We start from the raw sequence: 55,569 nt of genomic DNA on the forward strand, positions 1-55,569 counted from the left end.
ACGTCACGGCGATTTTCACCGCTGGAATTCGCCGCAACGTTACGCTCGCGGCTCTGGTGGCCGAAGGGGCTCAGCCCGCGATGATGAACTCTTCGAGCTGCGTGCGCGCGACGTCGTCGGGCAGCTGCTGCGGCGGGCTCTTCATCAGGTAGGCCGACGCCGGGATCACCGGGCCGCCGATGCCGCGGTCCTTGGCGATCTTGGCCGCGCGCACCGCGTCGATGATGACGCCCGCCGAGTTCGGCGAGTCCCACACCTCGAGCTTGTACTCCAGGTTCAGCGGCACGTCGCCGAACGCCCGGCCCTCGAGCCGCACGTAGGCCCACTTCCGGTCGTCGAGCCAGCCGACGTGGTCGGACGGACCGATGTGCACGTCCTTGGTCTTGAACTCGCGCTGCAGATTGGAGGTGACGGCCTGCGTCTTGGAGATCTTCTTGGACTCCAGCCGCTCACGCTCGAGCATGTTGAGGAAGTCCATGTTGCCGCCCACGTTGAGCTGCATGGTGCGGTCGAGTTGCACGCCGCGGTCCTCGAACAGCTTAGCCATCACGCGGTGGGTGATGGTGGCGCCGACCTGGCTCTTGATGTCATCGCCCACGATGGGCACACCCGCGTCGGCGAACTTCTTGGCCCACACCGGGTCCGAGGCGATGAACACCGGCAGCGCGTTGACGAACGCCACGCCGGCGTCGATGGCGCACTGGGCGTAGAACTTGTCGGCCTCTTCCGAGCCCACGGGCAGGTAGGACACCAGCACGTCGACCTTGGCCTCTTTCAGCGCCTGCACCACGTCGACGGGCTCGACGTCCGACAGCTCGATGGTGTCGGCGTAGTACTTGCCGATGCCGTCCAGGGTCGGGCCGCGCTGCACCACCACGTTGGTGGGCGGCACGTCGGCGATCTTGATCGTGTTGTTCTCCGAGGCGAAGATGGCGTCGGACAGGTCGAAGCCGACCTTCTTGGCGTCCACGTCGAAGGCGGCGACGAACTTGACGTCGCGCACGTGGTACTGGCCGAACTTCACGTGCATCAGGCCGGGCACGGTGCTGTTCTCGTCGGCGTTCTGGTAGTACTCGACGCCCTGTACCAGCGACGACGCGCAGTTACCGACGCCGACAATGGCGACTCGTACCTCCGTCTGCGCCTCTTCCGCCGTCGGCGGCTGGTGCTCACTCATAGGGCGTTCTCCTAACTTCCATAACCTTGTGGTCGCAGCTGATGAATTTCGTGCAGGGGTATCTACGTCTGCTCGGAGAGGCCGGGCATCGCCCGCTCCGCGGCAATGAGCTCGTTGAGCCACTTCACTTCGCGCTCACTGGACTCGAGCCCCAGTTGGTGAAGCTGGCGGGTGTAACGGTCGAACGAGTTACTGGCCCGCGCCACTGCTTCGCGCAGGCCCTCCCGCCGCTCCTCAACCTGACGGCGGCGGCCTTCCAGGATGCGCATGCGTGCTTCCGCCGGAGTCCGGTTGAAGAACGCCAGGTGCACCCCGAAGCCGTCGTCGGTGTAGTTGTGCGGACCCGTGTCTGCCACCAGCTCACCGAAGCGCCGACGGCCCTCGTCGGTTAGCTGGTAGACGCGCCGGGCACGCCGAACCGGGGTTCCGGCAGGGGCGGCATCCTCGGCGATCAACCCTTCGGCCTGCATCCGCCGGAGGGCCGGGTACAGCGAGCCGTACGAGAACGCGCGGAACGCACCGAGGAGGCCGGTCAGCCGCTTGCGCAACTCGTAGCCATGCATCGGCGATTCGATCAGAAGGCCCAGGATCGCGAGCTCCAGCATCGAATCACCCCCTTTGCACGGTCGGTTACGACGGTTCGACGCCTCGCGTAATCGTATCGCCTCGATATATTCGCCACAACACCACCGGATGTTCGTCAGCTGTTAGGCAAGGCGCGCGGGAGCGAATCGCGGTGGGAGCCGGCGGGCTCACCGGGCTGTCAGGACGGCAAGTTCAGTTGCTTGACGGTGCCGTCACCTGCGAAGACGATGTAGCCACTACCGTAGTCGCTCGAGACATACAGCGACAGGGACAGGGCGCCCGGGGTGGTCGGGTCGGTCGCCGGTTCGATGTTCAGGTACTCGGTTTTGACGTCTGCCGGCTTCATGTGCAGGGTCTGCGGCGCACCACGCATGATGCCCACCGTCGCCGTCACGTCGAACTTGCTGAGGTCCACCGGCACGGGACCGTCCACGGAGCTCTTGGCCGAGCTGGTCGGGTCGCCCCAGCCGCCGCGGTAGGTGTAGGCCAGCACGCGACGATCATCGGAGGGATCCGGCCGGTCGAGCACGGCGTACGTCGGGTAGATCACCAGCCGGTATCCCATGGCGTCGCCGAACCGTTTGCGGGTTTGCTCCAGCAGCCCGGTGAGCCCGCCCACCGAATGCAGTTGGGTGGGCGGGGTCAGCACGAGGGGGCCAACTCCGTCGGGCTTGGCCCCGGGGTCGCTGGTGAAGTCCAGTGGCGACCGGGTGTTGCCGTACAGGCCCCATCCGATGCCGATCCCCAGTAGCACCGACACGACGAAGGCGACGGCGAGCGAGCCCCACCCGCCCAGCTTCGGTGGCACCCGGGGTCCCTTGACGGCCGGTGTCGGCAACGCGGAGCTGTCGGTCTGCAGGTCGGTCACCAGCGCTTGCAGGTCACCGAGGGTGACCGCATTGGTGGCCGCGCTGACCCGTACCCGGTGTTCCTCCATCGAGAGCTGGCCGTCGTTCAACGCGTCGTCGAGGATCTTGCAGGCGTCTTGCCGGTTGGTGTCCGTCGCGCGGGTGTTCGGTGTCGGCCGCTCGCCGAGCGATGTCCCGAGCCATTTCGCCACGGGGATGATCGTAGAGTCCGGTCCCGGTTCAGGCGGAGAAAGCGGCGCCCTCCGGGTTACCGGTGCGGGCGCCACGGTTTGGTTGCGTATCGGTGCTCGCCGATGGCGACGTACGCTGGGGGACGTGCGACTGCAGCGACAAGTGGTGGACTACGCCCTCCGGCGACGGGCACTGCTGGCCGAGGTGTATTCGGGCCGCACGGGTGTGTCCGAGGTGTGTGACGCGAACCCTTATCTGCTGCGCGCCGCCAAGTTTCACGGGAAACCGAGTCAGGTCATGTGCCCGATCTGCCGCAAGGAGCAGCTGACGCTGGTGTCATGGGTGTTCGGCGAACACCTGGGCCCGGTGTCGGGTTCGGCGCGCACGGCCGAAGAGTTGGTCCTGCTGGCCACCCGCTTCGAGGAGTTCGCCGTCCACGTGGTGGAGGTATGCCGGACCTGCGAGTGGAATCACCTGGTCAAGTCGTACGTTCTCGGCGCGGCCCGCCCACCCAAGGGCACCAGGAGTACGCGGACGGCGCGCGACGGCGCGCGAACGGCCATTGAATAACGGCGGACCCCACGACCAGTCGCCCGGAGACCCGGACGGGCCGGCGACTGAGCGTGTGGGCAGACATGGAACCGGCGACCGCCGGCGTGACGCGCCGCCGGCACCCGGTCACCGCCGTGGCGTTCCCCCCGACGACCGGCTGACCACGGTCCTCCCGCCGGTCGTCGACGACCGTTCCCCCCGGCGACCGGATCCGAGCATCGACGAGGTCAGGGCCGCACTGGGCGGTCCTCCGTCGGCGCCCCTGCAACGGGATGCGCTGGAGGAGGTCAAGGCCGCACTGGACAGCCGGACGTCGCCGCGTCGGGGCCGGCCGAGCGGGGGAGGGCGTCCGCCCGAAGGCCCGCCGCCACCCGGGCCGCGGGGACGGCCCGGCGGCCCGGACGGCTTCGGGCGCCGGCCGCGGGGTGACGTTCACTGGACCCAGCAGATCAACTGGCTGTGGGTGCGGCGGGCGGCGTACCTGTCGGCGGCGGTGCTGGTGCTCCTGCCGATCGTCACGTTCGCCATGGCGTACTTCATCGTCGACATTCCCAAGCCGGGCGACCTGCGCACCAACCAGGTGTCCACCATCCTGGCCAGCGACGGGTCCGAAATCGCCAAGATCATTCCGCCCGAAGGTAATCGGGTGGATGTCAACATCAACCAGGTGCCGGTGCACGTGCGCCAGGCGGTGATCGCCGCCGAGGACCGCAATTTCTATTCGAACCCGGGGTTCGACTTCAGCGGCTTCGCGCGGGCGGTGGACAACAACCTCTTTGGTAACGGGGACCTGCAGGGCGGGTCGACGATCACCCAGCAATACGTGAAGAACGCGCTGGTGGGGTCGGCTCAACATGGGCTCAGCGGCTTGATGCGCAAGGCCAAGGAACTCGTGATCGCCACCAAGATGTCGGGGGAGTGGTCGAAAGACGATGTGCTGCAGGCTTACCTGAACATCATCTACTTCGGCCGCGGCGCGTACGGGATCTCCGCCGCCGCCAAGGCCTACTTCAACAAGCCCGTCGAGCAGCTCACCGTCTCGGAGGGTGCGCTGTTGGCGGCGCTCATCCGGCGGCCGTCCGCGCTGGACCCCGCGGTCGACCCGCAGGGCGCCCGGGCCCGCTGGAACTGGGTTCTCGACGGCATGGTGGAGACCAAGGCACTCTCACCCAGTGACCGCGCCGCACAGGAATTTCCACAGACCGTGCCGCCCGATCAGGCGCGCGCGGAGAACCAGACGACGGGTCCCAACGGGCTGATCGAGCGCCAGGTGACCAAAGAGTTGATGGAGCTGTTCAACATCGACGAGCGGACCCTGAACACCCAGGGCCTGCAGGTCACCACCACTATCGACCCCAAGGCCCAGCAGGCGGCCGAGAAGGCCGTGTCGAAATACCTTGACGGGCAAGACCCCGACATGCGGTCGGCCGTGGTGTCCATCGACCCGCACGACGGGGCGATCCGCGCGTACTACGGCGGCTCGGACGCCAACGGCTTCGACTTCGCTCAGGCCGGGCTGCAGACCGGTTCGTCGTTCAAGGTGTTCGCCCTGGTCGCCGCGCTCGAGCAGGGGATCGGTCTGGGTTATCAGGTCGACAGTTCGCCGCTGACCGTCGACGGCATCAAGATCACCAACGTCGACGGCGAGAGCTGTGGGACGTGCAACATCGCTCAGGCGCTCAAACAGTCGTTGAACACCTCGTATTACCGGCTGATGCTCAAGCTCAAGGGCGGACCGCAGGCCGTAGCCGACGCCGCGCACCAGGCCGGCGTGGCGACCAGCTTCCCCGGGGTGGACCACACGTTGTCTGAAGACGGCAAGGGCGGGCCGCCCAACAACGGAATCGTGTTGGGCCAATACCAGACCCGGGTCATCGACATGGCCTCCGCGTACGCCACACTGGCCGCCTCCGGCGTCTACCACCGGCCGCACTTCGTGCAGAAGGTCGTCAACTCCGACGGCCAGGTGCTCTTCGACGCGAGCAAATCCGAGAACAACGGCGAGCAGCGAATCCCGAAGGCCGTGGCCGACAACGTCACCGCGGCAATGGAACCGATCGCCAGCTATTCGCGGGGTCATGCCCTGGCCGGCGGCAGGTCGTCGGCGGCCAAGACGGGCACCACGCAGCTGGGCGACACCACCGCCGACAAGGACGCCTGGATGGTCGGGTACACGCCGTCGTTGGCGACGGCGGTGTGGGTGGGCACCGCGAAGGGTGACGTGCCGCTGGTAACCGCTTCGGGCTCACCGGTTTACGGCTCGGGGCTGCCGTCGGACATCTGGAAGTCCACGATGGACGGGGCCCTGAAGGGCACCTCCAACGAATCCTTCCCCAAGCCGACCGAGATCGGCGGCTACGCGGGCGTCCCGGCGCCCCCACCCCCGCCCCCGCAGCCCTCGGTGACCGTCATTCAGCCCACCATCGAGGTGGCGCCCGGCATCACCATCCCGATCGGCCCGCCCACGACGATCACCAACGCGCCTCCGCCGCCGGGCGGCGGCGGCCCGGGCGGACCCGGCGGGCCCGAGCCGGGCGTGCCGCCGGGTGGGCCGCAAGCCCCGCCCCCCGGCCAGCCGCCACCGTGACCGAGGCGCAGCGGCAGACCGCCACCATTTCCCCGCGGCCACTGGCCGCCGATCTGCGTAGTGTCGGCAACCGCGACTGCCCGAGCCGCACCGACGCGTTGGGCGCCGCCCTGGCGGATGCCGTGGGGGGGCCGGTGGGCAGCCACGCACTGATCGGCCGCACCCGGGTGATGACGCCGCTGCGGGTCATGTTCCTGATCGGCCTGGTGTTTTTGGCGCTCGGTTGGTCGACGAAGGCGGCCTGCCTGCAGAGCACCGGCACCGGGACCGGCGACCAGCGGGTGGCCAACTGGGAGAACCAGCGCGCCTACTACGAGTTGTGTTACTCCGATACCGTCCCGCTCTACGGCGCGGAGTTGTTGAGCCAGGGCAAGTTTCCGTACAAGTCAAGCTGGGTAGAGACCGACGGGAGCGGCACCCCGCAGACCCGCTACGACGGCCGGCCCGCGGTGCGATACATGGAGTATCCGGTGCTGACCGGGATGTATCAGTACGTGTCCATGGCGCTGGCGAAGACCTACACCGCGCTGAGCAAGCTGGCCCCGCTGCCGGTGGTCGCCGAGGTGGTGATGTTCTTCGACATCTCCGCGTTCGGCCTGGCCCTTGCCTGGCTGGCCACCATCTGGGCCACTGCCGGTCTGGCGGGGCGCCGGATCTGGGATGCGGCCCTGGTCGCCGCCTCGCCGCTGGTGATCTTCCAGATCTTCACCAACTTCGACGCGCTGGCAACGGGATTCGCCATGGCGGGGCTCCTTGCGTGGGCCCGGCGCAAACCCGTGCTGGCCGGTGTGCTGATCGGGCTGGGGGCGGCGGCCAAGCTTTATCCGCTGTTGTTCCTGGGCCCGATGGTGGTACTGGCGATACGCACCGGGCGCTTTCGCGCGCTCGGCCGCACCGCGGGGACGGCCGTGGCGACGTGGTTGTTGGTGAATCTGCCTGTCATGGTGCTGTTTCCGCGGGGATGGTCGGAATTCTTCCGGCTCAACACCCGGCGCGGTGACGACATGGATTCGGTGTACAACGTGGTGAAGTCGTTCACCGGCTGGCGCGGCTTCGATCCCGGTCTGGGGTTCTGGGAGCCGCCGACGGTGCTGAACGCGGTGGTTACTGTGCTGTTTGTAACCGGTTGCGCGGCAATCGTATACGTGGCGCTGACCGCCCCGAAGCGGCCGCGGCTGGCACAGCTGGTGTTCTTGGTCGTGGCGGTGTTCCTGTTGACCAACAAGGTGTGGAGCCCGCAGTTCTCGTTGTGGCTGGTGCCGCTGGCGGTCCTGGCATTGCCGCATCGCCGGATATTGCTCGCGTGGATGACCACCGACGCCGTGGTGTGGGTGCCGCGGATGTACTTCTTATATGGCAATCCGAACCGTTCGCTGCCGGAGCAGTTCTTCACCACGACCGTGTTGGTTCGTGATGTCGCCGTCGTCGCGCTCTGCGCTCTGGTGATCCGCCAGATCTACCGGCCCGACGAGGATTTGGTGCGCTGGGGCGGCCGGGTGGATGACCCGTCGGGCGGGCCCTTCGACCGCGCCCCCGACGCACCGCCGGGTTGGTTGCCGGACTTGCTGCGACCGTCCGCCATGCGCCGGGCGCCGATCCCCGAACCCGAGCCCGCGGCGCCATGACGCTGGTCGCCGTCCCGCTGTTTCCCCGCGTGACCGCGCTCGACGCGATCGGGCCGTACGAAGTGTTGCAACGGATCCCCTCGATCGAGGTGGTGTTTGCCGGGCACCGCCGGGGCGAGGTGCGTACGGAGAACGGGATGCTCGGGCTGAGCTGCGATGCGCGGTTCGACGAGGTCACCTCACCAGACGTGGTGCTGGTTCCCGGCGGGATCGGCACGCGCCAGCTGCTCCACGACGACACCATCCGCACCTGGCTGCAAGCCGTGCACCCGACCACGGCGTTCACCACGTCGGTGTGCACCGGTGCGCTGCTGCTGGCCGCAGCGGGCCTGCTGGACGGGCTCACCGCCACGACGCACTGGCGGGCCAGGGACCTGCTCGACGACCTGGGCGCCCGTTACGTGCCGGACCGAGTCGTCGAGCACCTACCGCAGCGGATCATCACCGCCGCGGGCGTGTCCAGCGGCATCGACATGGCCTTGCGGCTCGTCGAGCTGCTTGTCGATCGACAGGCGGCGCAGGCCGCCCAGCTGCTCATCGAATACGACCCGCAGCCACCGTTCGACTCCGGTTCCCTCGCCAAGGCCGACCAGGCGACGATCGACCGGGCCACCGAATACTTGGACGCCCGGCAATAGCCGGACTGCTCCAGCACCGGCGATCCGGCGCGATTTTGGAGGCCACCCTGCCCGTCCGGTAGCCTGGTGCGGTTGCCGACGCAGGCGACCCTCCTGCCGCGGATCGACCGTGGCCGTAAAGACCAGAGGAGGTGGTGAGGTTTCCATGCGTCCATACGAAATCATGGTCATTCTTGACCCCACGCTCGACGAGCGCACCGTTGCTCCGTCCTTGGAGACGTTCCTCAACGTCGTCCGCAAGGACGGCGGAACCGTCGAAAAGGTCGACATCTGGGGCCGGCGCCGGCTGGCCTACGAGATCGCCAAGCACGCCGAAGGCATCTATGTCGTGGTCGACCTGAAGGCGGAGCCGGCTACGGTCTCCGAGCTCGACCGCCAGCTGAGCCTCAACGAGTCGGTGTTGCGCACCAAGGTGATGCGCACCGACAAGCACTAACACCCGTCGCTGAGTCGCGGGCCCACCGTCGGCGGACTTGCGTAGGCTCAGCGAGGATACGTGCCGTCCACCGTCGGAGAAGCGATTCACCGGGCGGAACAAGGAGGAAACTGTGGCTGGTGACACCACTATCACCGTTGTCGGAAACCTGACCGCCGACCCCGAACTGCGGTTCACCCCGTCCGGTGCCGCCGTCGCGAATTTCACCGTGGCGTCGACTCCGCGGATCTATGACCGCCAGAGCGGGGAATGGAAAGACGGCGAGGCGCTCTTCCTGCGCTGCAACATCTGGCGGGAAGCGGCCGAGAACGTGGCCGAGAGCCTCACCCGCGGCGCGCGAGTGATCGTCACCGGCCGGCTCAAGCAGCGGTCCTTCGAGACGCGCGAAGGCGAGAAGCGCACCGTCGTCGAGGTCGAGGTCGATGAGATCGGGCCCTCGCTGCGCTACGCCACGGCCAAGGTCAACAAGGCCAGCCGTAGCGGCGGTGGCGGAGGCGGCTTCGGCGGCGGAGGCGGGTCGCGGCAGGGATCGGCGCCGGCGAGCAGCGCTCCCGCCGACGACCCGTGGGGAAGCGCCCCGGCGTCCGGGTCCTTCGGCGGCGGCGACGACGAACCGCCCTTTTAAAAGAACTTCAACAGTAAGAAACGGAAAGAAAGACAGTCATGGCCAAGTCCAGCAAGCGACGTCCGGCGCCGGAAAAGCCGGTCAAGACGCGGAAGTGTGTCTTCTGCGCGAAAAAGGGGCAAGCGATCGATTACAAGGACACCGCGCTGCTGCGCACCTACATCAGTGAGCGCGGCAAGATCCGGGCACGCCGCGTCACCGGCAACTGCGTCCAGCATCAGCGTGACATCGCCATCGCGGTGAAGAACGCCCGCGAGGTGGCGCTACTGCCCTTCACCTCCTCGGCGCGATAGCCGCCGAAGCTCGAGCGAAAGTACGAAATAACGATGAAGCTGATTCTGACGGCCGACGTCGACCACCTCGGCACCGTCGGCGACACGGTCGAGGTCAAGGACGGCTATGGCCGCAACTTCCTGCTCCCGCGCGGTCTGGCGATCGTCGCCTCGCGCGGTGCGCAGAAGCAGGCCGACGAGATCCGCCGCTCCCGCGAGAACAAGGCGGTGCGCGACCTGGGGCACGCCAACGAACTTAAGACGGCGATCGAGGCGCTGGGCCCCGTCCAGCTGCCGGTGCGGACCGCGGCCGACTCCGGGAAGCTGTTCGGCTCGGTGACCTCCGGCGACGTCGTCGCGGCCATCAAGAAGGCCGGCGGGCCGAACCTCGACAAACGGATCGTCCGGCTGCCCAAGTCGCACATCAAGGCCGTCGGCACCCACCCGGTGTCGGTGCACCTGCATCCCGAGGTCGACGTCGAGGTCGCCCTCGAGGTTGTCGCGGAGAGCTAAGCCTCCGACGTTTGCTCTTTCCAGGCGGCGGCCGTCATCGGCCGCCGCCTGGTTCTGTTGCGCTGCGCGCATGCTTTCTGGTCGCAGCGTGGGCGGTCGCGGACGCACGTCCTAGCGAACTATTGCCGCGGGGTGTTCCGGGGAGCTCATTTACCCTGCCGTAACGCTGCGAAAATGTGGCTGAAAGCCAACACGCCCGACGCAGTAACCTGCGACGACACGCCGTAGAGATTCTTGTCCACACGAAATTCGTGGCGTTACATGGCCCTTATCAGCAGCGATGTCAGAGCCCCTTGAATTCATACACAGGTTCTCCACATCCCACTCAACACAGGTGTCGACGGATATGCACACACGATGCACAGGTTCATGAACAGCGCCCCTTTCACCTCCTAGCCAGCAACGTCTAACGTCGTCCCGTCGCCAGGCGTACGCGCGCAGTGCGGCGAAGGTGTCGGCTCCTTGACTTACGCTGACGAGAGCGGTTTTCGAATGTACGTTCGGGTGCGTAGTAGGGGAGGAGGGATCCATGGCGGTCGTCGATGACCTCACGTCAGGCATGGATTCGCCGGCCCCCAGTGAGGACTTCGGACGTCAGCCACCGCAGGACCTCGCGGCCGAGCAGGCGGTGCTGGGCGGCATGCTGCTGAGCAAGGACGCCATCGCTGACGTGCTCGAGCGGCTGCGGCCCGGCGACTTCTATCGTCCCGCGCACCAGAACGTCTACGACGCGATCCTGGACCTCTATGGCCGCGGCGAGCCGGCCGACGCCGTGACGGTGGCCGCGGAACTGGACCGCCGCGGGATGCTGCGCCGCATCGGCGGGGCGCCGTATCTGCACACCTTGATCTCGACCGTGCCCACGGCCGCCAACGCGGGTTACTACGCGACCATCGTGGCCGAGAAGGCGCTGCTGCGCCGGTTGGTGGAGGCCGGGACGCGGGTGGTGCAGTACGGCTACGCCGGCGCCGAGGGCGCCGACGTGGCCGAGGTGGTCGACCGCGCGCAGGCGGAGATCTACGAGGTCGCCGAACGGCGGACATCGGAGGACTTCGTCCCGCTGGAGGACCTGCTGCAGCCGACGATGGACGAGATCGACGCCATCGCCTCCAACGGCGGCATTTCACGCGGCGTGCCGACGGGCTTCACCGAACTCGACGAGGTCACCAACGGGCTGCATGCCGGGCAGATGATCATCGTGGCGGCCAGACCTGGAGTGGGGAAGGCACTCGCCTTGGACACCCTGCTGCCCACGCCGATCGGCTGGACGACGATGGGTGACGTCGCGGTCGGTGACGAGCTGCTCGGCGCCGACGGGCAGCCGACGCGGGTGGTGGCTGCAACCGACGTGATGTTGGGTCGGCCCTGCTACGAGGTGGAGTTCTCGGACGGGACGGTGATCGTCGCCGACGCCGAGCATCAGTGGCTGACCGAAACACGCGCGTCGCGCAAGTCGGCGCAAGCCGCGGCGGCGGGCTACAACCGCTACAGGAATCAGCGCACCTTCGCGACGGTGCGGACCACGGCGGAGATCGCTGGAACCCTGCGCTGTGACACGCTAGACCGGCGACTGAACCACAGCGTGCTGAACGCGCGTGCGCTTGACCTACCGGAGCGCGAGTTGTTGGTCCCGCCATATACTCTCGGCGCCTGGCTCGGGGACGGCACCAGCGCCGCAGCCCAGATCACCACGGCCGATCCCGAAATCGTCATGCGGATCGAAGCGGACGGCGTGGCGGCCGTTCCATCGGAATCCGCTCGGTACCGTTATCAGCTGCGCTTGCCGGTTCAAGGTGAGCCGGCTGCTCGCCAGTGCGCGGTGTGCGGCAAGAACTTCATCCCCCAAACCAGTCAGGTGCGGACATGTGGACGTTCGTGCGGCGGCCGGGCCCGGTTCGTCTCCGCTCCGGTGCCTAGTCCGACCTGCATTCGCTGCGCGGGACCGTCGGCGGGACTGCGGTTGTGCCAGAACTGCCACGCCGCCGTCGGAACATTGCAGGCGCGGCTGCGCACACTCGGGGTGCTCGGAAACAAGCACATTCCGGTGGAGTACCTGCGGGCGTCCGAGGCACAACGGCGCGCGCTGCTCGCCGGATTGCTCGACACCGACGGAACCGTGACGGCGGGCGGGGCGGTCCAATTTTCCGTCACCAGCCGCCGGCTGGCGTTGGATGCCGCCGAACTCATCGTCAGCCTCGGCTATCGCTGCCAAACCTCGACCAAGCGCGTTCGAGGCCGCCAAGAGTCGTCCAGCATCGCCTACACCCTGACCTTCTCCACGGAAGACACGGTATTCGCGTTGCAGCGAAAAGCTATCCTGCACAAGGAGCGTCGCGCCGCCACCGGCACGGTTCGCTCTGGCTCGCGTTTCATTGTCGACGTCCGGCCGATCGAGACCGTTCCGGTGCGGTGCGTGGAAGTGGACAACGACAGCCACCTCTACCTAGCTGGCACAGCCATGATCCCGACCCACAACTCGACGCTCGGTCTGGACTTCATGCGGTCGTGCTCGATCAAGCACCGGCTGGCCAGCGTGATCTTCTCGCTGGAGATGAGCAAGTCCGAGATCGTCATGCGGCTGCTGTCGGCGGAGGCCAAAATCAAACTCGCCGATATGCGTTCCGGGCGGATGAGCGACGATGACTGGACGCGGTTGGCGCGGCGGATGAGCGAAATCAGTGAGGCGCCACTGTATATCGACGACTCGCCGAACCTAACGATGATGGAGATCCGCGCCAAGGCGCGCCGGCTGAAGCAGAAGGCCGACCTGCGTCTGGTTGTGGTCGACTATCTGCAGCTGATGTCGTCGGGGAAGAAGGTTGAGTCGCGGCAGTTGGAGGTTTCCGAATTCTCTCGCCAACTCAAGCTGTTGGCCAAGGAGCTCGAAGTACCCGTGGTCGCGATCAGTCAGCTCAACCGCGGTCCCGAGCAGCGCACCGACAAGAAGCCGATGCTGTCCGACCTGCGTGAGTCGGGATCGCTGGAGCAGGACGCGGACATGGTCATCCTGCTCAACCGTCCGGATGCGTTCGAGCGCGACGACCCGCGCGGGGGAGAGGCGGACTTCATTCTGGCCAAGCACCGTAACGGTCCGACCAAGACCGTCACCGTCGCGCACCAGCTGCACCTGTCGCGCTTTGCCAACATGGCGCGGTAGACGCTGGCGGCTGTGTAGGTTCTTATCCAACCCGGCGGAGTTCTCATCTTGGTGACGTCCAAATGCCTGATCCGCCGCAACGATGAGAATCTGATTAGCCGACCTAAACGGTAAGCGTCCCTTTGGCTGTAGCCACCGAACCGCAGTCAACATGAAACGAGGGCGCCCCGACTTCACAAGTCCTAATTCCGGTGAAGCCACAGCTAGGGGCATCCCGATCAGCCGGGCCATTTGAGAACCTACAGGTCCCGCCGCCGCTGTAAGTCTCGTTCGTCTTCGTGGCGGATTCTCATTTGAAATGGCGGAAGATGGCGAATCTGCCGCTTTGATGAGAACCTCGATAGCGAAGCTACGTTTCGGGTTGTGGCGGTGCGGGCGGTCAGCGGGACAGGGGGTGGCAAGCCACGATTCGTCACATTCATGCGGGATCAGACGAGGAGTCCTTCGACAATGGGACGGCGTCGATGAGTTGATGGCGTTGTGCCCACGTCCAACGCAGCGCGATCAGTGTGAAAGCGAGCGTGAGCACGTTGAGGGTCAGTCGCAGGATGATGTAGTACGGCGGGCTGGAGAAGTACAGATCGTGCTGAAGGTTGTAGAGGACGTCCACGCCGGTTATGTAGCCTTTGGCCCCTGCCGCGGCAGGGAGCGTGATCAAGGCCGTGGCCGCCCAGCGCGGGGTGCGCAGCGCCAGATAGGCGAGGAGGACGGTGATCAGCACCAGCAGATGTCCTAGCGGAAATGCGTTCTCGTAGTGCATGAATGCTTCAGAGGTGTCCTCGCTGATCAGACGTGGCTCGATGAACCACACCGTCCAGAACGTGACGTCGAGCATCATTGCGATGACAAGCACCCGGCGGATAGCGGTTATGCCAGTGATCATGGCTACCCTTTCCCTCAATTAAGTTGCAGTGTATTATGCAAGTTATGCAATCCGGAAGTGCACGCTCGGTGACGCTGCTTACAGCTGCGCGCCTGCGCCGGCTGTCTACCTCCGTCTCGGTTCAGGCGGTTGGGTCGTGCTGATCCTGACCAGCTTGCTTCGGCGGCTCCCGCAGATGAGCCATGAGGATTTCGTGCGCTACCACGTCCAGGTGCATGCGCCGCTGTTCATGTCCACGCCAGAGTCGCGAAAGTGTCTGCGCCGCTACACCATTGACCACCCGCGTCCGACACGAGCACCGGGCCTGCCTGCGACCGACTTTGACGCGGTAGTGCGGATGTGGTTCGCCAACCGGTTCGACTTGGTCAGGATGTTCGCCTCGCGGTCCTATTGGACGGTGATACGCCCCGACGAGAAGCGGTTTTTTGAGCACAGTGCGTGTGAGTTCTACCTAACCACCGAGCAGGTGGTGTTCGACAACGGGACGATTACCCTGCCCGACGGCGTACTGCCGCCGGGCCATGAGGCACCCGAGCCGTCTGAGTGGGAACAGCAGCCATGATGGGCGAGCGGCGCGACGGTGATGAAAGGAATGCTGCACGGTGAGCGGATCGGATATTTCGGGCCGCCGTGCTGACGCGATCGCCAACCGCGACGCGATCTTGGCCGCGGCGCGTACGGTGCTCGGCAACGATCCGAGGGCCAGTCTTACGGCCATCGCGGCTGCTGCCGGTGTGGCCCCGCGAACGCTATACGGGCACTTCGCCAATCGCGATGAGCTCACCGAAGCTCTTGCTGCGTCAGTTGGCACGGAACTGGCCGCCCATGTCACGGCGATCGAAGACGGCCCTGACCCGGTAGAGACATTGGCGCGTTTCGTGCAGGCTACCAGCGCGTTCAACGCACGGTTTTATCAGATGCGCGAGTTGGTACGCGAACCCGGCGCACGTGAGCACATCAATGACGCCACCGTACTGATGCGTCAGCGCTTGCACGCGTTGATCGAACAGGCCAACGCCGACGGCCTGCTCAGCGCTGGCATCGACGCAGCAGCTGCTGTACATCTTGTCGCCGCGTTGCAATGGGCCGTGTACGAGGCACTAACGGCTGACCACCTCACGGCCGAGGAGGCACCGCAGGTCGCCGTGAAGGCGATTCTCGGTGCGCTCGGCGCCCCACCCAAGCGCATTGCCGCCCTGCTGCGCCAACTGTTCTAAACCCACTTCCGCCGAAAGGATTCCGATGCTAACCAGGCCAATTAACTTGCAGTTACTACTGCAAACTCGCGGTGGCGTATGCGCGCGGACTGCGAGAGGAAGGGTTAACCGATGAGTCAACAGCCGTCACGTGCCGCGTCGTTGTCACTTGCAACGCTGCGTTTAGAGCAGCGCGGCCGGGTGCTGTTGACCCGAGTGGATGCGCCGCCGCACAACTTGATGACCGGCGCGGTGCAGGCCGATTTCGGCGCTCTGGCCGTGGCGGTGGACGCCGACCCCACGGTGGGCGCCGTGGTGGTGACCGGTGCGCCGGCCGATCGGTATCTGCTGCATTTCGACATCACCGATTATCTGGCCGGTGCCGAGGCCGCACCGACGATGTCGCGCACCGCGATCAAGGCGTTGTTGCGGACGGCGAAAACCGCTGTGGCCGCCGGGGCTGAAGGCGCGCTGGCAAAGTCACCGTTGGCCGGCATGCTGACGTTAATCGGTTTTCATCAGACCGCGTTGCGCATCATGGAGTCACCGGCGGTGTGGATCGCTGCGGTCAACGGCCTGTGCGCCGGTGCGGGCATGGAACTGACCACATATTTCGATCTGCGCTTTGCTGCTGAGTCGGCGTCGTTTGTGATGCCGGAGTTCTCCATCGGGCTCAACCCCGGGCTCGGTGGGCAGCGGCTCGCGCAGCTGCTCGGGCCCTCCAAGGCGTTGGAGTTGATGTTGGAGGCGCGGCGCTATTCAGCGACCGAAGCGCTCGAACTGGGCTTGGTCAACCACGTTTTCGCCGATGCCGAGCTGCTCGAGCAGGTCGAGGAACTCGCCGCCCGCTACGCCCGCCGGCCACGGGTCAACGTCGCCGCGCAGAAACACATCTTCGCTGCGGCCTACAGCGATTCGCACTCGACCGGGCTGACCGAAGAAGGTGTCGCCCAGATCTCGTCGATCATGTCCCCGGTCACCCTCGGCGCGCTGCGCCGGTGGGTGCAGATGCAAGACGGCGACGATTCGGTGTTTCTCACTGCACCCGAAACCTGGATCGCAGGAACCGAATTGGACATGAACCCCGCCGACGCCAAGAGCAAGTCATGAGGATCGTCATCATCGGGGCGGTCCTGGGTGGTATCGCGGCCGCCATCGAAGTGACCCGCCACGGGTACCACGACGTCACCCCTGGTGGCTGCGCTGGGCCGCCCCAGTGACCGTCAACTGGACCGGGATGCCCGGATGGTGCGGAAAAACGTTGCGGCTCAGCGACGATGACTCGCTGTTGATCGGGGAGAACCGCAGCCGTGGCGCCGACGGGCAGATCAGCGCCTCGATCCCCATCGCCGCGCACATCGGCATCGCGCGCCTAGACCGCCGGCCCGCGCTCATCGTCGACTATCCGCACACCGCGCCGTGGCCGTGGCGCCACGTCACCGACGAACTGCGCCCGATCGACGAACACACCCTGCTCGGCCTGACCTACGGAATCCCGGCCACCCCGCCGGCCGGCGTGCCGTTCCTCCTGCACCGCATCACCCGCTGAAAGGAACACCTGCCATGAACAAGCCCGCCATCGACCCCCAGCGTTGGACCCCGCCCAAAGCCGCCCACACCGCGCGCCCACTCCCGTTGCGCAACTTAGCAATTCACCGCATACCAGGCAACGGCCCCGAACACGTCACCCCCGGCAAGAACGCCGACCTGCTGACCGGTCTGGACGACGGCCGCGTCATCAGCTACGACCCACAAACCCGACAAGACCAACTCATCGTCGACACCGGCGGTCGGCCGCTGGGCATGGCCTGGCACCCCGACGGCAGCCTGATCATCTGCGACGCCCAACGCGGCCTGCTCGCCTATCGGCCCGACGATCGCCTCGACGTCCTGGCCGCCGGCTACCACGGCACCCCGTTCACCTTCTGCAGCAACGTCACCGTCACCGCCGATGGCACCATCTATTTCAGCCATTCCAGCACCAAATACAACCTGGCCAACTGGACCGGCGACATCCTCGAACACCGGCCCACCGGCCGACTGTTCCGCTACACCACCGACGGCACCGTCGAACTGCTGCTCGATGGGCTCGGCTTCGCCAACGGCATCGCCCTGGCCCGCGACGAATCTTTCATCGTCGTCGCCGAAACCATCAACTACGACCTGGTCAGGCTGCAGCTCACCGGTGACCGCCAGGGCGCACTTACCCGCTTCGGTGATCCCATGCCGGGCATGCCCGACAACATCGCCGCCGCCGACGACGGCAACATTTGGGTGAGCATCGTCGCCCCCCGCATCGGGCCGGTCGACTTCCTGTTGCCCCGTAACCCGTTGTTACGCAAGGCCCTGTGGGCGTTGCCCGACGGACTGCTGCAGTCAGCCCAAGGTACGCCGGCCACTGGCGTCCGAGTGCTCGATGCCAACGGCGCCATCGTCTACGACTTCGTCGGAATCCACCCCGACTTCGGCAACCCCACCGCAGTGTGGCCGGTGGGCGACACGGTGTGGCTGGCCTCGCTGCCATCCAACGCCTTGGCCAGCTTCGATCGCCCGACCGACACCGACGCGACCGTCACCGACCTGCCGTCGCGCAACTAACCCGCACCGACAAGGACCGACTCATGGCTGCCGACCGAATCGATGCACACGCCCACTACCTGCCCGAGGGCTACCGCGGCGTACTCGCTCAGGCCGATCAACTGCGGCCCGACGGCATCACCGGCCTGCCCGACTGGGACCCCGAAAGCGCCCTCGCCGCGATGAACCACCTAGGCGTCAAGACCGCCGTATTGTCCATCTCCTCAACGGGGGTGCACGTCGGCAACGCCGCACAAGCAATCGAACTCGCCCGGCTGGTCAACGAAGACAGCGCGCGGATCGTCACTGACAACCCCGACCGGTTCGGCCTGTTCGCCAGCCTGCCGCTTCCCGAAGTGGACGCCGCCGTCGCAGAAGCGAAATATGCTCTGGACCACCTGAATGCAGACGGGGTCGTACTGATGACCAACCACTGCGACATCTACCTCGGCGACGAACAGCTGCGCCCGCTCTACGCCGAACGCAATGCCCGGTCAGCAGTGGCGTTCATGCAGGCACGCTGCTCCGCACTTCCGCATCAACCTAGTGCCGCTAGCGCTTACCTCAACTGACGAGACTCTCGTCGATGCGGCCGTACGCCCGAAAAAGCCGGTTCATCAGAGCATTTCGTGGCGCACCTGCTCACTCCCGCGGATGAATGAAAACCCCTTCTGCTGAAACGGTTACGCCATCGCTGTCGCTGAGCTGTCCAGCGGCAAAGGTCTTGACGCCTTCGACGCGGTCGACCCAGGCCTCGGCGCGGAGAGGCTTTCGTAGCGGGGTTCCTCGGTGGTAGCGCAGGGTCAACGTCCCGGTGTAGGCGGGCCGGCCCGGCTTGTGGGCGGTGGCCCCGAGCACGTGGTCCAACACCATCGCACAGACACCGCCGTGTACGTAACCCGCCGGCCCTTCATAGGCTGCACCGAGGACAAGTTCCGACCAGACCGATCCGTTTCCGTCACGAATTACGAGTGGGGGAGCCAACGGGTTGCGGACTCCGATCACCGCATTACCTGAAGCCAGGCTTTGCCCGTCGGTGCTGGTACGTTCGCCGAACGATCCGAGCATTTGCTCGGCGCTCAGTCGGCTTGTAATAGCGTCGATCTGGGCCGTTGTAGAGGCAATCGCGTTGGGCTCCAACTCCGTTCGGATCGTGGCGTCTATTAGTTTGCGAACAGAGACGGCCAGTAGCTCGTATGTCAACGATGGGTCAGTCATCGTTGGACTCAAATCCCGGCGTCCGCGGTGCCGCTGGCAAGGTCTTCGCCCTCGTTGACAGCGAACCGCGAGCCGGGGCGCTTTGTCCCTTTGGTGTGGCACGCCGATTGTTGGCGTTGCGGCGGGCGGCTTCGGTGGTCATCGACTAACAGCGTTCAGTGAGAGGTAGCGGTCGGGAAGGCGGCGTCCCGTCCAGCGGGCATATCACAGAGACATCTCGGCTGTGCTGTTAATCTGGCAAAATGGCCGAGCCCAGTGGTAAGCCGGTGAAGTCGGCACTTGCCGCCACCAGTTGGGCGTTGCTGGGCATGCTGTCTTACGAAGAGGAAGTTTCGGGCTACGACCTGAAAAAATGGATCGACTGGAGCGTCGACCTCTACTACTGGAGCCCGTCGAACAGCCAGATCTATACCGAGCTGAAGAAGCTCCAAAGCTTGGGGCTTGTGACATCACGCATCGAGCGTGACGAGGGCACGCGCAGCCGCCGGCTCTACAAGATCACCGCGGCCGGGTTGGACGCGGTTACCGACTGGACCAACAATGCCCCCGTCGATCCGCCGGTGCTCAAACACTCATCAATCTATATTGACAAATTGGCTTTATGAACCTATGGTGTCGCCCATGGCTGATGAGCCGGATGTCGACAAGCTTGCCGCGGTGCTGTACCGGGGAATTTCGTTGATTGTGCGGCGGCTCAAGCAGTTACAGGCGCCCGACGAGTTGACGCTTCCACAACACACTGCTTTGGCGAGGCTGGACCGAGGGGGCCCGAGTTCGTCGGCGAAGTTGGCGCGCGCCGAGCAGATCACTCCGCAGGCGATGGGAGTCACCCTCGCAGCGTTGCAGGCGCGGGGATTGGTTCAGAGCCAACCTGATCCGCATGACGGCAGGCAGCTGGTGATGTCATTAACCCCGTCTGGTCATGACGTGCTGCGACACGACCGTGACGCGCGTGCACGGCAATTCAGGAGGGTCTTGTCCGAGAAGTTCAGCGCGGCAGAGTTACGGACACTCTCGCGGGCAGCACCGCTGATCGAACGGCTGGGCGCCGAACTCTAATCGCTGTGCGGCCTCGCTTCTGTAAGCTCGAACAGCTGCGGGACGCGGGCTGAACGATTGTGGCCGTGTTGAAGGGGCCGCCCTCGCGGCGATCGATGCCGTATTCCCATCGACGCGGCGGTCTTGCGCGCTCGAGAAGACCTGGCTGTCAAGCCAACTGGCACTCGGGCCAGAATCCCCGGCATGCGTCGGCGGTTGCCGCGAAAGCTATGAGGATCTAGCTGCACTGTGCGTCAAGCGCGCCCACTTTTGATAAACCTGGGTTGACAATCGAATCTACTAAATCTAGTTTGACAACCGTGGTTGATAATCTGGACGTCGACGAGCTTGCCGCGGCCTTGTACCACGGAATCGGGTTGGTTGTGCGGCGACTCAAGCAGTTACACGCTCCTGAAGAGTTGTCGTGGCCACAACGCGCGGCGTTGGCCAGGCTTGACCGTGGGGGCCCGTCGTCGGGGGCGACGCTGGCGCGCGCCGAGCGGGTCAGTTCCCAGGCGATGGGAGTCACCCTCGCGGCATTGGAGGCGCGTGGATTGGTTCATCAGCAACCCGATCGTCAAGGGGGTAAGCAGGAAGTGTTGTCGTTGACGCCAGCCGGTCTCGACCTGCTGCGCTATGACCGTGCGGCGCGCGCAGGGCATTTGACGAAGGTCCTTGCCGCGAAGCTCAACGTCACGGAATTGCGGACACTGTCTCGGGCGGTGTCCGTAATCGAATGGTTGGGCATCGAGCTTTGATGAGCCCGGACCAACCACACCGTGGCGGCGAATCGAGTGCGTTCGGCTGGCGTTTCTGTGCGCCGCTGTTGCTGGGTGCGGCCCTTAATCCGATCAACAGCTCGCTGATCGCGACCGCCATCGTGCCGATCGCTGCCGCGCTGGGTGTATCGGTCGGTCGGAGCGGGGTACTGGTGTCGGCGCTGTATCTGGCCACGGCAATCGCGCAGCCGACCGCGGGAAAACTCTCCGAGGTGCTCGGGGCGCGGCGGGTCTTTCTCGCGGGGATTGTGGGGGTGGTCCTCGGCGGACTCCTGGGCGGTTTCGGCGCGAGCCTTTCCGTCCTGGTGGGAGCGCGGGTGCTGATCGGCATCGGAACCTCGGCCGCCTATCCGGCCGCCATGCTTCTGGTGCGGCGCCGTGCCGTGCAGACCGATCTGGATGAGCCGCCGGGTCGGGTGCTGGGTGGCTTGGTGGTCGCCGGGACGGTGACCGCAGCCGCCGGGCTTCCGCTCGGCGGCGTGCTGGTCGATGCCTGCGGGTGGCGGAGCGCCTTCTTGATCAATGTCCCCATCGGCATCGTGGCCGGCATCATCACTTTGGCGTGGATGCCAGCCGATCCGACAGCGACTCAGCGCCGAACACTGCGACGGACGTTAACCGACATCGATGCTCTGGGAGTTGCCGGCTTCGGTGGCGCGCTGGCGGCATTATTGGCGTTCTTGTTGTCGCTACCGCATCCGGCGTGGGCCGCCCTGGGCGTATCCGCTGCCCTCGGTGCCGGGCTGCTGTGGTGGGAATTGCGGGCGCGCAGCCCATTTATCGATGTGCGGATGCTGATCGGCTCTCCGGCGTTAACCCGAACCTACCTGCGTTTCGCGCTGACGACGATGTGCATGTACACCGTCCTTTACGGTGTGACGCAGTGGCTGCAAGCCGGCCGCGGAGTGCCGGCGAGGACTACGGGGTTGCTGCTGCTGCCGATGACGGGTCTGGCCGCACTCGTGGCCCAACTCGTCGCCGCGCGCAACCTGCTCCGCGCACCACTGATCGCTGCCGGCATCTCGTGTTTGGCCGGATCGATGGCGATGCTGCTGTTGGACAACAGCACCGGGCTGGTCTGGATCACGATGGTGGCGCTGATCTTCGGGATCGCGTTGGGCACGACGGCCAGTGCTAATCAGACGGCTCTTTACATGCAGGTACCCGCAGAGCAGATCGCCACGGCATCGGGCCTACTGCGATCCTGGGGGTACATCGGCTCGATCGCCTCGGGGGCGGCCATCTCGGTGGTGTTCCACACAGCCGTCGACGCTCATGGCCTACATGTGGTCGCGTGGATCCTGGTTGGGGTCAGCATCGTCGGCCTGATCACGCTGGCCGTGGACCCGATCATCGGGCGGCACGAACGGGATTCCGTTGGTCGGCAAGCCTATTCAGGGGCGGGGAAGAAGTGACCGCGGTTAGCAGGGATACAACGGGCGGCGCCTTTTCGAAGGCCCTGGCAGACCGATTCGAACGCGACGTGATGCCCTTGACGCCTGCTCTTTATGCGCACGCGTTGCGCCTGACACGAAACCACCCCGATGCTGAAGACCTGCTGCAGGACACGCTGTTGCGGGCGTTCACCGCTTTCGCCACCTTCCGGCATGGGACGAACCTTCGAGCTTGGTTGTACCGCATCCAGACCAACAGCTACATCACATGGTGGCGACGGCGGCAGCGTCGCCTCGAGGTTAGCCTCGGGAACGGGATCGAATCCGACCCCTTAGTCCACGATCCACGCTCGGGAGCAAGACATCCGAAATCCGCCGAGGAAGAAGCTCTGCTCAATGTGCCCGACCTCGATATTGCGTCGGCGGTCGGCGACTTGCCGGAGAACTTCCGCATCGTCGTCTATTACGCGGACGTGGTGGGGCTACCGGTCAAACACATCGCCGCACTGACCCAAAGCCCCGTCGGGACCGTCGCATCGCGACTGCACCGCGGCCGCAGCCGGCTGCGAGCACTCCTATGTGCGCGCACCGATACGGCACTCGCCGCATCCCACACCCTGCCACGAGGCACGGGCCTGCACGGCATCGATCGCCGTGTCAGTGACCGCTAACGCTGGAAGAGAAAGGATAGCGAAATCATGGAACTGGGCGTACATTTCATCGACTTCTTACCGGGCTCCCCCCAGAACCTGGCGCCGACGCTTGCGGCGACAGCCAAAAGCGCCGAGCAAGCAGGCGCGACCATGTTCACCCTCGCCGACCACTTTTTCCAGATGGAAATGGTCGGCAAAGCCGAAGATCCGTTCCTGGAGGGCTACACCTCACTAGGCTTCTTGGCCGGCCACACCCACACGATCACTCTGAGTTTGATGGTGACCGGCGTGACCTACCGGTATCCCGGGCTTCTGGCTAAGACGGTCGCCACCCTCGATGTGCTCTCCCAGGGCCGCTCCATGCTCGCCCTCGGCGCGGCATGGTATGAGCGCGAGCATTTGGCCCTTGGTGTGCCGTATCCACCGCTGCGACAACGATTCGAAATGCTCGAAGAGACTGTGCAGATCTGCGCTCAGATGTGGAGTGACAACGACGGGCCCTACCAGGGACAGCACTACCAGCTGGCCGAGACGATATGTCAGCCACAACCAATCAATCGCCCTCCCATTCTGATTGGCGGAGACGGGGAGAAGAAGACGCTGCGCATGGTCGCCGAGTACGCCGACATCTGGAACAGCAACGCCGTCACACCCGAAGAGGCCAAACACAAGATCGAGGTTCTGGCCAAGCACTGCGATGCAATCGGGCGTGACCCTGGGCAAATCCAAAAAACCTTAATGATCGGGCCGCAGTTCCAACCTTTCGCTGAACCGACGACATTCTGGCGGGCGATGGAAGGCTTCGCCGAAGCCGGCATGGAGCTGATCAACGTCCCCGTGCTGCCGGGGAATCCTGATCCGGTCGGATTCGTCACCCGTCTCGGCGAAGAGGTCGTCCCCAAAATGGCGTCGCTGGGGTAGACGCCCGCGCGCGGTGCAACGAGTCACTATCCGCAATCGGCAAAGGAATTCCCATGCGCTACACCAAGTTAGGAAACAGCGGTCTGGATGTCTCCCCGATCGCGATCGGCGCCATGACCTACGGCGAGCCCAGTCGCGGCTACCCCGCATGGTCGCTCGACGAGGACCACAGCCGGCCGCTCATCAAACACGCACTCGATGTCGGCATCAACTTCTTCGACACCGCGAACTATTACTCGCTGGGAAGCAGCGAAGAGATCTTGGGCCGCGCCCTGCACGACTACACCGACCGTGACGGGGTCGTCATCTGCACAAAAGTGTGCTCCCCGATGCGTCCCGGCCCCAACGGCCAAGGACTGTCGCGCAAGGTGATCATGACCGAGATCGATGCGAGCCTGCGCCGACTGGGCACTGACTACATCGACATCTACATGATCCACCGCCTAGACACTCACACACCGATCGAAGAAACCCTCGAGGCCCTCCACGACGTCGTCAAGTCCGGCAAAGCCCGCTACCTCGGCGCGTCCTCCATGCGGGCCTTCGAATTCGCCAAAGCCCTGCACCTACAACGCCAACACGGCTGGGCCAGATTTATCACCATGCAAGACCAGTACAACTTGTTGGCCCGAGAGGAGGAACGCGAAATGCTACCCCTGTGCGCTGACGAGGGCGTGGGAACCATGGTGTGGAGCCCACTGGCACGCGGGCGGCTGGCCCGCCCCGTTGAGACCACTACAGCCCGTTCTGCATCCGACCCCGGCCTTCAGCTGTTCTACTCCGAGCACACCGCTGCCGCTGATCGCGCGATCATCGACGCGGTCGGCGACATCGCTCATGCACGTAGTGTGTCTCGCGCCACGATTGCCCTGGCCTGGCTCCACCACAATCCGGTCGTTGCCGCCCCGATCGTCGGGGCGAACACGACCGCGCAGATCGACGACGCAGTCTCCTCTCTCGAAATCACCTTAAGTACAAACGAACTCGATCGGCTGCAACGCCCCTATACCCCACGGCTCGACCTTCAGGGCCTGAGCGCCGATTCGCCCGAGGTGCGACGCATCAATGCCCAGTTCGCCAAACCGGTCGCCTAGACGCGCAGGGCGCCACGAAAGAAAGGCAACCAGCATGCGGTTTCTCCGCGCCTCGATGATCGTCGTGGGAATCATCCAGCTTGGTATCGGCGCGATGTATTTAGCTGCCCCTGCTGCCGTCGTCGTGATGCTTGGCGTGGCACCTGGGGCCCCACCGTGGGTCAACTTCGTATTGGCCACGGCCGGTGCTCGATTCATCGGTTATGGAATCGGAATGGTCGCCGCGGCGCGCTCGCCCGGCCGCCATCATCTGTGGATCGACACCATGATCGCAATCCAACTCATCGACGTGATCGCCACGCTGTTCTATCTCGCCAACGGCACCCTCCCACGAGAGCACCACGAGCTCGCCGTCGCGCTACCACTGCTGTGGGTTGTCCTGCTCGGATGGGCGAGCCTGCGCGTCCGCAGGGCGAGCCCCACGCCGACCGCGAATACAGCCAGCCGCTCATGAATTGAGCGAGCTGAGGTCTCAACGACTGGGCATCTCCACCGGTCTGGACATGGGCTCGTGGCCCGTGGCAACGACAAACAACTTGCGGGGCTGCAGCGGGGTCCCCGACATCCGCAGCGCAACGATCCTCGCCGTCAGCCCCGCCAGCCCAGCGGCCCGCCAACCCGGATTCCCCGCGAAGGGATCGTCGCGATACCCAACCAAGGACGCGCGTGCAGTGGGTGCCCTAAATCCAGGGTGAGAATCTTTCCGCAGACATAGTGCATCGGGTCTAGCCGGGTATTACCTAACGTCAGCTCCCATACAGCGCCGGCTACCGCAACCCGATCGAATAGGAACTATTCTGCGCCGCCAGAGTTGCCAAAGACGGGGGGCCGTTTCTCGGAGAATGCGCGTACACCTTCTAAGCCGTCCGCACTGGCGCCAAGCCGGGAGATGTTGTGAGCCTCCACATCCAAGTGTGCGAACAGGTCGGTGGTCAGGCTTGACCGGATCAGCCGTTTGGTCGTGGCGAGGGAATCCCCCGACATTGAGACCAGACGCTCGGTGACCCGGTCTACCGTTTGGTCGGTGCCGGCGTCCGAATCGCTCACGGGCCCGACCAGACCTATGCGCTCGGCTTCGTCAACCCCCACGGTGCGGTTGCTCAGCGTCATCTCCAACGCTGTGCCCAGCCCGACGCGGTGGGTCAGGAACCATGACCCGCCGCAGTCCGGAGATAGTCCGACGCTGGTGTACGCCATCTTGAACTTCGTTGCCGGGGTACCGATGACGATGTCTCCGACTAGCGCGAGCCCCACTCCGCCGCCGGCGGCTACGCCGTCGACCACCGTGATGATCGGAACAGGTGCCGCCGTCAGCAACTTGAGGGCTTCGTGGATCGATCCGGCGACATAGCTCAGCTCGGCAGCCATGTTCGCCGCGTTGGTGAAATGAACGAGGTCGCCACCGACGCAGAACGCGAACCCTTCGTTGCGGAGAACGGCCACGCGCAGCTGACCAGCCTGAGCGTTTGTCACCACCTGATCCGCCCACGCCACCAACGAGTCCGCCAGCAAGCGGTCCATCCCGTTACCCACATCGCCACGACATAGCGTCGCGGTCATGACGAGCCCTTGCTGCCTGATTCGAAGACGTTCGTCGCTCACTGCTGTTGTCGTCAATGCAAGCTTTTGCTTGTGTGTCGCTGTCGCAACGTCCGGGATATGGGGCGTGACTTGCGGTCTCATGGCCGTCGTCAGCGTTGATCGCCCGCGACCGTAACGGCTTGGGGTTCGGTGAGCGGAACGTACGTACTGAGCCCTAGTGGCTACGCGTGGTCGCCGTTCCTGTGTCAGGCACGCATGCTCGCAGCACTTGGAGCGTAGGTGAAGTAGGGATTCGTTTACTTCGAGTCGACTCTTGCCAGCTGCTCGGGGTTGGCGGCGAGTCTTTGTCGCTGGGAAGGCCATGCACTGTCATCGATACCGAGCGCGGTGCGCAGCCAGGCCACCGTGGCGTGCTGGACGATCGCGACGCGCATTGGACTCTCGTCGGTGGTGCGGGTGTCGTTGTAGCCCTGAATGCCGCCGAGGCCATGTTCGCCGCCCGCCAGCACAAGCAGGTCGCGTGCACCCGGGCTGAGCCGGTAGCCGTCGGTAAACCAGTCCGGACCGCGCGTGCTGAGGGGGGACTGGTCGTGGTCGCCGGAAACCATGAGGCTCGGGGTCGTCAGATCGGTGAAATCGGGGTTCATAAAAGGGAAGTACTCGGTGGCCAATGGGGTCAGATCAGTGCCCCCAGTTCCGGGCAAGCAGAGCAGCAGTGCGGCCTTCACCCGGGGGTCGGCCATGCTTTGCCCCGGCGCCCGGCCGCCCTCGACGACGCCCGCGCCGGCGAGCATGCTGGCGGTCTGCGCTCCCCATGAATGTCCGGCCGCGACCACGAGCCCGCGGTCGATGCGCCCGGTCAGGCCGGGCACGGCCGCTTCGACCCGGTCGAGTTGGTCGAATATGTGTGTCAGATCCTGGACCCGAATCCGCCAGATGTCAGGGGTGCGAGGGTCATCTGGGGCGAGGCCCAGCGAGTCGAGGTGGGTTGGCTGGATCACGATGAACCCACGGGAGGCCCAGAATTCGCTCAAGGGGACGTAATCGTCCATCGTCAGCGTCATGCCGTGGGAGAAGACGATGACCGGTAGCCCTCGGCCGCTCGCGGGTGCGGAGACGCGTACCTGCAGGTCGTGGCCACGGTCCGGCGCGGCCAGGGTCACCGGCCGCACTGAGATGACCGGCGTCGTTCGATCGATGTCGTTGTCGGCGGTCGCGAGAGTGACGCTCATGGTGTCAAACCTCTTCTGAGTCATTCGGTGAGCTGGGGAACGGCGATCTACCATAGAACCGGAACGCCGCTCCGCTAGCGTAGCGGAACAGCGCTCCGCTTTTCAACCTTGATCGAAAGAGGAGAAGTGTGACGCCTCCGGCCCCGGCCGCCCGCACGCGCCCCGCCAAGCGCAGCGACGCTCGCCGCAACGAACAGGCGCTTTTGGATGCCGCCGCAGCGGTGTTCGTGCGCGCCGGGGTCGACGCGCCTGTGCGTGAGATCGCGGCCGAGGCCGGCGTCGGGGTGGGCACCATCTATCGGCACTTTCCCACCCGCGCCGATCTCGTCGTGGCGGTCTTTCGCCATCAACTCGATGCGCTGTCCTCGCTCGAGGCGATCGTCCCGGCACCCGACGAGAACCCGTATGCAGCGTTGCGGTCGTGGGTTCACCGGTTCGCCGACTTCCTGGTCACCAAGCACGGGTTGGCCCGGGCGTTGCGCTCAGACCAGGCCGGCTTCGACACTTTGCATGCCGAATTCCTTGAACGCCTGTTGCCCGTGTGCGATCGATTGCTGAAAGCTGCCGTGGCAAGCGGTCTTCCGCGCGGTGACGTCCGCCCGCTGGACTTCCTACACGGCGTCGGCAACCTGTGCATCGGCGTCGAAGCCGATCCAGACTATGACGTGCACGGCATGATCGACCTGTTCATCGCGGGCCTGGCGCAACCCCGCGATCACCATTAGGCGCCGCGCATCGCGCACCGTTCCAGGATCCGCCATGAAGATGAGAAAACGCATCCGCCATCTTCATGAGAAGCTTGCGAATCTGCTGGTATAGAGATCGCGATCCGCCACCCAGTTTGAGAACCTACATCAGGGTTCCGATTTTCACTTCAATAGTCGCGATGGCGGGTTCGTCCGGATTTGATCTGCGAAAATGAATCGGCTTCCTCCCGCTACTCCCGGTCGTACTGGTCTTCGACCCAGTCTGCGCATGTCATGTGATCTGGTCCCGCCAGCGTGGTTGCTAACTGACGCGTGAAGCAGCACAGATATGGTCATTGCGTGCTGGCCTACTACGATCGCGGTTCATGACTGAGGGGGCATCTGGACCGGCATATGCGCAAGCACAGGCCAGTGGGATAGCACCGCTCGATATCGCCGGCTCCGGCGTCCTGCCGCCCGTCGCTGCCCGGGTGCGCCGAATTTTCTGGGTGCTTGAGCGGTTGGCGCCCTCTCTGGGATCGCGGTGGGCAGTCGAGTTGTGGTGCACCCCGCCGGTTCTTGAGTCGAGTCTGAAAATGCCGCCGGGCGTGTCACCGGGCAGATCGATAGAAGCGTTCTGGGATGGGCATCGGGTCGCTGGGGAGGAATGGGGTGAGGGGCCGCCGGTATATCTGGTGCACGGATGGGGCGGCCAGCGCGCGCATTTGGCAGTCTTCGTCAAACCGCTGGTGGAGGAGGGGTATCGGGTCATTGCATTCGACCTGCCGAGCCACAACGAATCGGATCCGGGTGCGCTCGCTCCCGGGCGTACCACCGCCATCGAGTGTGCCGACGCGATTGCGGCCATGATCGAGACCCATGGGCCGGCACACGCGGTGATTGCCCACTCACTCGGCGCGAACTCGACAGCACTGGCTGCGGCTCAGGGCGCACAGGTAGGGCGCTTGGTCTTCTTGGCGCCAATGGGCGAATTTCCCCTCTATCTCGATCTGTTCGCGGCACGCCACGGCTTCGGGCGCCGGATCCGTTCGGGTCTGCACCGTCGCCTCGAGGCCCGGATCGGTATGCAGCTGCACGAGACGAACCTGACGTGGAACGGTCGACTAGCCAACCATCCGCCGCTACTTCTCATCCACGACCCCGACGACCCGGACAGCCCCTATGCCGCCAGTGAACGCGTAGCCACGGCATGGCCAGGCGCACTCTTCCTGACCACGCGAGGGCTCGGCCGATTAGCGCATTACCGAATCTTGCGCCACCGCCCCGCAATTCGCGCCGGACTAGAATTCATTGGCCACCAAGCCGCTGATACGAACGCCGCAGAGCTACCCAGCATCAGTTAGAACGGTTGGAGCTTGGGTTTGGCTCGGACGTTCGCCATCGCGGCAACGTCCTGGTCCTCCGAGATGGCCCACCAGCCGTGGTTCACCGGTCAGCGGAAGCGGACATTCAACGTCGCCAGGCCAAAGATCTTCCGGCCACCGGACTTCGCGGCGACGATGACGACACCGGTGCGCGTGGCCGGGTCCAGCGACTTGATCCGGCCGCTGTACTCGATGTCCGCGCCCCCGGCGGCCGACACGATCACGGGTTGCGACAGTCGCACCGCGTAGCGGCTCACCGCACCGGGATCGCCCGACCATGCGGAGGCGAATCCCGCGCCCAAACCCATGGTGAGCATCCCGTGAGCGATCACATCGGGTTGCCCCGCCATTTTTGCGAGGTTCTCGTCCCAGTGCAGCGGGTTGGCGTCGCAGGCCACGCCAGCGTAATTCACCAGGTCGCCTCGGGACAGTCGGGCGTGGTGCACCGGTAACTCGTCGCCGACATTTACCTCATCGAAGCACGGCGTCCCAGGGATACGGGTCGGATCTCCTTGGGCGATGCGAATCTCACCTTCGGGGCGCACCGTCTTTTGGTAGGCCGCATCGGAGTAGTCGATGCCGGCGAGGTTCACGTCGTGCATCATCACTTGCTGCGCGGTCGTCCTGATCGCCGGATCGACGTCCTCGGCAGTGACGCCGACGACGGTGGTGTGAAGCGTATGCACGCGCTCGCCCGCAGTGTCGGTGAAAGTGTTGGTCACGGTGATCAGGTCTCTGCCCGCGATCCTGCGCACCGATGACAGCTCGACGTCGATGTGTAGTTCGTCGCCGGCGACGATCGGCCGGTGCTGCTCAAAGACTTCTTCGGTCTGCAGGTACATCTCGTAACCGATGACCACCGATTCGAACAGGTGCCGATTGGCTGCCATCGCCGGGGCCGACGTGAATGTCAGCGGCGCCACCACTCCCGAATATCCCAGCTCAGCGGCAGCGGCGACATCCCAGTGCGCGGGGTGATAGTCCTGCACGGCACGAGCGAACTCGCGTATCTTCTCGCGGCCGACCTGGTATGTGTCGTCGACCTGGTAGTAATGGCCGACCCGCGATTCGAGCACCGACGTTTCGGTTGCTGCGGTCATGAATTGCCCAACTTTTCTACTGGCCTGTTCACGGAGGCCGGCGAACGCACCCTAACGTGCACGATAGCCCTGACATGACGGCGGCTATGTCGTCATCGTGCCGATGTCATCGAATTGCCGACCGTTTCGAGCCCAATGTGCGGAGGCACTAGTTTCCAACGGCCTCCAGCGGCATTCGCGCACAGTAGCGATAGGTGTTCAAGCCGGTCAACGCCTCGTTGGGTGCGCGACATCATGCACGCACATTTTCGATCATGGCGACGCGATAGGAATGCTCGCGCGGACGGCGCCGTTGCTTGTCGATATGCCGACCGGAATCATCCTCATGGCCCGCCCCGATGCCGCCAACCTTGTCGACGATGTGATCGCGCAAGCCCGAGAAGCCCATGAACACGGCGTCGCCCAGGTGTGGCTGCCCCAACAGCAGAACTACGACGCGATCACGTTGGCGGCCCTCGTCGGCGCCGCCGTGCCCGGCCTTGGTGTGGGGACGTCGGTGGTACCGATCAACCCACGCCACCCGCTGATCGTCGCCTCACTGGCGCAGACGGCACAGGCCGCGGCGCACGGCAACTTCAGCCTGGGCCTCGGTCTGGGCGCCCGCCAGATCGAGCGCCAGGCTTTCGGCACTGACTGGTCCAACGGCATCGCGCGGTTACGGGAGCATCTGACGATCCTCGGTTCGGTGTTCAACACCGCCGGCGTCGATTTCCACGGCAGCGAACTCAGCGCGAGCCCCACTTGGCCGGTACAGGTCCCGGGCGGGACCCCGATTCCGGTGTATGTGGCGGCGATGGGCCCAAAGGCGTTGCGGGTCACCGGCGAACTGGCGGACGGGACGTTGCCCTACCTGGCCGGGCCCCGGACCATCGGCGAATTCATCGTGCCGGAGATCACCAAGGCGGCGGCCGATGCGGGGCGTCCCGTGCCGCGCATCATCGCCGCGGTTCCGGTGCTGTTGTCCGAAGATGTCGAAGGCGCCCAGGCCATCGCCGCGCAACATCTGAGTTTTTACGAGAGCATCCCCTCTTATCGCAACGTAATCGCCAGGGAAGGACTTGCCAGCGTCACTGAGCTCGCCGCCATCGGACCCGAGGAACGTGTCGTGCGCCAGCTACGCCGTTATCGCGATGCGGGCGCCACCGACGTGGTGATCAGCCCCATCGACCGCTCAGCGTCTCTGGACCGCGCAGCATTATGGAGACTCACCGCCGCGCTGTGAACCGCCACTCACACGGGCAGGGGCGTGCGAGAGTTACCGGATGACAAGCGTCGCCGTGATCGGCGCCGGACCGGGCGGGCTGGTGGCGGCGCGCTGGCTGTTGTCGCAAGGGTTCGAGCCCACGGTCTTCGAGCGCGGTCCGGCGCTGGGTGGGCAGTGGGCGGCGTTGGCCGGATCGAGCGGCATATGGCCGGGCATGTACACCAACAGCAGTCGCACGATGACTGCCTTCAGCGACCTCGAGCACGACACCGACCTTGTCTACCTACCGAACCACGAGATTCTCGACTACCTGCATCGCTACGCCGCCAGATTCGGATTGATGTCACGCATCCGGCTCCGCAACCGGGTGGAGTTGGTCAGCCGGGACGACGCTCCCGGGTGGCTCGTGAGTCATGCCGACGGGACCGACCGCTTCGAGCGCGTGGTGGTGGCCAGCGGCAGGTTCAATGCGCCGGCGGTGCCCGCTGTCGCCGGACTGGAAACGTTCTCCGGCTGCGCGGGTGCCAAGCCCACATTCGGCTATAGAGACGCCGCAGCGTATCGCGGCAAGCGCGTTCTGGTCGCCGGCTGCGCAATCAGTGCGCTCGAAATCGCTTCGGAGCTCGCGCAACTCGGGGCGGCGCGTGTCGTCGTGACGCAGCGGCGACAACGATACGTCGTCCCCAAGTTCGTTGCCGGCGTCCCCACCGACCACTTGCTCTACACGCGCTACGGCGCGTTAGCCGAAGAGACCCTGCCAGCAGAAGACATCGATCGCCAGTTGAAAGAGATCGTGATCGGCGCGGCGGGAAGCCCCGAGCAGTACGGCGCCCCGGCGCCCGACCCATCGCTCTTCGCGGCCGGGGTGACGTTGAGCCAGCATTATCTTCCGTTGGTCGCCGAAGGCCGGATATCGGTGCGGCCGTGGATGAAAGCGGTGTCGGGCGCGACGGTCACCTTCGCCGACGATCGAGCGGAGGAGTTCGACGGGATCCTGTTCGGTACCGGTTTCGATGTGCGTCTACCGTTCCTGAGCAACGAAATCCAGCAGATTCTGGACCTTGACGCGGTGCACCTGGACGCCGATCGGTTTACCTTTCATCCGGACCTCCCAGGGCTTGCGCTCATGGGCATGTGGGACCAGGCGGGCGGATACTTTGTGCCGCTGGAACTTCAGGCCAGGTGGATCGCCTACACGTGGGGCGGCGTCGTACCCGATGTACCTGAAGCGGGCCAGCGAACGGCAATCGACGCCTACCGTGCTCGTCGGGGGTTGTCCCAGAAGACGCGGTTGAACCTCGCCGCCATCACGTTCGCCCGAGCCGCTGGCGTGGAACCGCGCCTGGAAAACTGGCCGCAGCTGCGCCGCGCCCTGCTGTTCGGCCCACTGGCGCCGAGCTGCTTTCGGCTGGAGGGGCCCGATGCGCTGCCCGACGCACCGGATCGGTTCGCGCGCGAGGCCGCGCGATTCGGCGCCATCACGTCAAACGACATGACGGAGTGCGAAAAACGCGACTCGACGGCACTATTTTGCGGAAGCCGTTAGTCCGCGGCGGCGAGCACCTCACGCACCGCCTCGTCCACGGTGCCCAGCAAGCCCGGGTCGATGCCGGCCCGGCCGCGAACCAGAATGGATGCGAGGTTGGTGGGCGGTAGTCCCTCGGCAGGGCACACGCCGTCCGGCAGCCTGCCGATCATCGGCAGCAACGCCACCCCGAGCCCCGACCGTACCGCCGCATACAGCCCGGACAGGTCGCCGCATTCGGCGGCGATCTCATAGTCGATGCCGTGGTTTTCGAGGATGGCGAACGCGGGTTCCCGCAACGTGCACGGCTCGGAGAAGATCACCAGCGGGAGTGGTTCGCGCGCCGGGGCGGCTAAGGCGCGCGCCGAAATCCATTGCAGGCGAACCAACCCGGACGCGTTGGCGCGGTCCAGGCCGGCGCCGTCGAGCATGATCGCCAGGTCGACGAGGCCGCGTTCGATCGAGTCGGCCAGCGACACGTTGCGGTCCAGCCGGAAGCGCACGCGTCGGTCGGGAAGCCGCTCACGCAGCAGGCTGGTGAGCCCCGCCAGCATCACGTCCGCGCCGTGCTCGGTGGCCCCGATCGTCAGGAGCCTGGGCTCGGTGGCGCCGAGGTCGTCGAGCGCCGTGTCATGTGCGGCCAAGATCGTGCGGGCATGGCGCAGTGCCTTCAGCCCCATCTCGGTGAACACGATGCCGCGACCGGACCGCTGGATCAGCGGCTCGCCGACGACCGCCTCGACCCGGCGCAGGTGTTGGCTGACCGCGGACTGGCTCAGGTGCAGCGCGGCGGCGGCGCGGTGAAATCCACCACAGTCGGCGACCGCGACGAGGCTGCGCAACGGCGCGATGTCCAGCACCTGAGGCATAGCAGCACCATATTCCGATCAGCATCGCTGATCAATAGCCGAGTTCGTCGGCCAAATCTCGGCCGCCACCCCACATCACTGATAAGAAAAAGCGATCGGTCTCGATCAGCAATAATCGTTGGACTGCGCAGGTGGGCCTAGGACAGCATGGGTCGCATGGACCTGCCGCGCATGCCGCTGACCACCGCGTCGGCGGTGACGTTCTTCTACGCCCTCGGTTATCCCATCGGGGTGCTGGCGGTGACGGCCATGGCGCCCATGGCTGCGCTGGTGTTCCGCTTCGGTTTGGCCGCAATGGTTTTGGCGATATGGGCGGTGCTGGCCAAAGCGCCCTGGCCGCGGGGCGCGCAGTTCGGTCATGTCGTGGTGGTGGGCCTGCTGATCCAGGCCGTGCAGTTCTGCTGCCTCTACGAGGCAGTTCAGCGTGGATCGCCCGCGGTGTTGTGCGCGGTGGTGGTCGCGATGAACCCCGTCGCCACGGCCATCCTGGCCGCGCTGTTCCTGCGGGAGCCGCTCGGCCCCCAGCGACTGCTCGCGCTCGCCCTCGGTGTCCTCGCGGTGCTCGCCGCGTGCGCCAAACGGTTGGCGACCACCCACGGCGTGGACCCGGTCATCGTGCTGCTTGGCGTTGCCCTGCTTGGCCTTTCAGCAGGCGGTGTCTACCAGCAACGGTTCTGCGTCGGCGTCGACTTTCGCACGATGAGCGCGCTGCAGAACGCGGTCGCGCTCGTTCCCGCCGCGGCGCTGGCGCTCCTCACGCCGTTCACCGTGCACGACGTCCGGCAGGCCGCGATCGCGGTCGCCGGCATGGTGCTGTTGAACGCGACGCTGGCGGTGAGCCTCTACGTCCGGGCCATCAACACCCACGGCGCGGCTGCGGTCGCGATGCTTTTCGCCGTCATCCCCGCGGTCGCCGCAGTACTGGCGTGGCTCATGCTGGGCCAGCGTCCCGACATCGGTGTTGGGGTCGGCCTCGTCCTGGGCGGCTTCGCTTGCTGGCTCAACAGCGGAGCTTCCCGTTCACGCCGGGCCGCGGGGGTGACTGGTGAACCCGACCGGGCGATGCGGGCGGCCTCGACCGTTGCCCAGCCAACTCCCGCGGCGTGCGGGTTGCCGTCGAGTCGCGGGAGTTGACGCGCCGCCCCCTAGAGGCGGTTGCGCAACCTAGCGCGTACTTTCATCGGCCGTGTCATGGCGGGACTGCTGCAACCCGGGCGCGTCGGGATCATCGTTCTGATGCTCGAGTTGTTCCTGCAGCTTGCGCTGTTCCTCGGTCGCCTGCCGGGCGTCCTCGGGCGCGGGCGGCGGGTCGAGATTGACTTGCTGGTCCACGTGAGCTCCTCTGACGGTGATGTCGCTCCAGTCAGGGTCTCCCGAATCCCGCGCCCCGAAACCTCGCCGCTAGCCGAGATGCGCGGACAGCAGCCAGGCCCGCATGGACTTCCGGCCGTTGCCCTCGTCGCGAATGTCGGTGCCGGCGAAGGCCTCGGATGCCTCCAGGAAGCTGTCGGGCACGTTGGCGTGGATGCGCGCCGGCCGGATCTCGTCGATCACCCAGTACTTGGCGACCGCGTCGCGCAGCTCCTCCTCGGTCACCGCGTTGATCGGGCTCTCGGCCGGCACGCCGTCACGGTCGAAGACCAGCACGAAATAGGAGGCACCCGGCGCGGCCGCCCGCACGATGGATCGCTGATAGCCCTCGCGTAGCTCGACGGGCATCGAGTGGAAAAGGGTGCTGTCGACGATGGTGCCGAATCGACCGTCGTAACCGTCGAAGGCGCTGATATCCGCGACATCGAAGCTGGCATTGGTCAGGCCACGCCTGGCCGCCTTCTCGCGGGCCAACTTGATGGCGGTGGGCGACTGGTCCAAGCCCACCGTGGTGAAGCCGCGCTCGGCGAGGAACAACGACACCGCCGCCTCCCCGCAGCCGGCATCAAGCACGTCGCCGTGGAACTTCCCCGCCTCGATCAGCGCGGTGATCTCCGGCTGCGGCTCGCCGATGCTCCACGGCGGGCGGTTGCCCTCGCCCATCTCGGGCGCTTCGCCCCGGTAGGCGGCTTCGAACATTTCGTGAGTCGGTTGAGACATGGGACCTTTATATCAATCACGCTGATATATGTCAATGGGGTTGATATGGTTGGCGGCCCGCTTAGGCCAAGGTGGCGGTCAGGTAACCGGAGTCCTCGCCGAAGGAAGCCAGCTCGTCGTCGGGCACCTCGAACCCGTGGGCGGCGAAGGCCTCCTCGGTGGTCCGGATGTCGACCCGCCAGCCGTGCGCCGCCAGGTATTCGGCCGCGGTGTTGCGGTCGCCGGTGTAGAACAGCTCGGCCAGATTGATGTCGGAGCCCAGCCGTTGCGACCGCTCGGTCAGCTTCTGCGCCCAGTCCGCCGGGATGTTGCGCAGATCCATGTGCTCGGTCGCGATCCGGCTGCCCGGCGCGGACAACGCGACGATGTTGTCGAACAAGCGGTCCTGCGCCTCGGGTGGCAGGTAGACGAGCAGGCCTTCGGCGCTCCACGCCGTCGGCGCGCCGGCGTCGAAGCCGGCGTTGACCAGGGCGGCCGGCCAGTCCTCGCGCAGGTCGATCGCCACCGTGCGGCGCTCGGCGGCCGGCGCGGCGCCCAGGTCGGCCAGCACCCGCGTCTTGAACTCGATGACCTCGGGCTGGTCGATCTCGTAGACCACCGTGCCGGCCGGCCAGGACAGGCGGTAGGCCCGGGTGTCCAGGCCGGACGCCAGGATGACCGCCTGGCGGACCCCGGATTGCGTTGCCTGCATAAAGAAGTCGTCGAAGTACCGGGTGCGGACCGTGATCTGCTCGTTCACGGCCTCGCGATTCAGCAGGGGATCGTCGGAGCGGTCGATCTGGCCGTCAAGGAGCTTGACGAAGACCTCGCTGCCCACGGCGCGCACGAGCGGATCGGCGAAGGGATCGTTCAGCAGCGGCTCGGGCCCTTTCGAAGCGATCGCCCGCTGGGCGGCCACCGCCGTTGCGGTCGCTCCGACGCTCGAGGCCAGGTCCCATGTGTCGTTCTCGGTGCGGCCCACTACCCGACCCCTCTCCCTGGTTAGTTAGCTCATTTAAGCGATGCGGTCCACTCTACGCGCCCGTCGACGGACAGGCGGATCGACGATTCCCGCGGGGGATGACTGCGGCGCGGGGACGTGTTGAGATCGGGTATGGCCGACGAGATCGAACTGAGCCCGAGGGACTGGGTACGCGAGCAGACCGAGCAGATCCTCAAGCAAGGCACGACCGACGGGGTCGAGATTCTGGATCGGCCCGTCGTCCTGGTGACGGTGACCGGGGCAAAGTCCGGCAAGAAGCGGTACGTGCCGATGATGCGCGTCGAATACGGCGGCCGTTATGCCATGGTCGCGTCGAAGGGCGGAGCCCCCGCACACCCGTTGTGGTACTTCAACCTCAAAGCCAATCCGGACGTCACCCTGCAGGACGGCGACAAGGTTTTCGCGCTCAACGCACGAGAACTCGAGGGGGCCGAGCGCGAGCAGTGGTGGCGACGCGCGGTCGAGGCCTATCCTCCCTACGCCGAATACCAGGCGAAGACAACGAGGCGGATACCGATCTTCGTCCTGGAGTAAATGCGTTGCGCCGCGGGTGATTTCCATGAACCGGCCTGGCGCCGGGCGGCATTGATACTCCGGGCGAACTGCGCCGCAAAAGATTTGCGTTCGCTATGCGCCTGGAGCGTCGGGTTGCGACGCGGTTGGGTGCCCCATAGCTTCTTTATGTATAGGCACGGCACGCTGATCAGAACAACGACGTTCGCGGCGTCGTGATCGATTGTGCCCCTGTGTTTTACACTGCGATCTCGGCGCGTTACGGGCGGCGACCCGAACGCGCCCCTCATGCATATCCCAGGGAGGGCCGATGCCACACGCCGGGCGGCCAGCTGAAAACGACACCGAGCGAGCGGAACCGGCTCGAGGCGACCGGTGGCGCGCGGCCATTCAGTACGACCTGCCGGCATCGTTGGTGGTCTTTCTGGTGGCGCTGCCATTGTCGCTGGGCATCGCGATCGCCTCCGACGCCCCGGTGCTGTCCGGTTTGATCGCGGCGATCGTCGGCGGCATCGTCGCGGGGTGCGTTGGCGGGTCACCGTTGCAGGTCAGTGGTCCGGCGGCCGGACTCACCGTCGTCGTCGCCGATCTGGTCTCCCAGTTCGGCTGGGCGGTGACATGTTTCATCACCGTCATCGCCGGCGCCCTGCAAGTGATGTTGGGAATCAGCCGAATCGCACGGGCCGCCTTGGCGATCTCACCGGTCGTGGTGCACGCCATGCTGGCCGGCATCGGAATCACGATCGCGCTGCAGCAGGTGCACGTATTGCTCGGCGGCCAATCGCAGAGCTCGGCCTGGACGAACGTCGTCGGCCTGCCTGCCCAAATCGTCGGCGCGCACCGGCCGGGGGTCGTCCTGGGCCTGCTCGTCATCGCCATTCTGTTCGCCTGGCGCTGGGCCCCGGCCCGGGTGGCCAAGATCCCCGGCCCACTGGTCGCCATCGTCGCCGTCACCGTCCTCTCGGTCGCGTTGCCGTTCAACGTGTCCCGGATCAGGCTGGAGGGCTCGGCGCTGGAGGCGTTACAGCTGCCCCAGCTGCCCGAGGGCGAATGGCGGGCGGTCGTGATCGCGGTGATCACCGTCACGCTGATCACCAGCGTTCAAAGCCTGTTGACGGCCGTCTCGATCGATCGCATGCACACCGGGGCGCGCACCGACTTCAACCGCGAGCTGATCGGGCAGGGCGCGGCGAATATGGCGTCGGGCGCGATCGGCGGGCTCCCGATCGCAGGCGTAATTGTGCGCAGCGCGGCGAACGTCAACGCGGGCGCCAAAACTCGCGCCTCGACGATCATGCACGGGGTGTGGGTCCTGCTGTTTGCCGTACCCTTCGCGGGACTGGTCGAACAGATTCCCACCGCGGCGCTCGCGGGGTTGCTCATCGTCATCGGAATCGAGCTGTTGAAGCCGGCTCACATCGAGACCGCCTCGCGCAATGGCGATCTCGCCGTCTATCTGGTGACGATCGTCGGCGTCGTCTTCCTCAATCTGCTGCACGGCGTGCTGATCGGACTCGCTGTGGCGGTCGTCGTCACCGGTTGGCGTGTGGTGCGCGCCAGGGTGGAAGCCAAGCCCGTGGATGGCCAATGGCACGTCTTGATCGAAGGCGCATGCACCTTCCTGGCCCTGCCCCGGCTGACGGGGGTGCTCGCGACGATCCCCGATCGCACCGTGGTCACCATTCAGCTGAGGGCCAGCTACCTCGATCACGCGGCGCACCAAGCGATCAGCGACTGGCGGCGCCGGCATTGCGCCACCGGCGGAGAGGTGAAGGTCAACGACGGGCCGATGGAACCTTATGCGCGCGTGCGTAACTCGTCGAAAGTCAACCGCCCAGCGCGCCTTAGCCTGGTCGAAGCGGACGCCGGCTAGCCGCTACTTCAGGTCGTCGGCGACCCGTTCCAGCGCGGCGAGGTGGTCGTCGACGGTCGCAAGCCCGGCGTTCATGGTGTTGACCGACAGGTGGGTGGCGCCCGCGGCGCGCCAGGCCCCGATGTCGGCGGCGATCTTGTCGCCGTTTCCGGTCCAGCTGACCCGGCCTTCCATGCCGAGGCTCTCCGCGTCCCGGCCGGCGGCCGCGGCGGCGCGCTGCACCTGTGCGCGCGCGTGGTCCAGGCCCGGGCCTGGAGCGGTCATCGGGAACCAGCCGTCGGCGAGCCGTCCCGCGCGTTCCAGCCCGCGGTCGGATGCCGCGCCGATCCACACCGGGATCGGGCGTTGGGTGGGCAGCGGCGCGAGCCCCGCGGCGGTCACCGTGTGGTACTTCCCGTCGAAGGTGACCGATCGTTCGGTCCACAGCCTGCGCAGGAGCTCGATCTGCTCCTCGGAGCGCCGGCCGCGATTGGTGAACTTCTCGCCCAGCGCCTCGTATTCGACGGCGTTCCAGCCCAATCCGACACCGAGCCGGAACCTGCCGCCGGTCAGCAGGTCGACCTCGGCGGCTTGCTTGGCCACCAGTGCCGTCTGCCGCTGCGGCAGGATGATGACGCCGGTCACGAGCTCGAGCGACGTGATCGCTGCCAGATAGCCGAACATGACGAAGGGCTCGTGGAACGTCGAGTCGATGTCGTAGGGGCCGTCCCAGCCCCGGTGCACGCTCGGGTCGGCGCCCACGACGTGGTCGTAGGCGAGGATGTGGGTGAATCCGAGTCCTTCGACCGCCTGCCCGTACGTGCGTACCACCGCGGGATCTCCGCCGAGCTCGGTTTGCGGGAACACGACTCCGATGCGCATTCGGGGTGCAACCAAGCCGCCGCGGGTTTGCTTCCCGCGCGCGACGAAAAAGTTTGGGACGGTGCCGTCTTCGCGCCTCTCGGCAAGTGGTCGCTCGAAGCGACGGTTCTACAGGTGGTACCCGGGGGAATGTCCGACACCGTCGCTGTGAACAACGACCGCGGACACCCGGATATTTCCCCGCGCCCGATGATGGAGGGGTGACGACTGCAAAGATCCCGAGCGCGGTGCGGGTCGGCGCCTTCGAGCGGACATTCGAAGCCGAGCTGACCGCACGCTACGACATCACGAAGCTTCCCGACGGCCCCGGGCGGGCGGCCTTCCTGGCCGAGCACGGGCCCGACATCCGGGTGGTCATCACATCGGGGCCGCCCGGCCTCGGCGCCGACACGATCGCGGCGCTGCCCAACTTGGAGGTGATCGTCAACAACGGGGCCGGGGTGGACATGATCGATCTGGCCGCGGCGCAGCGCCGCGGAATCGGCGTCAGCAACACCCCCGACGTCCTGTCGGACACCGTGGCCGACACCGCACTGGGCCTGATCCTGATGACCCTGCGCCGTTTCGGCGCCGCGGACCGCTACGTGCGGGCGGACCGATGGGTACGCGACGGCCCTTTCCCGTATGGCCGTGACGTCAACGGTCTGCAGGTCGGGATCCTCGGCCTGGGCCGGATCGGCTCGGCCATCGCGACCCGTCTGCTCGGCTTCGACTGCGCCATCGCGTACCACAATCGCCACCGCATCGACGGGTCGCCGTACCGCTACGCCGATTCGCCGGTTGAGCTGGCCGAGTCGGTCGACGTACTCGTCGTGGCCACCACCGGCGATCCCCAGGCACGCCAGCTGGTCGACCGCACCGTCCTCGAGGCGTTGGGGCCGGAGGGTTACCTGATCAACATCGCCCGCGGCAGCGTCGTCGATCAGGACGCGCTCGTGGAGTTGCTGGCCGGCGGCGCCCTGGGCGGGGCGGGGCTGGACGTCTTCGCCGACGAACCCCACGTGCCGGCCGAGCTGTTGACGCTGGACAACGTGGTGCTATTCCCGCACATCGGCAGCGCGACCGCCCGCACCCGCAGGGCGATGGCGCTGCTGGCGATCCGCAACCTGGAGAGTTACCTCGACGGGGGCGAACTGGTGACACCGGTGCTGCGTCCGCGCAGGTGACGGCGCGACGGCTCGTGTCAGATGTCTCACACCGGATGGTCCGCCCGCCGAATAACGGGTATCTGGCCATCCACCATGAGTGAGACGACCCAGCGCGAGCTCGGACAGACCGACAGCCCGATCGAGGACGAGCTCGAGGATGCCTTCAGCAGGATGCTGAGCGAGGGCACCCAGCGCCTGCACCGCACGTGGCGCGGCGTGCTGGTCACCGGCTTCTTCGGCGGCACCGAGGTGGGGATCGGGGTGCTCGCCTATCTGGCCGTCCTCGACGCCACGCACCGTCCGCTGCTGGCCGGGGTCGCGTTCTCGATCGGCTTCCTGGCCCTGCTGCTGGGGCGCAGTGAGCTGTTCACCGAGGGCTTCATCATCCCCGTCGTCACCGTTGCCGCCAAGCGCGCCAGCCTCCCGCAGCTGCTCAAACTGTGGGGCGGCACCATGTTCGCGAACCTCGTGGGCGGCTGGGTGATCATGTGGCTGATCATGACCGGGTTTCCCGAACTGCACGCGCAGACCATCGAATCCGGCACCCATTTCGCCACCGCGCCGCTGACCGGTCAGAGCATGGCGCTGGCCGTTCTCGGCGGCATGGTCATCACGCTGATGACCCGGATGCAACACGGCACGGATTCCGTTCCCGCCAAGATCGCCGCCGCCGTCGCGGCCGCCTTCCTGCTCGCCGGGCTGCGGTTGTTCCATTCGATCCTTGATTCGCTGTTGATCTTCGGTGCGCTGGCCACGGGCCACGCACCGTTCGGCTACCTGACCTGGCTGGTCTGGTTCGCCTACACCGTGGTGGGCAACATGATCGGCGGGCTGCTGTTCGTGACGTTGCTGCGGTTGCTGCGCAGCAAGGACCGGCTCGAGGAGGAACGCGCCGAGGCCGAGTCCACCTGACGAGCTCACTCGTGCGTGTCAAAGCAGTTGCGGCATAACCTCGCTCGCCACCAACTCCAGATGCGCCAGATCGGACAGGTCAAGCAACTGGGTGTATACGCGCTGCACGCCGATCTGTTTCCAGGCGCCCAGGTTGTCGACGATCTCGGCGGGCGTGCCGACGAGCGGGCTGTTGCTGCGCAACTCGTCGAGGTCACGCCCGATCGCCGCCGCGCGGCGGGTAACCTGCTTGTCGTTACGCCCGGCGCACAACACGAACGCGCTCGAGTAGACCATCGAATCGGCGGGCCTGCCGGCCGCGGCGACCGCCTCCGCCACGCGTTGATATTGCTTTTCCACGACGCCCATCGGCGCGAACGGAACGTTGAACTCGGCCGCGTACTTCGCCGCCAGCCGCGGGGTCCGCTTGGCGCCGAGGCCGCCGATGACGATCGGTGGGTGCGGGCGCTGCGTCGGCTTGGGCAGCGCCGGTGACCCGGCGATGGTGTAGTACTCACCGGCGTAGTCGAAGGTCTCACCCGGTTCGGTCGCCCACAGCCCGGTCACGATGGCCAGCTGTTCGCTGAGCCGATCGAACCGCTCGCGCAGCGGCGGAAACGGAATCCCGTACGCCTGATGCTCCTTCTCGAACCAGCCGCTGCCCAGGCCGAATTCGACGCGACCCGAGCTCATCTCGTCCACCTGGGCCACCGCGATGGCCAGCGGACCCGGATAGCGGAACGTCGCGGAGGTCACCAGGGTGCCCAGCCGGATGCTCGATGTCTCCCGCGCGATCGCACCCAGGGTCACCCAGGAATCGGTGGGGCCCGGCAGGCCGTCGCCGCTCATCGCCAGGTAGTGGTCGGACCGGAAGAACGCTGCGAAGCCCAGCTGTTCCGCGGTCTGGGCAACGGCGACCTGATCGGCGTAACGGGCGCCCTGCTGCGGTTCGATGAATGCCCGGAATTCCATAGGATCCCTCTGTATATCGTTGTACGGCAAGCCCATTCCGGATGTGTATCCGCCTGTGGCCAAAGCGAGACGGCCAACAAGTTAACACCACGCCCGCAACTGGGTATGCCCTTAGCATGACCTCACTTCTTCCACCGACGGTCGTGACTCCCGCGCGGTTGACCTGTGCCGGTGCCGCCGACGCCGGTACGGCGGCCGAACTTCGCCGCGCCCTGCGCCGGTGGCTTCAGGACGTGACTGAGGCCCCCGCGGAGGTTCGCGACGACATCATTCTGGGCGTCAACGAGGCGCTGGCCAACTGCGTCGAGCACGCCTACCGGACCCACCGCGCGGCGGGCACCATGAAACTGCAGGCGAGCCACGACCCCGCCGCCCAGTCGATCAGCGTGTGTGTCAGCGACCGCGGATCCTGGCACCAGCCCTCGCCGCAGCGCCTCAGCGATCCCCGCCGATCCCGCGGCATCATGCTGATGCACGCGCTCGCCGACCACTGCACCATCAACGCCCGTCCCAACGGCACCACGGTGTGCCTGGACTACACCACCAGGCCCTAGGCGTCCTCGCCGCGATCCCGCTACACGCCGACGGCGCGCTCCAGGTCCTTCAGCGACGTCTCCAGGTGGCCCAGCAGCCGCTGCAGGTGCGGGACGCTGCGGCGGCAGCCCACCAGGCCGAAGTCGAGGTTGTCGGCGTTGTTGGTCACGGTGATGTTGACCGCCTGGCCGTCGAGCGGGATGGATAGCGGGTAGTTTCCATCCAGCCGCGCGCCACGCCAGTACAGCGGCTCGGAGGGGCCGGTCGACACGTTGGAGATGACGATGTTGAACGGCGGTGACGCCGCCGACAGGTAGCCGGGGATCAGCCCGAAGAACAGGCCACCGATGTTGAATGCCGACAGGGCCAGTTGCTGAACCGGGGGCAACTGCTGGAACACCTCTTTGGTGTCGCGAATCGACGTGCTGATGATCTCGAGACGCCGCGCCGGGTCGTCGAGATCGGTTGCCAGGTTGCACAGGAACGTGCCGACCTGGTTGCCCCCGCGGTCGTCGTCGGCCTTGCGGAGATTGACCGGAACCATCGCGGTCAGCGGGGAGTCCGGGAGCGCGCTCTGGTCGAGGAGGTAGGCGCGCAGCGCCCCGGCGCACATGGCGAGCACGACGTCGTTGATCGTCACCCCGGCCGCCGACTTGACCGCTTTGATCCGGTCCAGGGACCACGACTGGGCGGCCACCCGCCGGGCGCCGCCGATGCGGACGTTGAACATGCTTCGCGGCGCACGGAACGGCAGCGTGAGCTGCTGCTCGAGGAGCGCGGCCCGCGCCAGCTTCAGCGTGGACGGTGCCAGGGCGAGCGCCGAACCGGCGACGCCCCCGGCGCGCCCGAGCAGCGACCGGCGCTTGTGCCCCCCGCTTCGCTTGCGCGGCCCGAGGGCCCACGGAACGCGCACTTCGTCGTCGTGCGGGTCGGGGGTGAAGGCGCGCTGCACCAGCCGCATCGCGGACACGCCGTCCATGAGGGAGTGGTGGTACTTGGTGTAGACCGCGTACCGGCCGTCCTGAAGTCCCTCGACGAGGTGGGCCTCCCACAGCGGGCGGTGCCGATCGAGCAGGCTGCCGTGCAACCGGGATGCCAGTTCCAGCAGGTCGCGGACCCGGCCCGGCTCGGGGAGGGCCGAGCGGCGCAGGTGGTAGTCGAGCTCGACGTCGTTGTCGAACGACCACGCGAGGTTGGTCAGGCCGCCGAAGAAGGCGGGGTGCTTGCGGAACGTCGGTTGCACGTCCGTGCACTCGAGCATGGCCTGGTAGGACTCGCGGACGAAATGGGGGCCGGCGTCCTCGGGCGGTTCGAAGAGTTGCAGCGATCCCACGTGCATCGGGTGTTCGCGCGACTCGCCGATGAGGAACAGCGCATCGGTCGGCGATATCGGTTCCATGGTCAACCCCGTTTCTTTCGCTGCACCGTCCGCGCGGTACACGCCCATGTCGTAGTAGCCGCAGCGCGCGTTTGCTAATCGCGAATCAGGACCCGAATCCGGTGATGGGCCGAAGCGCTTGCGGCCGCGGCCGTTTGGGCTACCGCGACTCGCGGAAGGCGGCGGTGATCTCGGCGACCCGGGGGTCGGCCCGCAGTTCCTCGAGAGTTGCCGCCAGCGGAAGCCGCCAGTTCGGATACTCGTCGATGGTGCCCGGCAAGTTGGGCTGGCGGGGTTCGGCCAGCACGTCGTAGGGCGAAATCAACTTCAGGCGGCTGGGGGTAGCCGCCAGCAATCGGTGCATCGCGGTGATGATCGCGGCCTCGTCCGGATCGGGGCCCGTCAGCAGCCCCTCGGCACGCAGCAGCTCCAGCCACTCGGCGCGTTCCTTGTCGGCCACCGACTGTTCGCCCGCCACGTCGTCGAGCAGGCCGAGGTCGGCGCGGACGCGCACGTGTTCGCCGCGCAGAAATCCGGCCGCCGTGGGCAGGTCGTGGGTGGACAGGCTGGCCGCCGCCCGCGACGGCCACCTCGCCGGCGGAAGCAGGGGCTCGTCGGGCGCGGACTGGTCGCGGGTGAACCAGGACACCGCGCACCCGAGCATCTCGTTGTCGGCCAGCGCCTGGGTCACCTCCGGTTCGACGGTGCCGAGGTCCTCGCCAACAACGGTGGTCCCCGCCCGGTGCGCCTCCAGCGCCAGGACCGCCAGCATGACGTCGGCGTCGTAGTGGACGTAGGTGCCGCGATCCGGGCCGTCGCCAGGGGGAATCCACCACAGCCGCCACAGCCCGGCCACATGGTCGATCCGCAGACCATCGGCGTGGCCGAGCACCGCGCGCAGCATGTCGCGCAGCGCGGCATAGCCGGTGGCGGCGAGGCGGTCCGGCCGCCACGGCGGCAGTCCCCAATCCTGTCCCCGCGGGGTGAAGTTGTCCGGCGGGGCCCCGACGCTCACCCCGGCGGCGAGCACGTCGGCCAACGCCCACGCGTCGGCGCCGTTCGCGTCCACACCGACCGGCAGGTCGTGCAGGACGCCGAGCGCCATGCCCGCGTCCCGTGCGGCGTTGCGCACGGCGGTCAGCTGCTCGTCGCAGCGTTGCTGCACCCAGGCATGGAACGCCACCCGTGGCGACAGCTCACGGCGGGCCGCCGCCACCGCCGGCCCGGCGACGTCACGCAGCGGCGCGGGCCAGCGGGTCCACCGGCCGCCATGGCGCTCGGCCAGCGCGCAGTACGTGGCCCAATCCCGCAGCCCCGTCCCGGCCCCCGATTCGTCCAGCGGGCTGGGGCGGCCATCGGCACGCCACAGCAACTCCAGGGCCGACCGTTTGGCCGCCCACACGAGGTCATAGTCGACCCGCTCGGTGGTCGCCGAGACCCGGAGCGCGTCCACCTCCGCCCGGGTGTCGGAATCGGCCCGGCGGTAGGCGTCGAGGTCCTCGACCCGCAAGGCCAGCGGGTTGGCGAACCGCCGGCTCGACGGGGTGTAGGGGGACGGCTGCACCGGATGCGTCGGTCCGGGGGCGCTGAGCGGGTTGAGCAGCACCGCGCCCGCCCCGTGCTCGGAGGCCGTCCACTCGACGAACTCCCGCAGGTCGCCCAGGTCGCCCACGCCCCAGGACCGCGCCGACCGCAACCCGTAGAGCTGCAGCATCCAACCCCAGGTCGCCGGCGTCGGCGGCACCCGCGGCGGCGCGGCCACCAGAGTGGCTTCCTGGCCGTCGCTCAGGTGCAGCCGATACCAGCCCGCGGTCAGGTCGCCGGGCAGCTCGTCACGTACCTCGATCCGGTCGCCGTCCTCGCCCACCAGCAGGGCGGCCCGGGGCAGCGGCCGGGGACGCCCGTCCACCCGTATCGCGACGGTCGGCGCCAGGGCGCCGGCGCGGTCCCGCTCGGCCAGCCGGGCCAACTCGCGGCGCCGGTCGGCTTCGGTCGCGGCGTCGACGTCGAGCAGGCCGAGCACCCGGATGACGACGTCGGCGTCGACCTCCACCGGCTCTCGCCGCTCATTGCGGTATGAGGTCGCCACCCCGTGTGCCGCGGCCAACCGGCGAAGGTCGTCGGGAACCGGCTTGGGCTGCGCCGTCAACGCGACGGCCCGGGTGGGGCGCCTGCGGGGAGACGGTGTTGCTGAAGCACAACGCCTATATACCCAGGCCGGCGATTCTCACACGCGCCCGCCGAAAACCGTTTCGCGGCAGTGGCTTTCACCTATCAGGCACGAAAATGCCGCGTGGTCAACGGGTTTAGGTGTCTGAGCGGGCCGCCTACCGGACGTCGTCGGCCAGCTCGCGGGCCTCCCGCTCGCTTTCCACCGCGGGCCCGGACCCCGGCAGCGGCTTCCCGGCCACCTCCGGGGTGAACAGCAGCGTGGCGGCGCCCACCAGGCCACCGGCGATCAGCATGTAGGCGGGCGCCATGACGTTGCCCGTACCCGAGACCAGCGCCTGGGCGATCAGCGGCGTGGTGCCGCCCACGGCCGATATCGAGATGTTGTACGAGATGGCCAGCGCCCCGTAGCGCACGTTGGTGGGGAACAGCGCAGGCAGCATCGCGGGTGCCGTGCTGTCGAAGCACAGCTCCATCAATCCGATTAGCAGCACGCCCAGGAAGATCACCGGGTAGATGCTGCCGAACCGGATGAGCAGGAACGCGGGAATGGAACCCACGACCAGCAGCGCGCAGCCCGTCCACATGATCGGTTTGACGCCGATGCGGTCGGACAGCGCGGCGACCAGCACCACGGTGACCATCAGGATCGCCAGCGTCACGACGATCATCACCAGCCCGGCGGTGTGACCGACGCGCACGAACAGTTTCAGGTACGTGGGCAGGTATCCGGTCAGCATGAAGTCGGCGACCTGTGAGGTCAGCACCAGGGCCGCGCAGATCAGCAGGCCGCGCCACTGGTCGACGACCGTGCGCCGGAACTGCTGCCGGCCGTTGCCGGGCGGGTGCCCGCCGTCCGTTGCCGTCTCGTAAGCCGAGGACTCCTCGAGCCGCAGCCGCAGAAACAGCGCGAACAGGCCGAACGGCAAACCCAGCAGCAGCGGAATGCGCCAGCCGTACGTCAGCATGTCGTTCTCGGGCAGCCAGGTCTGCAGCCCGGTCACCAGCATCCCGGCGAGCACGAACCCGACCAGATTGCCCATCGGCAAAAACCCGACCATCATGCCGCGTTTGTGGTCGGGGGCCTGCTCGACCAGGTAGGTCATCGCGCCGACGTACTCGCCGCCGGTCGACAGGCCCTGAAAGATGCGGGCGATGACGAGCAGGATCGGTGCCCAGATGCCGATGGCGCTATAACCCGGCAGCAGACCCGTCACGGTGGTGCTCACCGTCATCATCAGGATGGTGACAACGAGCACCCGGTGCCGTCCGATGCGGTCGCCGAGCGGGCCGAAGATGAACCCGCCGAGCGGGCGCACCACGAACGCCGCCGCCAGCGTGCCGAAGGTCGCGATGAGGTGGACGCCGCTGACGCTCTTACCGGGAAAGAACACCTGGGCGATGGTGGTGGCGATGTAGCCGTAGACGCCGAAGTCGTACCACTCCATGAAGTTGCCGATGGCGGTCCCCATGATGGTCTGGCGCATGGCCGGGTCGGCGACCCGGATCTCGTTGCGTGCCCATTTCCTCCGGCGGCCCCGTGCACTCATCGACGAATTGCGTACCCAGAAGTCGCGCGGGCCGAACAAATCTCACTCCCAACCGGCTCTATCGTCTCCATCGACCGGTGGCCGATGGTAGCGACCCGGGCCGGGTCCGCGGGAACTCACTGACCTTTCAGGCTGCCGATGCGAAGCGAGAAATCCTGCGGCGCGGACGGTTCCTGCGGCGCGGACTGCGCGGTGGCCTCGACGTCTTCGACATAGCGTTGGGGGTCGCGGTCGACGATCGGCAACCCCTCGGTGGTGGGATGTTCGGCCATGAAATCGCTGTATTGCCGCCCCAGCGCTTCCCGAAGGCCGATGGGGGCGGTTCGACGGAAGTCCGACAGCCCTTCGCGCTCCTCTTCCCCCATGTGCTCGTCGTTGGCCTCGCGGGTGCGTCCGACCGCGGCCCACCACTGTTCGGTGCCGACCTGGGCGGCGTCGGCGTCGCGCACCCCGTCGCGGATGTCGTTGTGGTCCCCGATGGCGTCGAGCGTCTCGCCTTCGGCCTCGTCGGAGCCGCGCCTGAGCAACTGCGGATAGAAGATCTTCTCTTCGACGTAGGCGTGGACGTCCAGCTTGTCGGCGAGGGGGCGCCACACCCGCGCCAGCGCGGCCTGGTCCGTCGGCGTCTGCGCCTGCAGGTAATCCAGCCTGGCGAACTGTTCGCGGAACCACTCGTGGTCGGCGAGGATCAACATGGTGATGTCGGCCATCGCGACGCCCCACCTCCTCACCGCTAAGGTTCGCGGCCATGGTGTCTGATGGCGGCGGAACCAGTCAACCGGGGAACGCGCCGGCGGGGCGGCCCACACCGTGCGGATACACTAGGTCACCAGCATGCCGATCGACAGCGATCGCACGCCGCTGAGCCCCACCGATGTCAGAGGTTGTTTGTGCCGGAAAACCGCAGTGAGCCCGCAAGCCTAGAGCCGCATTTCGAGGACGTTCAGGCGCACTACGACCTGTCCGACGAGTTCTTCGCGCTCTTCTTGGACCCCACGCGGACCTACAGCTGCGCCTACTTCGAACGCGACGACATGACCCTCGAAGAGGCGCAGCTGGCGAAGGTCGACCTGTCGCTGGGCAAGCTCGGGCTGCAAGCGGGTCAGACCCTGCTCGACATCGGCTGCGGCTGGGGCACCACCATCGTCCGGGCGCTCGAGCGTTACGACGTCAACGTCGTCGGCCTGACCCTGAGCCGCAACCAGCAGGCCCACGTGCAGCAGCGTTTGGACCAGAACCCCAGCCCACGCAGCAAGCGGGTGCTGCTGCAGGGCTGGGAGCAGTTCGACGAAAAGGTGGACCGCATCGTGTCCATCGGCGCCTTCGAGCACTTCGGGCGGGACCGCTACCCGGACTTCTTCAAGATGGCCTACGAGGCGCTGCCCACCGACGGGGTGATGATGCTGCACACCATCATCAAGCCCAGCGACGAGGAATTCGCCGAGCGCGGACTGCCCATCACCATGACGAAGCTGCGGTTCATGAAATTCATCATGGACGAGATCTTCCCGGGCGGTGACCTGCCACAAGCTAAGAACGTTGTCGAGCACGCCGAGCGGGCCGGCTTCAGCCTGGGGCTGTACCAGCCGCTGCGCCTGCACTACGCGCGCACCCTCGACACCTGGGCGGCCGCGCTCGAGTCCCGCCGCGACGAGGCCATCGCGATCCAGTCCCAGGAGGTCTACGACCGGTACATGAAGTACCTGACCGGTTGCGCCGACCTCTTCCGTGAGGGCTACACCGACGTCGCCCAGTTCACCCTCGTCAAGGGCTGACCGTACGGGCGCGCTGGCGCGGAACCCGGATCGGTTTATCAGCGCCGGCCCCGGGGTAAAACCACGAGCAACAACCTGACTCGGTACGCACCGACTTTCCTCGGCGCGAAACCGCAGGGAAGGATTGATCGTGAGTGCCAGGCATCGAATGAGCGCGGCGCCGGAGCAAAGACGGCCAGCCGATCCGGCCGCACGCCGCCGCTCGGGTGTCGTAGGGCTGTGTGACGTCGTCTCGGCTTCGGTGGTGTGTGCGGCTGCATGTGCGGCCTTGGTGCTCAACGCGCCCCATCAGGAGAAGCGGACTGTCGAGGCGAGCCAGGAGCCGCCGGCCGCACCCCGGCCGGTGCGGCAGGAAGGCACCGTGATCGCCGTGTCGGAGGGCTCGGTCACCGCGCGCAGCGCCAACGGGTACACCCAGACCTATCTCGTCACGCCCAACACGACGCTCATCGCTCGCAACGGCGGCCAACCCGGCAGCGCCGCACCGCATTTCACCGTCAACGACCACGTCGAAATCGTCGGAACCATTCAGGACGGCACCGCCCTGGCCACCGCGGTGGCCGACCGTGACGCCGGGCACGGGGACGGACCGCCGATGGATTACCTTGACGGGCGGGTCGTTCCGGCCGGCCGCACCTGACACTCGCCCGCCGCCGGGGCCGAATTCGTCAACGACACTGCCGCGCAACATGTCCAGGGCCCGGCGGGTTGTGCTGCCACCCCCTTCTCCTGGTGCATTTCGCGGCCTAGTCTGTATGCCATCCAGCGCCAGAGGAGGGCCCGTGAGCGACCACGAAGTGAAGATGATCGTCCTGTCGACCGATGACCTCGACGAGTCGATCCGGTTCTACAGCGAGACCCTGGGCATGCCGCTGAAGTTCCGCGACGGAGCGCACTTCGCCGCCCTCGACGGCGGCCCGGTCACGCTCGCGCTGGCGACTGCCGTGGACCATCCGATACCGGGTCAGGTCGTCGTCGGCATCAAGACCGCCGACGTCGACGCCGCGGCCAAGGCGGTGGAGGCTAGCGGCGGCGGCATCGTCAAAGCCCCCTACGACGACGCGCACGAACGCCGCGCCGTGGTCTACGACAACAAGGGCAACGGCTTGGTGTTCTACAAGTCGCTGGGCCGCTGACCAGCGAACTCATTTGCCGGTGCGCTCGCGGTGCTTGCACCCCGGCCAGCAGCACGGCCGGCGCTTGCCCTCTTCCAGCTCCTCCTGGGTCCGGCGAATGCGGCGCCGCCTGGTCGCCTCCTGCTTGGCGTCCTCCACCCAGCAGATGAACTCGTTGCGGGCCAACGGTGTGATGTCCTTCCACGCGGCGAGCGCCGTGGCGTTGGCGCTCAGCGAGTCGCGCAGGTCCGCCGGAAGGTCGTGCACCACTCCGCCGGGTATCCGCTGACTGGTCATCGAGCTAGGCTAACCCGCCGTTCAGGACACGTAGTTGCGGGCAGTCCGTCGAGTTGCATTGGCGGCGGCTAAGAAGTCAAATGCGCGCTGTAGTCGTGCAATTCGTCGCGGCGCAAGCCCATCGGAGTCAGGTCCGGGACATCACCCCCGGAGATCACGGCGCGGGTGATCGGGGTGAGCGTTCGAAACAGCGTCTCCACCTCGTCGTCGGTGAGCGCGTCGAGCGCCGACAGGGAAAGCGCATCGGTGGACCGTTCGATGTGCTCTTTCAGTTCGCGGCCGGCCGCGGTCAGCGAGCCGTCATCACCGAGCAGTCCCCGCTCGGCCAGGCGCCGTTCGTGGTGAGCCCACGCCGCCTCGTCGTAATCGCGGGTGCGCGCGATGTACTCGCGGGGCACCCCGCCCGCCGCGGCATGCAAGACGTTGGATTCCCGGCCCGAGATGCCGGCGGCGGCCAGCACGGCCACGTGCCCGTCGCCGCGGTGCTCGCGCAACAGCGTCGTCGCGTGCCACAGCGCGGCCAGCGGATCATCCGGCCAGGGCAGCGCCAGGTTCGCGGCGAACAGCGGACGCCCGTCCAGCGGTGCCTGCCGGGCCGCCTTCCCCGCCAAATCCGCTGCCGTCCGGACGTTTTCGTCCGCGACCAGTCCGTAGCGGCGCAGTGCGACGACGGCGGACTCCTGCCGGGCGCGCAACGCCGCGTCGGGGCCGGCGACCTGCCAGGCCGCCGGCAGCGCCTTGGCGACCCGCTCGGGGGCGAAGTTGTAGAAGACGGCGGTGACCACCTCGCGCGGCACCATGCCCAGCGGCGCCGACCGGGCCGCGAAATAGCCCATCCAGAAGCCGCGGAAGCCCAGCCCGTCCAGCGCCGCACGCGCCTCCGGCGCGAAATATGTCACCGCATGCACCGGCTCGAACCGGTCGAAGAAGCGCCGCGCCAGCACCGGTTCTCTTTGCACCGTCGCAGTTAATCACACGGGCCGGATCGGGCGGTCCGTTGACGGCGCGCCGAATGATCCGATGGCTCAGAGCCTCAGCAGGCGCTCGGCGTTGCGGTGGGCAATCTTTTCCCGATCAACTTCGCTGATGGGCATCCGATCGAGAAACTGCCGGCAGGCGTTGATGTTTCCGTAGGGGTAGTCGGCGGTGAACACCACCCGGTCGATGCCGAGGACGTTCACCATCGCGAGGTAGGCGTTGAAGGACAGACTCCAACTGGGATCCATAGCACCGGGTTCCTGGGTGAAGAAGTCGCCGGCGAGGATGCCGCCGTAGAAGTTCTCCCGAAGGTATTCCTTGACGGTGCGCTTGAGGCCGGTCACCTCTGGCGTGAACGAGTAGTCGGTCCGCCATCCCATCCAGCTCAGCGCCTCGAAGTGGTGGCCGACGATGATCTGCAGCCGGGGGAACCGGTCGAACACCCCGCCCAGGATCAGCCGCAGGCAGTGCACACCCGTGTCGAGGTGCCAGCCCACCCCCGCGCCCGCCAACCGGGCCGACACCTTCGGGTCGAAGCCGGCGTAGTAAGCGTCGATGACCGGCTGCGGAGGCATCGTGGGATGCAGAAAGATTGGCACGCCCAGTGTTTCGGCGGATTCGAAAACCGGCCAGAAAAAGGTGTCATCGAGATAGCGGCCGTTGATGTGACCGTTGATCAGGGCGCCCACGAAGCCGTGATCGCGGACGGTGCGTTCGAGCTCGGCGGCGGCCGCCGCCGGGGCGCGCATCGGCAGGGTGGCGAAGCCGCGGAACCGGTCCGGGTGCCGGCCGATCGCGGCCACCACCGCGTCGTTGGCCCGCCGGGCCAGCTCGGCGGCTCTCGCGGGCTCCAGCGTCTCGGGGCCCGGGACGGAGTGGGAGAGGATCTGCATGTCGACGCCCGCGGCGTCCATCGCGGCGATCCGGCCCTCGCCCAGGTCGTTGATACCCGGCGGCCATTCCCCTTCGGCCCCCGGTGAGCCGTAACCCGCCTCCTTCAGCAGTCCGGTCGCCGCGTTCTGCCGCTGGTTCTGGTGTTCTTCGCCTATCGCCGGGAGCTTGTAGTGCTCTTCGAAACCGATGACCTTCATCCTGCTCCTCCCATCCATGCACACCTACGACACCGGGCCGCAGAGCGTTCACCCGGGTACCCGGCCGGGGGGCGTGTGTCACAGTGCGGCGGCAGTTCGTGGGGTGTCAGAGACACCCGCATAGTCTCGAACCGTGACGATCCCGTACGACGAGGCGCTGCGCGAGCGGATCAGGGACCACCTGGCGGCCCACGGCCGTCGCGAGGTGACCGACCCGACGAAGCGGCACGCGGCGGTCGCCGTGGTGCTGGTCGACTCGACCCCCGGCGAAGACCGGGTGGATCCGGCGCCAGTGGACGAGTGGATCGGTGGCCGCCCGATGCCGGAACCGGGCCTCGACGGCAGGATGGTCGGCGTGTCCGGTGGTGCGGCGTTTCTGTTGTGCCGCAGGGCGTCTCGTCTCAATTCTCATGCCGCGCAATGGGCGCTGCCCGGTGGCCGGCTCGATCCGGGGGAGACCGCGGTCGACGCGGCGCTGCGGGAAATGCGCGAGGAGGTCGACATCGACCTGCCGGGTTCGACCGTGCTCGGCCTGATGGATGACTACCCGACCCGGTCCGGGTACGTCATCACGCCGGTCGTGATCTGGGGCGGCGGTCGCCTGGATCCCCGACCGGCGCCCGACGAGGTGGTGGCGGTATACCGGGTGGGGTTACACCAGCTGCAGCAGCACGGCGCCCGTGGGTGCGTGAATCAGGTCGTTGCCCAACGGGATCTGCACCACCGGGCGGGGGCTCTCCGGGATCGAGATGAATCGCGGAGAGTCGTCGCGCTGCAGCTGGTGTAACCCCACCCGGTATACCGCCACCACCTCGTCGGGCGCCGGTCGGGGATCCAGGCGACCGCCG

56 protein-coding genes and 2 pseudogenes are annotated in these 55,569 nt (G+C 66.5%); 37 read left to right on the forward strand and 21 right to left on the reverse strand.

The features are described from left to right. Positions 1–70: 70 nt before the first annotated feature. The 3 genes from A5692_RS15415 to A5692_RS15425 all read right to left on the reverse strand — a co-directional run bounded on the left by A5692_RS15415 (position 71) and on the right by A5692_RS15425 (position 2,822). The gene (locus A5692_RS15415; RefSeq protein WP_068057353.1) at positions 71–1,177 is read right to left on the reverse strand and encodes an inositol-3-phosphate synthase; all 1,107 of its coding nucleotides are present in this window, start codon (positions 1,175–1,177) and stop codon (positions 71–73) included. A gap of 62 nt (positions 1,178–1,239) precedes the next feature. After that, positions 1,240–1,782, reverse strand: a complete 543-nt coding sequence (locus A5692_RS15420) for a PadR family transcriptional regulator (protein ID WP_055399552.1) — start codon at positions 1,780–1,782, stop codon at positions 1,240–1,242. A gap of 158 nt (positions 1,783–1,940) precedes the next feature. After that, positions 1,941–2,822, reverse strand: a complete 882-nt coding sequence (locus tag A5692_RS15425) for a DUF1707 domain-containing protein (RefSeq protein WP_068057355.1) — start codon at positions 2,820–2,822, stop codon at positions 1,941–1,943. 124 nt (positions 2,823–2,946) lie between these two features. Here A5692_RS15425 and A5692_RS15430 point away from each other — a divergent pair, with 124 nt between their 5' ends. The 9 genes from A5692_RS15430 (at position 2,947) to dnaB (ending at position 13,207) form a co-directional block, all read left to right on the forward strand. Beyond that, complete coding sequence (locus A5692_RS15430) at positions 2,947–3,372, forward strand: DUF5318 family protein (RefSeq protein ID WP_067928332.1); 426 nt, start codon at positions 2,947–2,949, stop codon at positions 3,370–3,372. A gap of 55 nt (positions 3,373–3,427) precedes the next feature. Further along, positions 3,428–5,941 (forward strand): transglycosylase domain-containing protein, encoded by a 2,514-nt coding sequence (locus A5692_RS15435; RefSeq protein WP_068057356.1) that lies wholly within the window; start codon positions 3,428–3,430, stop codon positions 5,939–5,941. Further along, positions 5,938–7,566, forward strand: coding sequence for a glycosyltransferase family 87 protein (locus tag A5692_RS15440; protein ID WP_068057358.1), 1,629 nt, complete (start codon positions 5,938–5,940; stop codon positions 7,564–7,566). Before A5692_RS15435 ends, A5692_RS15440 begins: the two co-directional genes overlap by 4 nt. Further along, entirely contained in the window at positions 7,563–8,204 is a 642-nt protein-coding gene (locus A5692_RS15445) for a DJ-1/PfpI family protein (protein ID WP_068057360.1), read from the forward strand. The genes A5692_RS15440 and A5692_RS15445 overlap by 4 nt, the downstream gene beginning before the upstream one ends. 145 nt (positions 8,205–8,349) lie before the next feature. Beyond that, positions 8,350–8,640 (forward strand): 30S ribosomal protein S6, encoded by a 291-nt coding sequence (gene rpsF, locus A5692_RS15450; RefSeq protein ID WP_036362157.1) that lies wholly within the window; start codon positions 8,350–8,352, stop codon positions 8,638–8,640. Positions 8,641–8,752: 112 nt separating this feature from the next. Further along, the gene (locus tag A5692_RS15455; RefSeq protein ID WP_068038065.1) at positions 8,753–9,265 is read left to right on the forward strand and encodes a single-stranded DNA-binding protein; all 513 of its coding nucleotides are present in this window, start codon (positions 8,753–8,755) and stop codon (positions 9,263–9,265) included. Between the two features lie 38 nt (positions 9,266–9,303). Next, positions 9,304–9,558 carry a 30S ribosomal protein S18 gene (gene rpsR, locus A5692_RS15460; protein WP_068038067.1) on the forward strand — a complete coding sequence of 85 codons (255 nt, stop codon included), beginning with the start codon at positions 9,304–9,306 and terminating at the stop codon, positions 9,556–9,558. 33 nt (positions 9,559–9,591) lie between these two features. Then, positions 9,592–10,050 carry a 50S ribosomal protein L9 gene (gene rplI, locus A5692_RS15465; RefSeq protein WP_007166948.1) on the forward strand — a complete coding sequence of 153 codons (459 nt, stop codon included), beginning with the start codon at positions 9,592–9,594 and terminating at the stop codon, positions 10,048–10,050. A 529-nt stretch (positions 10,051–10,579) separates the two neighbouring features. Continuing rightward, positions 10,580–13,207 carry a replicative DNA helicase gene (dnaB, locus tag A5692_RS15470; RefSeq protein WP_068057361.1) on the forward strand — a complete coding sequence of 876 codons (2,628 nt, stop codon included), beginning with the start codon at positions 10,580–10,582 and terminating at the stop codon, positions 13,205–13,207. A 418-nt stretch (positions 13,208–13,625) separates the two neighbouring features. Here the strand turns inward: dnaB and A5692_RS15475 are convergent, their stop codons facing one another. Next, on the reverse strand, positions 13,626–14,090 hold the full coding sequence (locus A5692_RS15475; RefSeq protein ID WP_156766100.1) for a hypothetical protein: 465 nt from the start codon (positions 14,088–14,090) through the stop codon (positions 13,626–13,628). A gap of 136 nt (positions 14,091–14,226) precedes the next feature. Here A5692_RS15475 and A5692_RS15480 point away from each other — a divergent pair, with 136 nt between their 5' ends. The 6 genes from A5692_RS15480 to A5692_RS15505 all read left to right on the forward strand — a co-directional run bounded on the left by A5692_RS15480 (position 14,227) and on the right by A5692_RS15505 (position 18,435). After that, entirely contained in the window at positions 14,227–14,652 is a 426-nt protein-coding gene (locus A5692_RS15480; protein WP_068057365.1) for an EthD domain-containing protein, read from the forward strand. A gap of 40 nt (positions 14,653–14,692) precedes the next feature. Continuing rightward, a complete protein-coding gene (locus tag A5692_RS15485) occupies positions 14,693–15,307 on the forward strand; it encodes a TetR/AcrR family transcriptional regulator (protein ID WP_068057367.1) in 615 nt (204 codons plus the stop codon). 111 nt (positions 15,308–15,418) lie between these two features. Then, positions 15,419–16,396, forward strand: a complete 978-nt coding sequence (locus tag A5692_RS15490) for an enoyl-CoA hydratase/isomerase family protein (protein WP_156766101.1) — start codon at positions 15,419–15,421, stop codon at positions 16,394–16,396. A 106-nt stretch (positions 16,397–16,502) separates the two neighbouring features. Next, entirely contained in the window at positions 16,503–16,835 is a 333-nt protein-coding gene (locus A5692_RS15495; RefSeq protein WP_068057371.1) for a hypothetical protein, read from the forward strand. A gap of 14 nt (positions 16,836–16,849) precedes the next feature. Continuing rightward, the gene (locus tag A5692_RS15500) at positions 16,850–17,884 is read left to right on the forward strand and encodes an SMP-30/gluconolactonase/LRE family protein (RefSeq protein ID WP_068057373.1); all 1,035 of its coding nucleotides are present in this window, start codon (positions 16,850–16,852) and stop codon (positions 17,882–17,884) included. Positions 17,885–17,907: 23 nt separating this feature from the next. Then, entirely contained in the window at positions 17,908–18,435 is a 528-nt protein-coding gene (locus A5692_RS15505) for an amidohydrolase family protein (protein ID WP_068057375.1), read from the forward strand. 70 nt (positions 18,436–18,505) lie between these two features. On the opposite strand, the gene A5692_RS28350 is transcribed toward A5692_RS15505, so the two are convergent. Beyond that, entirely contained in the window at positions 18,506–19,081 is a 576-nt protein-coding gene (locus tag A5692_RS28350; protein ID WP_082962749.1) for a PaaI family thioesterase, read from the reverse strand. 242 nt (positions 19,082–19,323) lie between these two features. Between A5692_RS28350 and A5692_RS15510 the strand changes: the two are divergent. The 8 genes and pseudogenes from A5692_RS15510 to A5692_RS15545 form a co-directional block, all read left to right on the forward strand. After that, a pseudogene (locus A5692_RS15510) lies at positions 19,324–19,656 on the forward strand (PadR family transcriptional regulator); the annotation flags it as partial. A 46-nt stretch (positions 19,657–19,702) separates the two neighbouring features. Further along, complete coding sequence (locus A5692_RS15515) at positions 19,703–20,140, forward strand: MarR family winged helix-turn-helix transcriptional regulator (protein ID WP_068057432.1); 438 nt, start codon at positions 19,703–19,705, stop codon at positions 20,138–20,140. Positions 20,141–20,439: 299 nt separating this feature from the next. Further along, on the forward strand, positions 20,440–20,877 hold the full coding sequence (locus A5692_RS15520) for a MarR family winged helix-turn-helix transcriptional regulator (protein WP_068057377.1): 438 nt from the start codon (positions 20,440–20,442) through the stop codon (positions 20,875–20,877). Further along, on the forward strand, positions 20,877–22,313 hold the full coding sequence (locus A5692_RS15525; RefSeq protein WP_082962751.1) for an MFS transporter: 1,437 nt from the start codon (positions 20,877–20,879) through the stop codon (positions 22,311–22,313). The genes A5692_RS15520 and A5692_RS15525 overlap by 1 nt, the downstream gene beginning before the upstream one ends. Next, entirely contained in the window at positions 22,310–22,963 is a 654-nt protein-coding gene (locus A5692_RS15530) for a sigma-70 family RNA polymerase sigma factor (protein WP_231984336.1), read from the forward strand. Before A5692_RS15525 ends, A5692_RS15530 begins: the two co-directional genes overlap by 4 nt. Positions 22,964–22,990: 27 nt before the next feature. Then, complete coding sequence (locus tag A5692_RS15535; protein ID WP_068057384.1) at positions 22,991–23,866, forward strand: LLM class F420-dependent oxidoreductase; 876 nt, start codon at positions 22,991–22,993, stop codon at positions 23,864–23,866. Positions 23,867–23,919: 53 nt separating this feature from the next. Next, positions 23,920–24,960, forward strand: a complete 1,041-nt coding sequence (locus tag A5692_RS15540) for an aldo/keto reductase (protein WP_068057386.1) — start codon at positions 23,920–23,922, stop codon at positions 24,958–24,960. Positions 24,961–24,994: 34 nt separating this feature from the next. Continuing rightward, positions 24,995–25,414 (forward strand): hypothetical protein, encoded by a 420-nt coding sequence (locus A5692_RS15545; RefSeq protein ID WP_068057388.1) that lies wholly within the window; start codon positions 24,995–24,997, stop codon positions 25,412–25,414. A gap of 338 nt (positions 25,415–25,752) precedes the next feature. On the opposite strand, the gene A5692_RS15550 is transcribed toward A5692_RS15545, so the two are convergent. Together A5692_RS15550 and A5692_RS15555 are read right to left on the reverse strand one after the other, a co-directional pair. Beyond that, positions 25,753–26,562, reverse strand: coding sequence for an enoyl-CoA hydratase/isomerase family protein (locus A5692_RS15550; RefSeq protein ID WP_197514473.1), 810 nt, complete (start codon positions 26,560–26,562; stop codon positions 25,753–25,755). Positions 26,563–26,798: 236 nt separating this feature from the next. Continuing rightward, on the reverse strand, positions 26,799–27,734 hold the full coding sequence (locus tag A5692_RS15555; RefSeq protein WP_068057390.1) for an alpha/beta fold hydrolase: 936 nt from the start codon (positions 27,732–27,734) through the stop codon (positions 26,799–26,801). 128 nt (positions 27,735–27,862) lie between these two features. On the opposite strand from A5692_RS15555, the gene A5692_RS15560 reads away from it, so the two are divergent. Beyond that, on the forward strand, positions 27,863–28,459 hold the full coding sequence (locus A5692_RS15560) for a TetR/AcrR family transcriptional regulator (RefSeq protein ID WP_068057392.1): 597 nt from the start codon (positions 27,863–27,865) through the stop codon (positions 28,457–28,459). Between the two features lie 347 nt (positions 28,460–28,806). Continuing rightward, positions 28,807–29,784, forward strand: coding sequence for an alpha/beta fold hydrolase (locus A5692_RS15565; protein ID WP_082962757.1), 978 nt, complete (start codon positions 28,807–28,809; stop codon positions 29,782–29,784). An 89-nt stretch (positions 29,785–29,873) separates the two neighbouring features. On the opposite strand, the gene A5692_RS15570 is transcribed toward A5692_RS15565, so the two are convergent. After that, positions 29,874–30,905 carry a fused (3R)-hydroxyacyl-ACP dehydratase subunits HadA/HadB gene (locus A5692_RS15570; RefSeq protein WP_068057396.1) on the reverse strand — a complete coding sequence of 344 codons (1,032 nt, stop codon included), beginning with the start codon at positions 30,903–30,905 and terminating at the stop codon, positions 29,874–29,876. 304 nt (positions 30,906–31,209) lie between these two features. Here A5692_RS15570 and A5692_RS15575 point away from each other — a divergent pair, with 304 nt between their 5' ends. Then, the gene (locus A5692_RS15575) at positions 31,210–32,127 is read left to right on the forward strand and encodes an LLM class F420-dependent oxidoreductase (RefSeq protein ID WP_068057436.1); all 918 of its coding nucleotides are present in this window, start codon (positions 31,210–31,212) and stop codon (positions 32,125–32,127) included. A gap of 55 nt (positions 32,128–32,182) precedes the next feature. Then, on the forward strand, positions 32,183–33,655 hold the full coding sequence (locus tag A5692_RS15580; protein ID WP_231984337.1) for an NAD(P)/FAD-dependent oxidoreductase: 1,473 nt from the start codon (positions 32,183–32,185) through the stop codon (positions 33,653–33,655). Here the strand turns inward: A5692_RS15580 and A5692_RS15585 are convergent. Continuing rightward, positions 33,652–34,503 carry a LysR family transcriptional regulator gene (locus A5692_RS15585; protein ID WP_068057400.1) on the reverse strand — a complete coding sequence of 284 codons (852 nt, stop codon included), beginning with the start codon at positions 34,501–34,503 and terminating at the stop codon, positions 33,652–33,654. The genes A5692_RS15580 and A5692_RS15585 overlap by 4 nt on opposite strands. Positions 34,504–34,674: 171 nt before the next feature. On the opposite strand from A5692_RS15585, the gene A5692_RS15590 reads away from it, so the two are divergent. Beyond that, a complete protein-coding gene (locus A5692_RS15590; RefSeq protein ID WP_082962764.1) occupies positions 34,675–35,637 on the forward strand; it encodes a DMT family transporter in 963 nt (320 codons plus the stop codon). A 30-nt stretch (positions 35,638–35,667) separates the two neighbouring features. Here A5692_RS15590 and A5692_RS29515 read toward each other — a convergent pair whose 3' ends face one another. The 3 genes from A5692_RS29515 to A5692_RS15600 form a co-directional block, all read right to left on the reverse strand. Further along, positions 35,668–35,835 (reverse strand): hypothetical protein, encoded by a 168-nt coding sequence (locus A5692_RS29515; RefSeq protein WP_197514474.1) that lies wholly within the window; start codon positions 35,833–35,835, stop codon positions 35,668–35,670. Positions 35,836–35,904: 69 nt separating this feature from the next. After that, a complete protein-coding gene (locus A5692_RS15595; RefSeq protein ID WP_068057402.1) occupies positions 35,905–36,594 on the reverse strand; it encodes a class I SAM-dependent methyltransferase in 690 nt (229 codons plus the stop codon). A gap of 61 nt (positions 36,595–36,655) precedes the next feature. After that, the gene (locus A5692_RS15600; RefSeq protein ID WP_068057404.1) at positions 36,656–37,555 is read right to left on the reverse strand and encodes a class I SAM-dependent methyltransferase; all 900 of its coding nucleotides are present in this window, start codon (positions 37,553–37,555) and stop codon (positions 36,656–36,658) included. Between the two features lie 132 nt (positions 37,556–37,687). Between A5692_RS15600 and A5692_RS15605 the strand changes: the two genes are divergently transcribed. Further along, entirely contained in the window at positions 37,688–38,110 is a 423-nt protein-coding gene (locus tag A5692_RS15605; protein ID WP_068057406.1) for a nitroreductase family deazaflavin-dependent oxidoreductase, read from the forward strand. A 289-nt stretch (positions 38,111–38,399) separates the two neighbouring features. Continuing rightward, the gene (locus A5692_RS15610) at positions 38,400–39,962 is read left to right on the forward strand and encodes a SulP family inorganic anion transporter (protein WP_082962759.1); all 1,563 of its coding nucleotides are present in this window, start codon (positions 38,400–38,402) and stop codon (positions 39,960–39,962) included. 3 nt (positions 39,963–39,965) lie between these two features. Here the strand turns inward: A5692_RS15610 and A5692_RS15615 are convergent, their stop codons facing one another. Then, positions 39,966–40,823, reverse strand: a complete 858-nt coding sequence (locus tag A5692_RS15615) for an LLM class F420-dependent oxidoreductase (RefSeq protein WP_068057408.1) — start codon at positions 40,821–40,823, stop codon at positions 39,966–39,968. A 200-nt stretch (positions 40,824–41,023) separates the two neighbouring features. On the opposite strand from A5692_RS15615, the gene A5692_RS15620 reads away from it, so the two are divergent. After that, complete coding sequence (locus A5692_RS15620) at positions 41,024–41,989, forward strand: 2-hydroxyacid dehydrogenase (protein ID WP_068057409.1); 966 nt, start codon at positions 41,024–41,026, stop codon at positions 41,987–41,989. 75 nt (positions 41,990–42,064) lie between these two features. After that, entirely contained in the window at positions 42,065–42,883 is an 819-nt protein-coding gene (locus A5692_RS15625; RefSeq protein WP_068057410.1) for a formate/nitrite transporter family protein, read from the forward strand. 18 nt (positions 42,884–42,901) lie between these two features. Here A5692_RS15625 and A5692_RS15630 read toward each other — a convergent pair whose 3' ends face one another. Continuing rightward, positions 42,902–43,834 carry an LLM class F420-dependent oxidoreductase gene (locus A5692_RS15630; protein WP_068057411.1) on the reverse strand — a complete coding sequence of 311 codons (933 nt, stop codon included), beginning with the start codon at positions 43,832–43,834 and terminating at the stop codon, positions 42,902–42,904. A 116-nt stretch (positions 43,835–43,950) separates the two neighbouring features. On the opposite strand from A5692_RS15630, the gene A5692_RS15635 reads away from it, so the two are divergent. Further along, positions 43,951–44,388 carry an ATP-binding protein gene (locus tag A5692_RS15635; RefSeq protein WP_068057413.1) on the forward strand — a complete coding sequence of 146 codons (438 nt, stop codon included), beginning with the start codon at positions 43,951–43,953 and terminating at the stop codon, positions 44,386–44,388. A 20-nt stretch (positions 44,389–44,408) separates the two neighbouring features. Here A5692_RS15635 and A5692_RS15640 read toward each other — a convergent pair whose 3' ends face one another. From A5692_RS15640 to A5692_RS15655, 4 genes are all read right to left on the reverse strand, one after another. After that, the gene (locus tag A5692_RS15640) at positions 44,409–45,767 is read right to left on the reverse strand and encodes a wax ester/triacylglycerol synthase family O-acyltransferase (protein WP_068057415.1); all 1,359 of its coding nucleotides are present in this window, start codon (positions 45,765–45,767) and stop codon (positions 44,409–44,411) included. Between the two features lie 139 nt (positions 45,768–45,906). Further along, a complete protein-coding gene (gene malQ / locus A5692_RS15645; RefSeq protein WP_156766102.1) occupies positions 45,907–47,895 on the reverse strand; it encodes a 4-alpha-glucanotransferase in 1,989 nt (662 codons plus the stop codon). 178 nt (positions 47,896–48,073) lie between these two features. Further along, complete coding sequence (locus A5692_RS15650; RefSeq protein ID WP_068057438.1) at positions 48,074–49,402, reverse strand: MFS transporter; 1,329 nt, start codon at positions 49,400–49,402, stop codon at positions 48,074–48,076. A 179-nt stretch (positions 49,403–49,581) separates the two neighbouring features. Next, positions 49,582–50,175: a hemerythrin domain-containing protein gene (locus A5692_RS15655; RefSeq protein WP_068057417.1), complete on the reverse strand. Its 594-nt coding sequence runs from the start codon at positions 50,173–50,175 to the stop codon at positions 49,582–49,584. 180 nt (positions 50,176–50,355) lie between these two features. Between A5692_RS15655 and A5692_RS15660 the strand changes: the two genes are divergently transcribed. The 3 genes from A5692_RS15660 to A5692_RS15670 all read left to right on the forward strand — a co-directional run bounded on the left by A5692_RS15660 (position 50,356) and on the right by A5692_RS15670 (position 52,376). Then, positions 50,356–51,240 carry a cyclopropane mycolic acid synthase family methyltransferase gene (locus tag A5692_RS15660; RefSeq protein ID WP_068057419.1) on the forward strand — a complete coding sequence of 295 codons (885 nt, stop codon included), beginning with the start codon at positions 50,356–50,358 and terminating at the stop codon, positions 51,238–51,240. Positions 51,241–51,370: 130 nt separating this feature from the next. After that, positions 51,371–51,880: a hypothetical protein gene (locus A5692_RS15665; protein WP_068057421.1), complete on the forward strand. Its 510-nt coding sequence runs from the start codon at positions 51,371–51,373 to the stop codon at positions 51,878–51,880. Between the two features lie 142 nt (positions 51,881–52,022). After that, positions 52,023–52,376 carry a VOC family protein gene (locus tag A5692_RS15670; protein WP_068057425.1) on the forward strand — a complete coding sequence of 118 codons (354 nt, stop codon included), beginning with the start codon at positions 52,023–52,025 and terminating at the stop codon, positions 52,374–52,376. 9 nt (positions 52,377–52,385) lie between these two features. Here the strand turns inward: A5692_RS15670 and A5692_RS15675 are convergent, their stop codons facing one another. The 3 genes from A5692_RS15675 to A5692_RS15685 form a co-directional block, all read right to left on the reverse strand. Further along, positions 52,386–52,652: a YdeI/OmpD-associated family protein gene (locus A5692_RS15675; protein ID WP_068057427.1), complete on the reverse strand. Its 267-nt coding sequence runs from the start codon at positions 52,650–52,652 to the stop codon at positions 52,386–52,388. A gap of 68 nt (positions 52,653–52,720) precedes the next feature. Then, complete coding sequence (locus A5692_RS15680) at positions 52,721–53,611, reverse strand: hypothetical protein (RefSeq protein ID WP_068057429.1); 891 nt, start codon at positions 53,609–53,611, stop codon at positions 52,721–52,723. Positions 53,612–53,677: 66 nt separating this feature from the next. Then, on the reverse strand, positions 53,678–54,721 hold the full coding sequence (locus A5692_RS15685) for an amidohydrolase family protein (RefSeq protein WP_068057431.1): 1,044 nt from the start codon (positions 54,719–54,721) through the stop codon (positions 53,678–53,680). A gap of 133 nt (positions 54,722–54,854) precedes the next feature. Here A5692_RS15685 and A5692_RS15690 point away from each other — a divergent pair. Then, positions 54,855–55,391 (forward strand): annotated as a pseudogene (locus tag A5692_RS15690) (CoA pyrophosphatase); the annotation flags it as partial. Positions 55,392–55,569 lie beyond the last annotated feature (178 nt).

Source organism: Mycobacterium sp. E342 (genome assembly GCF_001667665.1).
GTDB lineage: Bacteria > Actinomycetota > Actinomycetes > Mycobacteriales > Mycobacteriaceae > Mycobacterium.

What these genes read in the sequence shown, in the direction of transcription:
- A5692_RS15565 (WP_082962757.1), top strand. Translation starts at nt 28,807, where the DNA reads ATGACTGAGGGGGCATCTGGACCGGCATATGCGCAAGCACAGGCCAGT.
- A5692_RS15415 (WP_068057353.1), bottom strand. Translation starts at nt 1,177, where the DNA reads ATGAGTGAGCACCAGCCGCCGACGGCGGAAGAGGCGCAGACGGAGGTA.
- A5692_RS15655 (WP_068057417.1), bottom strand. Translation starts at nt 50,175, where the DNA reads ATGGCCGACATCACCATGTTGATCCTCGCCGACCACGAGTGGTTCCGC.
- A5692_RS15610 (WP_082962759.1), top strand. Translation starts at nt 38,400, where the DNA reads ATGCCACACGCCGGGCGGCCAGCTGAAAACGACACCGAGCGAGCGGAA.
- A5692_RS15500 (WP_068057373.1), top strand. Translation starts at nt 16,850, where the DNA reads ATGAACAAGCCCGCCATCGACCCCCAGCGTTGGACCCCGCCCAAAGCC.
- A5692_RS15420 (WP_055399552.1), bottom strand. Translation starts at nt 1,782, where the DNA reads ATGCTGGAGCTCGCGATCCTGGGCCTTCTGATCGAATCGCCGATGCAT.
- A5692_RS15630 (WP_068057411.1), bottom strand. Translation starts at nt 43,834, where the DNA reads ATGGAATTCCGGGCATTCATCGAACCGCAGCAGGGCGCCCGTTACGCC.
- A5692_RS15585 (WP_068057400.1), bottom strand. Translation starts at nt 34,503, where the DNA reads ATGCCTCAGGTGCTGGACATCGCGCCGTTGCGCAGCCTCGTCGCGGTC.
- A5692_RS15555 (WP_068057390.1), bottom strand. Translation starts at nt 27,734, where the DNA reads ATGAGCGTCACTCTCGCGACCGCCGACAACGACATCGATCGAACGACG.
- dnaB (WP_068057361.1), top strand. Translation starts at nt 10,580, where the DNA reads ATGGCGGTCGTCGATGACCTCACGTCAGGCATGGATTCGCCGGCCCCC.
- A5692_RS15475 (WP_156766100.1), bottom strand. Translation starts at nt 14,090, where the DNA reads ATGATCACTGGCATAACCGCTATCCGCCGGGTGCTTGTCATCGCAATG.
- A5692_RS15675 (WP_068057427.1), bottom strand. Translation starts at nt 52,652, where the DNA reads ATGACCAGTCAGCGGATACCCGGCGGAGTGGTGCACGACCTTCCGGCG.
- rpsR (WP_068038067.1), top strand. Translation starts at nt 9,304, where the DNA reads ATGGCCAAGTCCAGCAAGCGACGTCCGGCGCCGGAAAAGCCGGTCAAG.
- A5692_RS15595 (WP_068057402.1), bottom strand. Translation starts at nt 36,594, where the DNA reads ATGTCTCAACCGACTCACGAAATGTTCGAAGCCGCCTACCGGGGCGAA.
- A5692_RS15615 (WP_068057408.1), bottom strand. Translation starts at nt 40,823, where the DNA reads ATGCGCATCGGAGTCGTGTTCCCGCAAACCGAGCTCGGCGGAGATCCC.
- A5692_RS15535 (WP_068057384.1), top strand. Translation starts at nt 22,991, where the DNA reads ATGGAACTGGGCGTACATTTCATCGACTTCTTACCGGGCTCCCCCCAG.
- A5692_RS15640 (WP_068057415.1), bottom strand. Translation starts at nt 45,767, where the DNA reads ATGGAACCGATATCGCCGACCGATGCGCTGTTCCTCATCGGCGAGTCG.
- A5692_RS15575 (WP_068057436.1), top strand. Translation starts at nt 31,210, where the DNA reads ATGCCGACCGGAATCATCCTCATGGCCCGCCCCGATGCCGCCAACCTT.
- A5692_RS15685 (WP_068057431.1), bottom strand. Translation starts at nt 54,721, where the DNA reads ATGAAGGTCATCGGTTTCGAAGAGCACTACAAGCTCCCGGCGATAGGC.
- rplI (WP_007166948.1), top strand. Translation starts at nt 9,592, where the DNA reads ATGAAGCTGATTCTGACGGCCGACGTCGACCACCTCGGCACCGTCGGC.
- A5692_RS15490 (WP_156766101.1), top strand. Translation starts at nt 15,419, where the DNA reads ATGAGTCAACAGCCGTCACGTGCCGCGTCGTTGTCACTTGCAACGCTG.
- A5692_RS28350 (WP_082962749.1), bottom strand. Translation starts at nt 19,081, where the DNA reads ATGACTGACCCATCGTTGACATACGAGCTACTGGCCGTCTCTGTTCGC.
- A5692_RS15515 (WP_068057432.1), top strand. Translation starts at nt 19,703, where the DNA reads ATGGCTGATGAGCCGGATGTCGACAAGCTTGCCGCGGTGCTGTACCGG.
- A5692_RS15650 (WP_068057438.1), bottom strand. Translation starts at nt 49,402, where the DNA reads ATGCGCCAGACCATCATGGGGACCGCCATCGGCAACTTCATGGAGTGG.
- A5692_RS15635 (WP_068057413.1), top strand. Translation starts at nt 43,951, where the DNA reads ATGACCTCACTTCTTCCACCGACGGTCGTGACTCCCGCGCGGTTGACC.
- A5692_RS15570 (WP_068057396.1), bottom strand. Translation starts at nt 30,905, where the DNA reads ATGACCGCAGCAACCGAAACGTCGGTGCTCGAATCGCGGGTCGGCCAT.
- A5692_RS15445 (WP_068057360.1), top strand. Translation starts at nt 7,563, where the DNA reads ATGACGCTGGTCGCCGTCCCGCTGTTTCCCCGCGTGACCGCGCTCGAC.
- A5692_RS15590 (WP_082962764.1), top strand. Translation starts at nt 34,675, where the DNA reads ATGCCGCTGACCACCGCGTCGGCGGTGACGTTCTTCTACGCCCTCGGT.
- A5692_RS15545 (WP_068057388.1), top strand. Translation starts at nt 24,995, where the DNA reads ATGCGGTTTCTCCGCGCCTCGATGATCGTCGTGGGAATCATCCAGCTT.
- A5692_RS15625 (WP_068057410.1), top strand. Translation starts at nt 42,065, where the DNA reads ATGAGTGAGACGACCCAGCGCGAGCTCGGACAGACCGACAGCCCGATC.
- A5692_RS15525 (WP_082962751.1), top strand. Translation starts at nt 20,877, where the DNA reads ATGAGCCCGGACCAACCACACCGTGGCGGCGAATCGAGTGCGTTCGGC.
- A5692_RS15540 (WP_068057386.1), top strand. Translation starts at nt 23,920, where the DNA reads ATGCGCTACACCAAGTTAGGAAACAGCGGTCTGGATGTCTCCCCGATC.
- rpsF (WP_036362157.1), top strand. Translation starts at nt 8,350, where the DNA reads ATGCGTCCATACGAAATCATGGTCATTCTTGACCCCACGCTCGACGAG.
- A5692_RS15505 (WP_068057375.1), top strand. Translation starts at nt 17,908, where the DNA reads ATGGCTGCCGACCGAATCGATGCACACGCCCACTACCTGCCCGAGGGC.
- A5692_RS15605 (WP_068057406.1), top strand. Translation starts at nt 37,688, where the DNA reads ATGGCCGACGAGATCGAACTGAGCCCGAGGGACTGGGTACGCGAGCAG.